The organism is Salinispora sp. CH2A1_6 (assembly GCF_056820975.1).
The window spans coordinates 114,267-169,078 of record NZ_JBXEDG010000007.1; the positions used below are offsets into that span (position 1 = coordinate 114,267).

The window sequence follows — 54,812 nt, forward strand, 5'->3', positions numbered from 1 at the left end:
ACCAGCGAGCCTCTTCGGCAAGGCCGCCAACTCCTAATCCGCGGGTTCGGGTTCGAGTCCCTGGCGGCGCACCAACGAGCAAGGCCCTGACCTGGTACTTATGTGCCGGTCGGGGCCTTTTCGCGTACGGCGGTGGTGCTGGTCGCTCAGTGGGTGCTCGGCAGCCGTTGGACCTCGCGATCGTCCTGGCCGTCGCCAACCTCCTGGTCTTGTGGTGGCCGGTGGCGTGGTGCTGGAGTCGGCGGTGTCGTGTTGCGCTGCTCCCCCCTACGCTGGCGGTATGAGGGGATCCAGCGGACCGGACTGGTAGGTGCTGATGGACCGGCGGGCGGCAGCTGCTGCCGAGGAGATTCCCGACGCTGTTCGGGCGGACGTGGTGACGCTGTGGCGCTACCACGACCTGCGTCACGAGTTGCGTTCGTGTGATGTGGGGATCGGACTGGGCAGTCATGACCTTGGGGTGGCGGTCGTCGCGACCCGTCTGTTCCACGAGGGCCTGTTCCCAAGGATCCTGTTTACCGGCGCGAATGCTCCGACGACGGTTGGGCGGTTCCCGCGCGGAGAGGCGGTGCACTACCGCGAGTACGCCGTCGAGCAGGGCGTACCGGCGGGAGCGATTCTGGTGGAGCCGCGTGCCACGAACACCGCCGAGAACCTAAAGTTCTCCCGTGCGCTGCTGGCCGAACGCCGGATCCCGGTGGAGTCGGTGCTGATCATGTCGCGGCCCTACCAGCAGCGTCGGGCTTATGCGACGTGCCGGCTGGTGTGGCCGGAGGTCGAGGTGGTGTGCGCGTCGAATCCACTCGACCTGGATGACTACGTGCGCAGTATCGGCGATGCGCGGCGGGTGGTGGACATGCTGGTCGGCGACACGCAGCGGATCGAGGTGTACGCCGAGCGTGGGTTCGCGATCCGGCAGGAGGTGCCGGATGCGGTGCGGGCGGCGTTCGAGCGTCTGGTGGCGGCCGGTTACACGAGCCGGCTGGTCTGAGCCGGGCTACCAGCGCGGCCCTGCTGACCGGACGCCCATCCGGTCGCTGAGTTCGACGGCGAGTCGAGGTGGCCGGGGGCGGGTGAGGATGTCCCAGACCAGGTCGCGGGAGAGCCGGTGGTAGCGCACCTGGTCGGGGCCGATGACCTCGGCGCCCAGAAGCGTGGCGAGCGCGTCGTCGATGCGGTTCCACCGGGCGAGGGCTCGGGCCCGCGCCTACCGCGTCAGTACCACCACGGCCGCCAGCATCGAGGAGGCCACCTCGTGAACGGCATCGGCCTTCGGGGCGGTCAGCCGGTCAACGCGGTGAGGGCCCGATCGACATCGTCCTCGGTGGAGTAGAGGTGGAACGAGACGCGGACCCGGCCGGCGCGTACCGCCGCCCGTAGGCCGGCGCGCTCCAACCGCGACAGTGCCTCCGGCACCTCGGCGGTGGTAATCGCGCTGTCGCCGGGCGGCAGCCCCAGGCCGGCGCGGAATCGATTGGCCAGCGCCACGTTGTGCGCGTGGATCGCCGGCACCCCCACCTGCAGCAGCAGTTCCAGGGCGGGAGCCGCACCGATGTAGCTGAACCAGGCCGGGGCGATGTCGAAGCGGCGGGCGCTGTCGGCGAGGCGTAGCGGCGGACCGTACAGAGATGTCAGCGGGTCGGCTCCGGCGTACCAGCCGGCGGCGTCGGGGCGCATCCGGTCCCGCAGCTCGGGAGCGTAGTACGCCAGGGCAGTCCCCTTCGGGGCCAGCAACCACTTGTACGCGGCGAGAACGACCACATCCGCGAGCGCGGCGTCGAACGGCAGCCAACCGCAGGCCTGGGTGGCGTCGACCGCCACCAGGGCGTCGTGGGCCCGGGCCGCGGCGACGATGTCCGCGTACCGGGCCACCGCGCCGTCGGCGGACTGCACCAGGCTGAACGCGACCAGGTCGGTGTCGGCGTCGATCGCATCCACGAGACCCGCCAGCGCAACGGTGCGCACCCGGACGCCCCGCTGCTCCTGGGCCAGCCAGGGAAAGAGATTGGAGGTGAACTCGACCTCGGGGACCAGCACGGTCGCCCCCGCCGGCAGCGCCGCGGCCACCGGCGCGAACAGCTGCGACGCCGCGCTGCCGATCGCCACATCCCGTTCGGGGACACCGACCAGACGCGCGAACGCGGCCCGGGTACGCGTCTGGGCCTCGTCCCAGCCCTCCCCTGTCACACCCATGTTCCCCGTGCGCCAGCCGGCGAGCGCCTCCTGCAACGCCGTCCACGCCGGGTCGGGCGGTAGCCCGTAGCTGGCGGTGTTCAGCCAGCCCCTATGGGGCTGCCACAGCTGCTGTGCCTGCTCGATCCGCATGGCACCGACGCTAGCGACCGGGCCCGCCGCCGCAGAGGACCAATTCGGCGCGGGCGGCCCCGGTGCCGGCACCGGGCGGAGGTCAGCCCACGTTGGCCGGGCCCAGGACGCTTTTCAGGTCGGCCATCAGGGCGGTCGTCGGTGCCACCCGGAACGGGCCGAGGCGCAGCCGGGTCACCTTGCTGCCGTTGAGGAGTTTGACGTGCACCTCCGCGTCACCCGGGTGCAGCACCAGGGTCTCCTTGAGCCGCTCCACCAACGGCGGCGTGCAGCGGGTGACCGGGATGGTGAGGGTGACCGGCTTGTTCGCCGAGTTGCTGCTGACATCCGGAATCGACATGTCCATGGCCATGATCCGCGGGGTGTCGTCCCGGCGGTCGACCCGCCCCTTGACCACCACGATCGCATCCTCGGCGATGTACTCCCCGATCACCTCGTAGGTGTTGGGAAAGAACAGCGTCTCCACCCCGCCGGCGAGGTCCTCCAGCGTCGCCGACGCCCACGCCCGGCCCTGCTTGGTGACCCGGCGCTGCACCCCGGAGAGGATGCCCGCGAGGGTCACCACCGTCCCGTCGGGGACGGTCCCCTCCTCGGAGAGGGCCGCGATGGTGGTGTCGGCAGCCGCACCGAGCACATGCTCCAGCCCGAACAGCGGATGGTCGGAGACGTAGAGGCCGAGCATCTCGCGCTCGAAGGCGAGCTTCTCCCGCTTGTCCCACTCCCCCTCGCCGATCACCGGCATCACCGTGGTGCTCTGCCCGGCGTCGGTGTCGGCGAACCCGGCGCCGAAGAGGTCGTACTGGCCGACGGCCTCCTTGCGCTTGACGTCGGCGTACGCGTCGATGGCATCGGCGTGCACCGTGAGCAGGCCTCGGCGGGAGTGGTTGAGCGAGTCGAACGCGCCTGCCTTGATCAGGGATTCAATGGTCTTCTTGTTGCAGACGACCGCTTCCACCTTGGCGAGGAAGTCGTAGAAGTCGGCATAGGTGCCCTTCTCCCCCCGGCAGCGCATGATCGCGGTGACCACGTTCGCGCCGACGTTGCGGATCGCGGCCAGGCCGAACCGGATGTCCCGGCCGACCGGGGTGAACGGCCCGGCTGAGGTGTTCACGTCCGGCGGGAGCACCTGGATGCCCATCCGGCGGCACTCCGACAGGTAGAGCGCCATCTTGTCCTTGTCGTCGCCCACCGAGGTGAGCAACGCCGCCATGTACTCGGCCGGATAGTTCGCCTTGAGGTAGCCGGTCCAGTACGACACCAGGCCGTACCCGGCGGTGTGGGCCTTGTTGAACGCGTAGTCGGCGAAGGGGACGAGGATGTCCCACAGAGTCTGGATGGCCTCGTCGGAGTAGCCGTTGCCGCGCATGCCGTCGCGGAACGGCACGAACTCCTTGTCGAGGACCTCCTTCTTCTTCTTACCCATCGCCCGGCGCAGCAGGTCGGCCTTGCCGAGGCTGTAGCCGGCGAGGACCTGGGCGGCGCGCTGCACCTGCTCCTGGTAGACGATCAGGCCGTAGGTGGGGCCGAGGATCTCCTCCAGTGGTTCGGCCAGCTCCGGGTGGATTGGCGTGATCTCCTGGAGGCCGTTCTTACGCAGCGCGTAGTTGGTGTGGGAGTTGGCGCCCATCGGGCCCGGCCGGTACAGCGCCAGAACGGCGGAGATGTCCTCGAAGTTGTCCGGCTTCATCGTCCGCAGCAGCGACCGCATCGGCCCGCCGTCGAGCTGGAACACGCCCAGGGTGTCGCCCCGAGACAGCAGCTCATAGGTCGGTTTGTCGTCCAGCGGCAGCTGGAGCAGGTCGACCGTGCGCCCGTGGTTGCTCTCGATGTTCTTCAGCGCATCGTCGATGATGGTCAGGTTGCGCAGGCCGAGGAAGTCCATCTTCAGCAGCCCGAGCGACTCGCAGGTCGGGTAGTCGAACTGGGTGATGATCGCCCCGTCGGCGTCCCGGCGCATCAACGGGATGTGGTCGACGATCGGCTCGGCGGACATGATGACCCCGGCGGCGTGCACCCCCGTCTGCCGGATCAGCCCCTCGATCCCGCGCGCCGTGTCGATGACCTTCTTGACGTCCGGGTCGGACTCGTAGAGACCCCGGATCTCGCCGGCCTCCGCGTACCGGGAGTGCTTCGGGTCGAAGATGCCGGTCAGCGGGATGTCCTTACCCATCACCGCCGGTGGCATCGCCTTGGTGATCCGGTCGCCGACCGCGTACGGGTAGCCGAGCACCCGCGCCGAGTCCTTGATCGCGGCCTTCGCCTTGATCGTGCCGAAGGTCGCGATCTGGGCGACCTTGTCCTCGCCCCACTTCTCCGTGACGTATTTGATCACCTCACCCCGCCGACGCTCGTCGAAGTCGATGTCGACATCCGGCATCGAGACCCGCTCGGGGTTGAGGAACCGCTCGAAGATCAGACCGTGCGGCAACGGGTCCAGGTCGGTGATGCCGAGCGCGTACGCGACGAGCGAGCCGGCGGCCGACCCGCGGCCCGGCCCCACGGCGATTCCCTCTTTCTTGGCCCACTGGATAAAGTCGGCCACCACGAGGAAGTAGGACGGGAAGCCCATCTGAATGATGACGCCCAGCTCATATTCGGCCTGCTTGACGTGGGTCTCCGGGACGCCGTTCGGGAAACGGCGGGCGAGCCCCTTGAACGTCTCCTTGCGGAACCAGGACTCGTCGGTCTCCCCCTCCGGCACCGGGAAGACCGGCATCAGATTCCGGAAGTCGAACATCCCGGCCGGGTCGACCATCTCCGCGACCAGCAGGGTGTTCCGGCAGCCCGCGAGCCACAGCTCGGAGGAGTCGACGGCGCGCATCTCGTCGGCGGACTTGATGTAGTAGCCGCTGCCGTCGAACCGGAACCGGTTCGGATCGGCGACGTTCGCGGCGGTCTGCACGCAGAGCAGCACGTCGTGCGCCTCGGACTGCGCCTGGTAGGTGTAGTGCGAGTCGTTGGTCACGACCGGCGGGATATCCAGCTTGTGGGAGATCTCCGTCAGCTCCTGGCGGACCCGGCGTTCGATGTCGATGCCGTGGTCCATCACCTCCAGGAAGAAGTTCTCCTTGCCGAAGATGTCCTGGTATTTCGCGGCGGCCTTCAGCGCCTCGTCGTACTGGTCCAGCCGGAGCCGGGTCTGCACCTCACCGGAGGGGCAGCCGGTGGTGGCGATCAACCCCTCGGCGTGCTCGGCGAGGAGCTCCGCGTCCATCCGTGGCCACTTGACGAAGAACCCTTCGGTGAACGAGCGGCTGGTCAGCTTGAACAGGTTGTGCAGACCGACCTTGTTCTTCGCCCAGATGGTCATGTGGGTGTAACCACCGCTGCCGGAGACGTCGTCGCTCTTCTGCTCCGGCCGCCCCCAGCGGACCCGCTTCTTGTGGAACCGCGACTCCGGCGCGACATACGCCTCGATCCCCAGGATCGGTGTGACGCCGGCCGCCATCGCCTGCTTGTAGAAGTCGTTCGCGCCGTGCATGTTGCCGTGGTCGGTCATCGCCACGGCGGGCATCCCCTGCCGGTTGACCTCGGCGAACAAGTCCTTCAGCCGGGCCGCACCGTCGAGCATCGAATACTCAGTGTGCACGTGCAGATGCGCGAACGAATCGCCCATGCGTGGCCCCCCGGGTCGCTTCATGGGTGGTGAGAAAGAACGGTCGGCCCACCCTATCCCTGGCCGCCGACACACCTCCAGCGAGCCGCGCGGGGCGCCCGGCCGGGCGTCGGGGCGCCGCAAGAGCACCCCGGCGGTGCCGCGCCGAGGCCAGGCCGACACCGCCGGATCCGCCGGCGCGGGATCACTGCGCGAACACCTCGGCCGGCAGCTCCACCGGGACCACTGTCGCGTCGATGTCGGCGCGCAGGGCGGCGATCCGCCGGACCAGCTCGGCCACCACCTCGGCGAAGGGCACCTGCGTCGTGACCCCGGTCACCCGGTCCCGTACCTCGGCCACGCCGTCGGCGACGCTGCGCCGGCCGATGGTGAGCCGCAGCGGCAGACCGATCACGTCCGCGTCGGCGAACTTGACGCCGGCCCGCTCGGCCCGGTCGTCGAAGAGCACCTCCACCCCGGCCGCCCAGAGCTCGTCGTAGACCCGCCGGGCCAGCTCACCGGCGGCGGACGCCAGGTCGCCGAGGAGGGTGAGGTGCACCTGGTACGGCGCGATGGTGACCGGGAGCCGCAGCCCCCGCTCGTCTCGGTGCTCCTCCGCGAGGCAGGCGAGCAGCCGCCCCACACCGATGCCGTAGCAGCCCATAGTCACCGGCTTACGCTGGCCGTCGGCGTCGAGGTACTCCGCACCGAGGGCGGTCGAGTAGCGGGTACCGAGCTGGAAGATCTGCCCTACCTCGACCCCACGGGCGGTCCGCAGTTCGCTGCCGCACTCCGCGCAGGCGTCACCGGCACGGGCGGCGGTGATGTCGCCGACGTGATCGGCGACGAAGTCCCGCCCCACGTTGACGTTACGCAGGTGCAGGCCCTCCCGGTTGGCGCCCGCGACCAGGTTCGTGGACGCGGCGACCAGCTCGTCAACGACGACGGTCGCGCCCGTCACCCCGACCGGCGAGCCGTAGCCGGCCACTGCGCCGATCTTGGCGATCTCCTCCTCGGTCATCGGGCGCAGCTCCGCCGCCTGCACCAGGTTGCCGATCTTGGTCTCGTTCGCCTCCATGTCACCCCGGACGACCGCCAGGATGAACTCGGTGCGGACCGTCTGGTCGCGCTCCTCCCGCGACGCGGCCAGGAAGATCGCCTTGGCGGTCTCGGCCGCCGGCACGCCCAGCGCCGCCGTCAGCGCCTCGATGGTGGTAGCCCCCGGGGTGGCGATCTCCGCCAACTCCGCCCGCGGCGCGGTGGACGGCGCCGGCTTGCCGAAGGTGGCGGCCTCGCGGTTGGCGGCGAAGCCGCAGGAGTCGCAGATCAGCAGGGTGTCCTCGCCGATCGGGGTGAGGTAGACGAACTCGTGGGCCAGGCTGCCGCCCATCATGCCCACGTCGGAGCTGACCGCCGCGACCGGCAGCCCGCACCGCCGAAAGATGGTGAAGTACGCCTGGTACTGGGTCCGGTACCGCGCCGCCAGCCCCGCCGCGTCCGCATCGAAGCTGTAGGCGTCCTTCATGACGAACTCCCGGACCCGGATCAGACCGGCCCGCGGACGCGGGTCGTCCCGGAACTTCGTCTGGAGCTGGAACACCAGCCGCGGCAGCTGACGGTAGGACTCGATCTCCGACCGGCCGAGGAACGTCACCACCTCCTCGTGGGTCATCGCCAGGACCAGGTCCCGGCCGCGGCGATCCCGAAAGCGAGCCAGCTCCGGGCCGATCGTGAAGTATCGACCGGACTGCTTCCACAGCTCCGCCGGATTCACCACCGGCATCGAGACCTCCTGTCCCCCCAACGCGCTCCAGCTCCGCGCGCAGCACGGCCTCGATCTTGCGGATGGTGCGCCAACCGAGCGGAAGATAGGCGAAGATGCCCTGCCCCACCTGCCGGAGCATGGCGGCTCGCTGGAGCAGTTGGTGTCCCTCGGACTCGGAACGTCCCGGCGCGGTGTGCAGGGTGGCGCCGAACATGGTCGACATTTTCATGGATATGTCCTCACAAATCAGAATGGCGCTGCTCAGGGTTACGAAATGACCCGGGCCGATGCGGTGAATGACCTCAGGGTGCGCGCGGGGGAAGGCGGAAAGGCGGCGGGCGCGAAGCGGCCTGGACGCCGGAAGGGGCCGAGCCCGACGGAAGCTGCCTAGACGCCGGAAGGGGCCGAGCCGCCGGAAGGGTTGCCGGCGCGGACACCCGCCGGCGACGGAACGTCGCTCAGCGGGGCGCCGGCGGAGTAGGTCGAGGCGCCGGCGGGCCGGAGGGCACAACGAGCACCGGGCTCGGCCTGCCCTGCGCGATGCCGCTCATCAGCGCCCACCCTCCACATCAACCACTGCGACTGTAGCGGAAAACTCCCCCGGCCGTCGGTACGCCTCCGGCGGGCCGCACCGAGAGACCACCCCGACACCGGGCCCGTGCCGGGAGCAGCGTCGGTCTGGCGAGATAACATCATCGACCGATGGACACCGCGGCGGGGACGCACTGGCGGCGGCCCGGGCCGACCCCGGAGCAGCAACGGCGGGACCTCATCGTGGGGCTGGCCGTGACCGCGCTGGCCATAGCCAGCCTCACCCTCACCCGCGGCACGGGTCTGTTCCTGCTCGGCCCGCCACCGTCGTTCCCGGAACAGCTGCTCTGGGCCGTCGCGGTGGGCCTACCGCTGATCTGGCGGCGACGATTCCCGGTAGCGACGATGCTGGTCATCTCAGTCGCGTTCGTCGCGGCACAAGCCCGCTCCGCACCGGAGACGCGGGTCACCACGGGAGTGCTGTTCACGGCCCTCTACACCCTCGGCGCCTGGGGACAGGACCGCCGCCTGGCCCGTCGGATTCGGGTCGGCGTGATCGCCGCCATGTTCGGTTGGATCGGTTTCTGGTACTCGGTCAATCTGAGCAGCGTGCTGGCGGACCCGTCCCCCGAGGTGTTCGCCAACGCCGTGGGACCGATCCCCCCGCTGATCGCCGCGGTGCTCACCGATGCACTCTTCAACATCCTGTTCTTCGGGTTCGCCTACTTCTTCGGTGAGATCGCCTGGCTGGCCGCCCGACGGGAGCACGAACTCCAGGCGCAGGCCGATGAGCTCCGCCGGTCGCAGGCCGAGGTCAGAGCGCACGCCGTGGTCGGGGAGCGGGTGCGGATCGCCCGGGAACTCCACGACGTCGTCGCCCACCACGTCTCAGTGATGGGGGTGCAGGCCGCCGCCTGCCGCCGGATCCTGGACCGGGATCCGGCCAAGGCCCGCACCGCACTGGCCGCGGTCGAGGAGTCGGCCCGCACGGCGGTGGACGAGCTACGCCGGATGCTCGGCGTCCTACGGGCCCGCGACCACGAGCCGGACACCGTCGAACCGCCTCCTGGGATCAGCCGGGTCGCCACCGTGGTCGAGCGAGCGCGCGAGACCGGGCTGGGAGCCACGCTGGGGGTCTACGGCGAGCCGGCGCCGATCCCGGAGTCGATCTCCCAGGCGGCGTACCGGATCGTGCAGGAAGCAGTGACGAACACGCTTAAACACGCCGTGGCGGCGACCACACTGGACGTACGGATCCGCTACCTGGCGCACGAGGTGGAGGTGGACGTGACCGACGACGGCCGCAGCAGCGGCACGACGAATGCGGACGGGGTGGGCCTGGTCGGTATGCGCGAGCGGGTCGCCACCCATGGGGGCACGCTGGAGATCGGCCCTCGCGCCGTCGGCGGCTGGCGGGTCCGGGCCCGCTTCCCGCTGTCGCTGACCGATCGGCAGGCGGCGTGACCGCCGCGCCGGCGACCAGCCGGGCCATCCGGATCCTGCTCGCCGACGACCACCACCTCGTGCGTACCGGATTCCGGGTCATCCTCGAGGTGGAGGACGACATCCACGTCGTCGGGGAGGCCGCGGACGGCGAGCGGGCGGTGAGCATGGCCGGGGCGCTCCGCCCGGACGTGGTCCTGATGGACGTGGAGATGCCCCGGGTCGACGGGCTGGAGGCGACCCGACGGATCGTCGGGGACGTGGGCCGACCGCACGCTCCGGCGGTGTTGATCCTCACCACCTTCGACCGGGACGACTATCTGTTCGCCGCGCTGCGCGCCGGAGCCAGTGGATTCCTGCTGAAGAACGGCACGCCGGAGGCGCTCGTGGCGGCGATCCGGGTGGTCGCCCGCGGCGATGGCCTCATCGCCCCCGAACTCACCCGGCGAGTGATCGCCGCCTTCGCCAGGCCGGGCGGCGAACCAACGACGGCAGCCGGGGTGCTGCCGGACCTCACGCCACGCGAGCACGAGGTTCTGGTTCTGGTCGCCTCCGGGGCGAGCAACGCCGAGATCGCGGCCACCCTCCGGCTCGGCGAGGCGACCGTGAAGACCCACGTCAGCCGGGTGCTGGCCAAACTCGGCCTGCGGGACCGGGTGCAGGCGGTGGTCTTCGCGTACGAGCACGGGGTGGTGCGGCCGGGGAGGTGACCCGCCTCCGTCGCGGGGTGGAGCGGGTCGTCCACCTGCGGGGGGACAGAGCGGGGCGTGAGGTGATCTAGCGTTGCCAGCGTGACGAACATGCTCCGACTCGACGGCGTTGACCGCAGCTTCGGTGGCCGACGCGTGCTCCAGAATGTGTCCTTCGACGCGGAGGCCGGTCGGATGACCGGCTTCGTCGGCGGCAACGGTGCCGGCAAGACCACCACGATGCGCATCATCCTCGGCGTACTCGCCGCCGACGCCGGCCAGGTCACCTGGCGGGGGGCGCCACTGACAAGGGCGGTCCGTCGGCGCTTCGGGTACATGCCGGAGGAACGCGGCCTGTACCCGAAGATGGCGGTCCGGGAACAGCTCATCTACCTGGCCCGGTTACACGGAATGACCGCGCCGGCGGCGGCGCGCAACACCGATGTGTTGTTGGAACGGGTCGGTCTCGCCGACCGCGGCAACGACCTGCTGGAGAAGCTGTCGCTGGGCAACCAGCAACGTGCCCAGATCGTCGCCGCACTGGTCCCCGACCCCGAGGTGCTGGTGCTCGACGAGCCCTTCTCCGGCCTCGACCCACTGGCGGTGGACACGGTCGTTGATGTGCTGACGGAACGGGCCGCCGCGGGGGTACCGGTGCTCTTCTCCAGCCACCAGTTGGACGTGGTGGAGCGGCTCTGCGACGACCTGGTGATCATCAGCGCGGGGACGATCCGCGCCGCCGGCAGCCGAACGGAGCTACGGGCCACGCACACCGCACCCCGCTACGAACTGGTGGTGGAGAACGACGCCGGCTGGCTACGCGACCACCCCGGCGTGACCCTGGTCGAGCTCGAGGGCGCCCGCGCCGTGTTCGAGTTGCCCCGGGGGGCGGACGAACAACCGGTACTCCACGCCGCGCTCGCCCGTGGGCCCGTCCGCGAGTTCCGACCCGTCGTCCCGTCGCTGGCCGAGATCTTCCGAGAGGTCGCCCTGTGAACACCCTCGCCGCCACCCAGTTGGTCGCGGCCCGTGAAGTCCGGGCCAAGCTGCGCGACCGCACCTTTCTCCTCAGTACGCTGATCTTCCTGCTCATCGCCGCCGCCGCGACGACACTGCCGTCGCTACTGTCCGGCGGCCCCGCCACGGTGGCCGCCACCCCGGAGGTCTCGGCCGAACTGCGCGCCGCCGGACTCGAGGTCCGCGAGGTACCCGACGACGCCGCCGCCGAACGGGCGGTTCGGGACGGCGACACCGACGCGGCGGTGGTCGCCGGGCCAACGGTCCTCGCCCGGGAGGAGGCCCCCTTCGACGTGGTGGCGGCGCTCAGCGTCGAACCGCCGGTTCGGTTGCTGAACCCCGCCCCGGCGGAACCGGGGGCCGCCGGCCTGGTGCCGTTCATCTTCGCGTTCGTCTTTCTCCTCACGTCCCAGACCTTCGGCGTACAGATCGCACAGAGCATCATCGAGGAGAAACAGACCCGGATCGTCGAGATCCTGGTGGCCGCCGTGTCGGTACGAGCCCTGCTCCTCGGCAAAATGATCGCCGGCACCGTGCTGGCCCTGGGTCAGATCGCGCTGGTGGCGCTCGTCGCGGTCGTGGGCCTGCGACTCTTCGACGACAGCGAGCTGCTGAACCTACTCGGGCCAGCGATCGGCTGGTTCCTGCCGTACTTCCTGCTCGGCTTCGTCCTGATCGCCGCGCTCTGGGCAGCGGCGGGAGCCCTGGTCAGCCGACTGGAAGACATCGGCACGGTGGCCATGCCGGTCCAGTTGGTGGTGATGATCCCGTTCTTCGGGGTGATCTTCCTCAGCGACAACGCATTCGCCATGCAGGTGCTGTCCTACGTGCCGTTCTCGGCGCCGACCGCGATGCCGCTCCGGCTGTTCACCGGGGACGCCGCTGGTGGGGAACCTCCGCTGTCCCTGGCCCTGCTCCTGGTCACCGCGCTCGCCGTCCTGGCCGCCGGTGCCCGGGTGTACGAGGGGTCGCTGCTGCGGACCAACGGCAACACCTCGCTCCGGACGGCCTGGCGGGAACGAGAGACAGTGGATTGAAGCTCACCCCGAAAGGCGCACCCCGTGGATCCGGCTCGGGCCGGGTCCACGGGGTGCGCGCGGCCAACGGCGGGTCAGCCGAGTCGCGCAAGCAGTTCGTCGGAGGCGTCGAAGTTCGCGAAGACGTTCTGCACGTCGTCGCAGTCCTCCAGCACATCAATCAGCTTGAGGACCTTCCGAGCGCCCTCCTCGTCCACCGGGACGCTCATGCTCGGGACGAGCGAGGACTCCGCCGACTCGTACTCGATGCCGGCGTCCTGCAACGCGGTACGCACCGCGACCAGGTCACCCGGCTCGGAGAGCACCTCGAACGCCTCACCCAGGTCGTTGACCTCCTCGGCACCCGCGTCCAGGACGGCCAGCATCACGTCGTCCTCGGTGGTGCCGGCCTTGGTCACGATCACCACGCCCTTGCGGTTGAACAGGTACGACACCGAGCCGGCATCGGCGAACGAGCCGCCGTTGCGGGTCAGGGCGGTTCGCACCTCGGTGGCGGCGCGGTTCCGGTTGTCGGTCAGACACTCGATCAGCAGCGCGACGCCGCTGGGCCCGTAGCCCTCGTACATGACCGTCTGGTAGTCGGCGCCACCGGACTCGAGGCCGGAGCCCCGCTTGACCGCGCGGTCGATGTTGTCGTTGGGAACCGAGCTCTTCTTGGCCTTCTGGATCGCGTCGTAGAGCGTCGGGTTACCGGCCGGATCACCACCGCCGGTACGTGCCGCGACCTCGACGTTCTTGATCAGCTTGGCGAACATCTTGCCGCGCTTGGCGTCGATGACCGCCTTCTTGTGCTTGGTCGTCGCCCACTTTGAGTGGCCGGACATCCGCTACCTCCGTTGCTACCCGCCGTCTGCATCGACCGCACCGCACTCGCCCGCTCCCGCCGACGTACGCGGAGGGTGCCGGCCGGCTCTGGTGGAAGCCGCGGCGGAGAGCTGGCCCTGCCGAATCCCGGCAATCCTACCGGTGGCCCGCAGGCTTGCGTCAGCGCCGCACGGCACCGCCGGGTCGCGCCGTGGGTGGCCCGACCCGGCGGCGCTCGCCCGCCCCGACCCGGTGGCCGCTCAGATCGCGGCGCGGACCAGGTCCGCGAAGTACGCGTGCAGGCGCCGGTCGCCGGTCAGCTCGGGATGGAACGCGGTCGCCAGCAGGTTTTCCTGACGGACCGCGACAATCCGACCCGCCGCCGGGCCCTCGGTCACCGTACCGAGCACCTCGACGCCCCGGCCGACGTGCTCAACCCAGGGTGCCCGGATGAACAGCGCGTGGAGCGGGCCGCCGTCAATGCCGGCCAGGTTCACCGGCGCCTCGAACGAGGCGACCTGCCGCCCGAACGCGTTGCGTCGAACGGTCATCTCGATGCCGGCGAAGCCACGCTGGTCGGCCCGGCCGTCGAGGACCTCACTCGCCAACATGATCATGCCGGCGCAGGAACCGTAGACGGGCATGCCGTCGGCGATCCGCTTGTCGATCGGCTCCCGCAGCTCGAAGAGGTCGGTCAGCTTACTGATCGTGGTGGACTCGCCCCCCGGGATGACCAGCCCGTCAACCGTCTCCAGCTCCGTGGGGCGGCGGACCGGGCGGGCGTGCGCACCCGCCGCCGCCAGGGCTGCCGTGTGCTCCCGGACATCGCCCTGCAGAGCGAGCACCCCGATCACGGGTGCCGTCATGATCGCTCCTTCCGGAGAGTGGCGAGCAGCCCCGGCAGCCAGACCGCCGGCGTTGACCGGGGCCGCACTCCCCTCACCAGCCGCGCTCGGCCAGGCGGTCCGACTGCGAAAGGGTGCCGGCGTTGATGCCAACCATGGCCTCGCCGAGCCCACGGGAGACCTTGGCCAGCGTCTCCGGGTCGTCGTGGAAGGTGGTGGCCTTGACGATGGCGGCGGCCCGCTGGGCCGGGTTGTCGGACTTGAAGATGCCGGATCCGACGAAGACCCCCTCGGCGCCGAGCTGCATCATCATGGCGGCGTCGGCCGGGGTGGCGATACCACCGGCGGTGAAGAGCACCACCGGCAGCTTGCCCGTCTCGGCGATCTCCTTGACCAGTTCGTACGGGGCCTGGAGCTCCTTGGCGGCCACGTAGAGCTCATCGGTGGGCAGGGACTGGAGCCGGCGGATCTCGGTGCGGATCCCCCGCATGTGGGTGGTGGCGTTGGAGACGTCGCCGGTGCCGGCCTCGCCCTTCGACCGGATCATGGCCGCGCCTTCGGTGATCCGCCGCAGCGCCTCGCCCAGATTGGTCGCGCCGCAGACGAACGGCACCGTGAAGGCCCACTTGTCGATGTGGTGCGCGTAGTCGGCCGGGGTCAGCACCTCCGACTCGTCCACGTAGTCGACACCGAGCGACTGGAGGATCTGCGCCTCCACGAAGTGACCGATCCGGGCCTTGGCCATGACCGGGATCGACACCACCTCCATGATGCTGTCGATCATGTCCGGATCGCTCATCCGGGAGACCCCGCCCTGGGCCCGGATGTCCGAGGGGACCCGCTCCAGGGCCATCACCGCGACCGCACCGGCATCCTCGGCGATCTTGGCCTGCTCCGCGGTGACCACATCCATGATCACACCGCCCTTGAGCATCTCGGCCATTCCCCGCTTCACGTGCGAGGTGCCGGTGACCGGGGTGTTGGTGGAAGTATTCGAAGTCTGGGTATCGGGCACGGTTCATCGCTCCTAGGGACGTGCACGCGAGTGGCTGGTGCGAATGCTACGAGGAGCCACCCCGGCAGCCCGACAGCCAATCAGACCCCTGGTGGCCTGCCCTGTGTCCGCCATCACGTACCCGGTGGGTCCTCGACTATGTCCTCGGGGGCGGCCAGCGTTGGTTCGTCGATGTCGAAGTACCGCGGCCACGGGCGCCGCCGCCCCATCCGCAACAACCGCACCAGCGGCCGGCTCCGGGCCGCGCGGGCGTCCCGGACCAGGTCCGTGTGCACCTGACGGGCCAGGGCCAGCCGTCGACTGGCGGCGACGACGGCCTCGGCGTCCGGATCGCCGGGATCGAGCTGCAACGCCCGCAGCTGCCGGGTGAGATCGTTCTCAGCGGCCTCCCGCTCGTCCGGCCGCACATCGAGGGCGACGCGGGCCGCCGCGTACAGCTCGACGCCGTAACGACGTTCGGCGAGCACCGCGGCGGTCGCCGCGCGACGCAGCAGGTGGGCGTCGAGCGCCCGGGCCGCGAGCTCCGCCCGGTCCTGCAACCGCTCGACCCGGCCGGCGGTCCAGACGAGGTACGTCGCCAGCAGCGCGCCGACCAGCACCGCACCCACCAACCACCACATGCCCGGCATCGTAGTGCTGCTCCGTTCCCTCCGCCGGCCTCCCCGCTACCGCCGTCCCACCGGTCAGCCCAGCCCCACCCACTCCTGGTCGATCACCCGGCCGTCAGCGGCCTCAATCGCGGCTGCGTATACCTCGAGAATCCGGCGGGCAACCGTGGGCCAGTCAAACGTCGCCACGACCTGATCCGCGTACGCGGTCAGTTCGGTCCGCGCGTCCGCGTCGTCCAGGAGATCGGCCAGCGCCGCGCGCAGCGCCGCCGGGTCGCCGGTACGGAACAGCCGGCCGGCCCGGCCCCGGTCCAGCACCCGGCGAAACGCATCGAGATCGCTCGCCACGACCGCGGTCCCCGCCGCCAGCGCCTCGGTAAGGATCATGCCGAACGACTCCCCACCCGTGTTCGGCGCCACGTAGAGGTGGACACTGCGCAACATGCGCGCCTTGTCCGCCTCAGAGACCAGCCCGAGAAAGGTGACCCGGTCCCGCAGCTCGGCCGGGAACTGGTCGTACAGGTCGTCCGGATCACCGGGGCCGGCGACCAGCAGGCGCAGCCCCGGGCGCTCCCCGGCCAACGACACGAACGCGTCCCGCAACACCGGGAAGCCCTTGCGGGCCTCGGTGAAGCGGCCGAGGAAACCGATCGTGCCGCCGTGGTCGGGAGTGCACGACCCAGGCCAGCCCGGCAGCGGCTGGGCATCAGCGAACTTCGCGACGGCCACCCCGTTCGGGATCTCCACCGCTCCGCCGTCCATGTGCTCAACCTGCACCTTGCGGGCCAGGGCACTGACCGCGATCCGGGCGGTGATGCGCTCCAGCACGATCTGGAGCACCCCCTGGGCGGCGGCGAGCACCCGGGAACGCGTCATCGCCGTGTGGAAGGTCGCCACCACCGGCCCCCGCGCGCAGAGCACGGCGAGCATCGACAGGCTCAGCGTCAGCGGCTCGTGCACGTGCAGCACGTCGAAGTCGCCCCGGTTGATCCAGCGGCGGACCCGCGCGGTGGAGACCGGGCCGAAGGCGATCCGGGCCACCGAGCCGTTGTACGGCAGCGGCACCGCCCGACCAGCCGGCACCACGTACGGCGGTAGCTCCGACTCCTCGTCCGCGGGGGCCAGGACGCTCACCTCGTGCCCGAGCCCGATCAGCGCCTCGGCGAGGTCCATCACGTGGTTCTGCACGCCACCGGGCACGTCCAGGGAGTACGGGCACACGATGCCGATCCGCACGGTGGCGCCCCTCCCCTCAGACCTGTCCGGTGGGCGGCGAGGGCCGCGCCGCGCCGTTCGGTGTGGCGCGCTGGTCCAGCCACATCCGTTGCAACATGTGCCAGTCTTGCGGATGTCGGGCCACGCCCGCCGCCAGACCGTCGGCGACCCGCTGGGCCAGTATCCGCACCCGTACGTCGAGCGGGCCCTGCTCGGGGTCGGGCAGCTCCAGTGGCCCCTCGATCCTGGCACAGGCGACCTCCGGCTCGTACCACAAGGAGGCGACGTAGAGCGGCGCACCGGTGCGGAGCGCCAGCAGGGCCGGGCCGGGCGGCATCCGGGTCGGGGACCCGAAGAAGTCAACCGGCACGCCCCGGGCCGAGAGGTCCCGGTCGGCGAGCAGCGGCACCACATAACCGGCGTTCACCCGGTCGACCAGCACGTCGAAGGCGGGCCGTTCGCCCCCACGGGTGGGCAGGATCTCCATCCCCAGCGCCTGCCGGAACGCGAGGAAACGCTGGTAGATCCCCTCGGACTTGAGCCGCTCGGCGACAGTGGCGATCGGCCAGCCCATCGCCGCGACCCAGGCGCCCGCCATGTCCCAGTTGCCGGAGTGCGGCAACGCCACGACCGCGCCCCGGCCGGCGGCCACATCCGCGGCGAGCAGCTCCTGGCCGTCGAGCCGGAATCCGGCGAGCACCTCGGCCCGGCTCAGCGTGGGCAGCCGGAACGCCTCCATCCAGTACCGGGCGTAGGAGCGCAGCCCGGCTCGAACCAGCCCGTCCAGCTCGGCCTCGGAAACCTCCGGACCCACCACCCGGCGCAGGTTGGCGCGGAGTCGCGCCGCGCCCCCACCGCCCCGGCGGTGGGCGCGGTCGGCGCCCGCTCGGAAGACGGTGGCCGCCACCGGCCGGGGCAGTGCCCGGACCGCACGCCACCCCGCGAGGTAGGCCAGCTCGGTGAGGTTCACCGCCGCAGCCCCTCGACCGCCCTCACCTCTGTCCGCCCGAGGCGGTGGGAAGCTGCTGGGCCTGCCGGTACACGTGGGCCATCCGCTGCCCCACCGTGAAGATCGAGACCGCGGCGAGCAGCCAGAGCGCGACCGGTAGGGCGACCTTCAGGCCCAGCCCGGCCAGCAGGCCCCCGACGCCGACGATCAACAGCCGCTCCGTGCGTTCGGCGATGCCCACGTTGCAGGTCAGGCCAAGCCCTTCGGCCCGCGCCTTCACGTACGAGACGAGTCCACCGGCGGCCAGACAGAGCAGCGCGGCGACGACTCCCGAGTCGTTGCCCTCGGTCGAGAGGTAGTAGGCCACCGCACCGAAGACCGCGCTGTCGGCGACCCGGTCCATGCTCGAGTCAAGGAACGCCCCGAACCGGGTGGAGCCGCCGCTCATCCGGGCCATCGTCCCGTCCAGCAGATCGGTGAGGGCGAAGACGGTGACGATCAACGCGCCGGCGACGAGATGCCCGCGGGCTCCGAAGCCGAGTGCGCCGACGAGCACCCCGAGGGTGCCCGTCACGGTAACGGTATTGGGGGTCACGCCCGCACGGAGCAGGCGGCGCGCGACCGGTTCGACGACGCGGGTCATGCCCGCACGGGCCGTCACTTGGAAGATCTTCGCCATGGCGGTCCCACGATAACGGTCCGGTGCCCCCAGCGGTACGGACGGTCGGGCGACCCGCCCGAGGGAACTTGTGCCGTACGGGCATCGGGGTGTCTGATCGACCCAGAAAGGTGAGGCAGCTCACCGCCCCGCCTATCCCGTTCCCGCTTGGCAGCAGCACCCCGGAGGATATCGCCGCGCACCCGCCCCAGGCCGCTTTTCTCTCGCGCGCGGCGGTCGCCACCACCACACCCGGCTGAGGGAGGTGCGCCAATGGCGCAGAAGAGTCAGGACAGGGGGGTCACCGGCGCGGTATCGGCGGTGACCCACCCCGGAGACATCCGCAACGTGGTGCTCGTCGGGCACTCCGGCGCCGGCAAGACGACCCTGGTCGAGGCGTTGCTCGCGGCCACCGGCACGATCGGCCGCGCCGGGAACGTCACCGACGGCACCACCACCTGCGACCACGATCCGGCTGCGGTCCGCCAACAACGGTCGGTGGCCCTGGCCTGCGCGCCGCTCGTGCACGACGGGATCAAGGTCAACCTGCTGGACACCCCCGGCTACGCCGACTTCGTCGGCGAGCTGCGCGCCGGGCTGCGGGCCGCCGACGCCGCGCTCTTCGTCGTCTCCGCCGTGGACGGGATGGATGCCACCACCGCCGCGCTGTGGGAGGAGTGCGCGGCCGTGAACATGCCCCGGGCGGTGGCCGTCTCCCGGCTGGACCACCCGCGCGCGGACTTCGACGAGGCGGTCGCCCTCTGCCAGCGGGTGTTCGGCGACAACGTGCTCCCGCTCTACCTGCCGATGCTCGGCGACGATGGCGTCTCCACCGCCGGCCTGCTCGGGCTGATCACCCGCCGGGTCCTGGACTACACCGCCGGGCTACCCGCCGAGGTGCGGGATCCGGACCCGGAACACCTGCCGGCCATCGTCGAGTCCCGCAACGAACTGATCGAGGGAATCATCGCCGAGAGCGAGGACGAGACCCTCATGGACCGGTACCTCGAAGGTGCCGAGATCGGCACCGACATCCTCGTCGAGGATCTGGAGAAGGCGGTCGCGCGCGGTCACTTCTATCCCGTGGTGCCGGTCTGCGCCCAGACCGGGGTCGGGCTCGACGCCCTCCTGGAGGTGCTCACCGCGGGCTTCCCCGCACCACCGGAGCACGACCTCCCGGCGGTGACCGGGGTGGATGGCACGCCCCGCCCCCCGCTGACCTGCGACCCGGCCGGGCCACTGGTCGCCGAGGTGGTCAAGACCACCATCGACCGGCATGTGGGGCGGGTATCCCTGGTCCGGGTCTTCTCTGGCACGCTCCGCCCCGAACAGGTCGTGCACGTCTCCGGGCACGGTCTGGCCGACCGCGGCCACCCCGACCACGACGCCGACGAACGGGTCGGCCACCTCTACTCACCGCTCGGCGCGGCGCTGCGCGAGGTGCGCGCCTGTGTCGCCGGCGACCTCTGCGCGCTCACCAAGTCGGGCAGCGCGGAGACCGGCGACACCATCTCGGCCAAGGACGACCCGCTGCTGGTCGCGCCCTGGGAGATGCCGGAGCCGCTGCTGCCGGTGGCGATCGTGGCACGTACCCGGGCCGACGAGGACGCGCTCGCCCGCAACCTCGCCCGGCTGGTGGCCGGTGACCCCACCCTGCGGCTCCACCGCGACAGCGAGACCCATCAGCTGGTGCTCTGGTGCATGGGGGAGGCGCACGCCGACGTGGTGTTGGAGCGGTTGCGCAGCGGTGGCGTGGAGCTGGACACGACACCGGTGCGGGTCGCGCTGCGGGAGACGTTCACCGTGCCGGCCAAGGGGCACGGCCGGCACGTCAAGCAGTCCGGCGGGCACGGCCAGTACGCGGTCTGCGACATCGAGGTGGAACCGCTCCCCCGGGGCGCCGGCTTCGAGTTCGTCAGCCGGGTGGTGGGCGGAGCCGTACCGCACAACTACATCCCGTCGGTGGAGAAGGGGGTCCGTGCCCAGCTGGAGCGCGGACTGGTCGCCGGCGCCCCCCTGGTGGACCTGCGGGTGACGCTCGTGGACGGCAAGGCGCACAGCGTCGACTCCTCCGACGCGGCGTTCCAGACCGCCGGTGCGCTGGCGCTCAGGGACGCGGCCGACAAGGGCCAGCCGATGTTGCTGGAACCGGTTGACGAGGTGGTCATCCGGGTGCCCGACGCGTCGGTCGGCGCGGTCTTGGGCGACCTCTCCGGCCGCCACGGCCGGGTGCTCGGCACCGAACCCGACACCACCGCCGAGGGGCGCACGCTGATCCGCGCCGAGGTGGCCGCGACCGAACTCCTCCGCTACGCCGTGGAGCTGCGCTCGATGACCGCCGGTACAGGCACCTTCCGCCGCGAGTTCGCCCGCTACGAAACCATGCCCAGCCACCAGGCCGACCGGGTCCGCGCGGAGCGCGGCTGACCGCGTACCGCGACGGCGGTCACCGCCTTCGACCCGCCGATGAGGGTGGCCGGCGCCGCGGGATCGCGGGGGTCAGGAGGGCCAGGCGCTGGCCAGCAGCGCCCGGGTGTCGCCGAGCAGCTGCGGCAGGACCTTGGTCCGGCCGATCACCGGCATGAAGTTGGCGTCACCGCCCCACCGGGGCACCACGTGCTGGTGCAGGTGCGCGGCGATACCGGCACCGGCGACCCCACCCTGGTTCATCCCGAGGTTGAAGCCGTGGGCACTGCTGACCTTACGAACGACACGCATCGCGGTCTGGGTGACGGCGGCCAGCTCCGCCGTCTCCCGGTCGTCGAGGTCGGTGTAGTCGGCAACGTGCCGGTAGGGGCAGACCAGCAGGTGCCCCGGGTTGTACGGGTACAGGTTGAGCACCACGAACACGTGCTCGCCCCGCGCCACAACCAGGTTCTCCGGCTCCGACCGCCGGGGGGCGAGACAGAAGGGGCAGCCGGTGGGCCGCTCGTATCCGCCCTCGGGCCGGTCCCCGCCGGAGATGTAGGTCATCCGATGGGGCGTCCAGAGCCGGTCCAGGCCGTCGGCCATAGCGTCGCTGTTGGTGTGTTCCTCCGCCCCAGTCACAGCAGCGATCCTACGGCCCCGCACCGGGTACGCCGAAGCTCGGCGTACCCGACCAGCCCGACGGGCGGGCCGGGTACCCACGTCGCGGGCCGGCCTTCCGGGCGGCCGTGCCGCCGGCCCGGACGCCCGTCACCCCTCGGCAGCGGACGGCCCCTCGTTGGCGCGGGAGTTGACCACATCGAGGACGTGGTTGACCGCCTCGGCCGCCGGCACCCCGTTGCGCTGGGAGCCGTCCCGGTAGCGGAACGACACGGTGCCGGCCGCCACGTCGTCGTCGCCGGCGATCACCATGAACGGAATCTTCTGCTGCTGGGCGGTGCGGATCTTCTTCTGCATCCGGTCGTCACCGGAGTCGACCTGGGCCCGCACGCCGGCCGCACGCAGTGCGGCGACGAAGCCGTCGAGGTACTCGGTGTGCTCGCCGCGGATCGGGATGCCGACCACCTGCACCGGCGCCAGCCAGGCCGGGAACGCTCCGGCGTAGTGCTCGGTGAGGACACCGATGAAGCGCTCGATCGAGCCGAACTTCGCGCAGTGAATCATGATCGGCTGCTGCCGGCTGCCGTCGGCTGCCTGGTACTCCAGCCCGAAGCCGGCCGGCTGGTTGAAGTCGTACTGGATCGTCGACATCTGCCAGGTGCGGCCGATGGCGTCCTTGGCCTGGACCGAGATCTTCGGGCCGTAGAAGGCCGCGCCCCCCGGGTCCGGCACCAGCTCGAGCCCGGTGTCCCGGGCGCACTGCTCCAGCACCGCCGTCGCCGTCGCCCAGTCCTCGGCGGAGCCGACGAACTTGTCCGGCTTGGCGTCATCCCGGGTGGACAGCTCCAGGAAGAAGTCGGTGATGCCGAAGTCCTGCAGGAGGCCGAGCACGAAGGCCAGCAGGTGCTTGATCTCCGCGGGCGCCTGCTCCTTGGTGCAGTAGGAGTGCGAGTCATCCTGGGTGAAGCCCCGCACCCGGGTCAACCCGTGGATGACGCCGGACTTCTCGTACCGGTAGACCGAGCCGAACTCGAACAGCCGCATCGGCAGCTCCCGGTAGGAGCGCCCGCGCGACCGGTAGATCAGGTTGTGCATCGGGCAGTTCATCGCCTTGAGGTAGTAGTCCGCCCCTTCGAACTGCATGGGCGGGAACATCCCGTCGGCGTAGTACGGCAGGTGGCCCGAGGTGTGGAAGAGGCCTTCCTTCGAAATGTGCGGAGTGCCGACGTAGTCGAAGCCTTCCTCGACGTGCCGGGCCCGGACGTAGTCCTCCATCGTCCGCTTGAGCACACCGCCCTTGGGATGGAACACCGGCAGGCCGGAGCCGACCTCGTCAGGGAAGCTGAACAGGTCGAGGTCGGCGCCGAGCTTGCGGTGGTCCCGCCGGGCGGCCTCCTCCAGCAACCGCAGGTACGCCTTCAGCTCGTCCCGGGTCGGCCACGCGGTGCCATACACCCGCTGGAGCTGTGGGTTCTTCTCCGAGCCACGCCAGTAGGCGGCGGCCGACCGCATCAGCTTGAACGCCCCGATCAGTCGGGTGTTCGGCAGGTGCGGGCCGCGGCACAGGTCCGACCAGCAGACCTTGTCCGAGTCGGCGGCGAGGTTGTCGTAGCTGGTCAGTTCCCCGCCGCCAACCTCCATCACCTGGGAGGAGTCCAGCCCATCGCCCTTGAGCTCGATCAGCTCCAACTTGAACGGCTCGGCCGCGAGCTCGCCGCGGGCCTCGTCCCGGTCCCGGAAGCGGCGGCGGCGGAACCGCTGACCGGACTTGATGATCTCCTGCATCCGCTTTTCCAGCTTCGTCAGGTCCGCGGGCTGGAACGGCTGGTCAACCGCGAAATCGTAGTAGAAGCCATTCTCGATCGGCGGCCCGATGCCCAGCTTCGCCTCGGGAAAGAGGTCCTGCACGGCCTGGGCGAGCACGTGGGCCGTGGAGTGCCGCAGCACGGCCAGCCCGTCCGGGGTGTCGATGCCCACCGCCTCGACCACGGTCTCCTGCTCCGGAACCCAGTCCAGGTCGCGAAGCTGGCCCTGCGGGTCCCGCACCACCACGACCGCGCTGCGACCGGTCATCGGCAGTCCGACCGCCGCGACCGCGTCGGCCGCCGTCGTCCCGGCGGCCACGACGACGGGGTCGGCCACGACGGGGATACGGGGTGCGGACACGGTGACTCCTCAGGGCAGACGGTACGACTCGTTGCCGATGCTATCGGTCGACCCGCTGCGTACCCGCCGCGGCCGGACCGTCGGCGCTCAGGGCAACCAGCCCGGCAGCGGTTCGCGGGCGGCCAGCCAGTCGGCCGGTACTCCGGCTGGGGTACCGACCCCGGTGTGCGCGGCGACGATCGCGCCGACGATCGCTGCGGTGGTGTCCACGTCCCCGCCCGCCTCGACGCAGACCCGCACGGCCGCCGGGTAGTCGTCGAGGTGACTGGCGGCGACCCAGCAGGTGAAGGCGACGGTGTCCGCAGCGGTGACCCGCGACCCGTTGCCGAGCTCGGCGACGGCCACCTCCGGACGGCGGCCGAGGAGCCCGGCGGCCCGTCGGATCCCCCGGTACACCTCGCTCGTCGGGTCCAGCGCGGTGGCCACTCCAGCGAGCAGTCTCGCTGGTTCCGGGCGGTGGCCGTCCAGCCGCCCCCTAGCGGCGAGCGACGCCGCCACGGCCACCGCGACAGCGCCGGCGATGCCCTCCGGGTGCGCGTGGGTCACCTCGGCCGAGGCGCGAGCCTGGGCCGCCGCGCGGCTGCTCGAGTCAGCGAAGTACGCCCCGAGCGGCCCAACCCGCATCGCCGCGCCACTGCCGCAGGAGCCCTGCCCGGCGAAGGCGGAGGCCGCGGCCACCGGCCACGGGGTGCCGGTGCGGATCAGCCGCAGGATGCTGACCGCCCCCGGACCGTAGCCCCGGTACGGTTCGCACCGCTCGGCGAAGGCCAGGGCGAGCGCGTCCCGGTCGATCCGCCCGGTCTCGGCGAGCGCGGCGACGATCGAGCAGGCCATCTCGGTGTCGTCGGTCCAGGCCCACGGGGACGGCGGGAGCCGGCCGGTGGCCAGGTCGGCCGACTTACCACCGGGGACGACGTACTGGGAGCCGAGCGCGTCACCGACTGAGAGCCCGGCCAAGGCGTCCCGGGCGAGCGCGAGTCTCGTGTCGGCGAAGAGGGTGAAGGGCATCGTTGTACCAGCTTGCCGCTTTCACCGCGGTGCCGCAACGCGACCACCTTGCCGCGCCGAGTACCGTCTTGGGGTGGCCACCGTGCTCTTGGTCGAAGATGATCACGTCGTCCGTGGCGCGATGCTGCGCTCCCTCACCGGCCGGGGGCACGCCGTACACGCCGTTGGCACCGCGCTCGAGGCCCTGCGCCGAGTGGCGGCGGCAACACCCGACCTCGTCGTACTCGACCTGGGTCTGCCCGACCTCGACGGGTCCGACGCCCTGCGGATGCTGCGCGGTATCACCGATATCCCGATCATCATCGCCACCGCGCGCGACGACGAACAGTCGGTCGTCCGGCTGCTGCGCGCCGGTGCCGACGACTACATGGTCAAGCCGTTCACCGGCGCGCACCTGGATGCCCGGATCACGACCGTGCTGCGGCGGGCCGGCCGGTCCAGCCGGACGGTCCAGCCCGCGGTGCACGAGGTTGGTGGGCTTCGGATCGATGTCGGTGAACGCAGTGCCGAGCTGGACGGGGAGCCGTTGGCGCTGACCCGTAAGGAGTTCGACCTGCTGGCGTACCTGGCGGCACGACCGGGCCGGGTAGTGTCGCGCCGGGAACTCTTGGAGGAGGTATGGCGGCAACCGTCGGTCGGCGAGGACCAGACCATCGACGTTCACCTCTACTGGCTACGACGGAAGATGGGCGAGACCGCGGCGAAGCCGCGCTACCTGCGCACCGTGCGGGGGGTGGGCCTCCGCCTGGTCGCGCCCGACTGAGGTGGTTACTGGCCCTGGTCGTGGCGGTCATGGGTACGCTCACGGCCCTCACCGTCCCGGTGCTCTCCGCCACCGGTCTCGGTGACGGGAGTCCGTGGTGGCTCGCGGCCGGCGTGGGGGCGACGCTGGTCGCCATCGCGGTGTTGGTGGTTGACCGCGTGGCGGCCCGCACGGTGCACGCGGCCCGGGACCTGGCGCAGGGCGCGCTGGCTCTCGGCGCGGGGGATCTCAACGTCCGGGTGGAGCCGAGCGGTCCCGGAGAGCTGGTTGCGGCCGGGTACGCGTTCAACCGGATGGCTGAGCACCTGGTTGCCACTCGCGCGGACGAGCGGGAACTGGTGGCCGACCTGTCCCACCGACTACGCACGCCGCTGACCGCGCTTCGGCTGGACGCCGAGGCGTTGGACCCGGACGACACCAGCATCGGAATCTTCAGCGAGGCAGAGCTGGATCGTCGGCGCGGAATCCGGCGGATCCGGCAGGCGATCGCCACGCTGGAGGACGAGGTCGACCAGTTAATCAAGACGACCCGAAAGGCGGCTACCCAGGAGACCGCGCCGGGCAGCTGCGATGTCAGCGAGGTGGTCCGGGAACGGATGCGGTTCTGGTCCGCGCTGGCCGGCGACCAGAACCGGCCGTTCCGGGTCACCGGGGCGCAGCTGCGCATCCCGGTGCCGGTGCCGCGTGCGGAGTTGGCCGCCGCGCTGGACGCGGTGATCGGCAACGTGTTCCGTTACACATCCCAGGGAACGGCGTTCGAGGTAGCGGTCTCGCGGCGGGACGGATACGTCGCCATTCGCATCGACGACGCCGGGCCGGGCGTCGCAGACCCGGACCGGGCGCTGCGCCGGGGTGCCAGCGACCGTGGCTCGACCGGCCTCGGCCTGGACATCGTGAAGCGGGTGGCGGTGCAGGCCAACGGTTCGGTCAGCATCGACCGCGCCCGAATGGGCGGGGCGAGCGTGGTGATGCTGCTGGCCGACCCGGAGGCGACACCGCGGCAGGTCAGCCGATTCGGCCTGGTGGGCCGGAGGACCCGGGAGGCCCGCGACGGGGGCCGACGCTGGAAGCGATCCCGCCCTGGCTGATCGCTGGGTTACCCCAGGCTGTGCCCAGGCGTAAGTTCTCCTTAGATCCCGCTTAACACCGGCACCGCGCCAACGCGAGCCTGCCATGATCGGGGCGCGAACCCACCACTTCACCGGCCCGCCGTTCAGGCAGCCTCGACCGGTGAAGCCGTGCGCGCGGCGGGAACCCGTTCCCCCCTCCTCCCGCCGCGCGCACCCCCCGTTCAGGACGCGTTCGCCAGGTAGGCGTCGATCTCCCCAGCGATCCGCTGTTTGCTCGCCGGGTCGAGGAAGGACGCGGTCACCGCATTGCGGGCCAGCGCGGCGACGCCCTGCGGACCGAGGCCGAGCAGCCGGGCGGCCACCGCGTACTCGTCGTTGAGGGTGGTGCCGAACATCGGCGGATCATCGGAGTTGATCGTGACCAACAGCCCGGCCTCGACCAGCCGGGGCAACGGGTGCTCCTCGATGCGGGCCACCGCCCGGGTGCGGACGTTGGAGGTCGGACACACCTCCAGGGCAAGCTGCCGCTCGGCCAGGAACTCGAGGAGTTCTGGGTCCTCGACCGCCGAGATGCCGTGCCCGAGTCGTTCGGCGCCCAGGTCGCGCAGCGCGTCCCAGACGGTCTGCGCCCCGGTGGTCTCCCCCGCATGCGGCACCGACCGAAGGCCGGCCGCACGGGCCTGATCGAAGTACGGCTTGAACTGGGGTCGGGGCACGCCGACCTCCGGGCCACCCAACCCGAAACTGATCAGACCATCGGGGCGCTCGTCCAGAGCGATCCGCAGGGTCTCCTCGGCCGCCGGCAGGCCGGCTTCACCCGGGATGTCAAAGCACCAGCGCAGCTCGATACCGAAGTCGGCGGCCGCCCGGTTGCGGGCGTCCTCGATCGCCTCGCAGAACGCCGGCGCGGGAATGCCCCGGTGCACGTGCGAGTACAGGGTCACCGTCAGCTCCGCATAGCGGACCTGCTGGCGGGCCATCTCCCGGGCCACCTCGTGGGTGAGGAGCCAGACATCCTCCTGATCCCGGATCAGGTCCACCACGCTCAGGTAGACCTCGATGAAATGCGCGAAGTCGCGGAAGGCGAAGTAGTCGGCGAGGGCCGCCGGGTCGGCCGGGACCGGGCTGCGTCCCTCGTGCCGGGCGGCCAACTCGGCGACGATCCGGGGCGAGGCGGAGCCAACGTGGTGCACGTGCAACTCAGCCTTGGGCAGACCGGCGATGAAGGTGGACAGGTCGGTCACAGACTCTCCTCTGCGCGGGCGGCGGTACGGGCAACGAAGAAGACGCGGCGGAACGGAAAGCACACCTGGCCCTGCTGCACCGGGTACGCCTCGGCGAGCCGTACGCTCAGCTCCCTCCGGAAGTCGGCCCAGCCGGTGGGGTCGAGCGCGGCGCGCACCGGACGCAGCGCGGTCCCCTCCATCCAGCTCAGCACCGGGTGGTCCGCGTCGGCCGGAGCCGCAAGCAGGTGCACATAGCTAGTCTCCCAGGCGTCCACCGCGCAACCCTCGGCGGCCAGCAGCCGGGCGTAGCCGACCGAGTCGTCCACCGGCGCGTCGCGGAGCAGCGGGCCGAGCACCGTACGCCAGGCCGAGCGGTTGGCCACCGTCCGCAGTGCCCGATGCGACGGCGCATCGAAGTTGCCTGGCACCTGCACCGCGATGACGGCGCCGGCCGGCAGTTCGCGAGCCCAGCGGGTGAGCAGGTCCCGGTGCTCGGGTACCCACTGAAGCAGCGAGTTGCTGATGACCACGTCCTGGTCCCGGCCCGGACGCCAGTGTCGGATGTCGGCGACGACGAACTCCACCGGACTGTCCAGCATGGCGGCGCGGTCGATCATCTCCGGTGCGGCGTCGATGCCGGTGACCCGGCTGTCGGGCCAGCGTTCGGCGAGGATGGTGGTCAGCGTGCCGGGCCCGCAGCCGAGGTCAACCACCGCCCGCGGCCGGGCGGTCGGCACCCGGGCGAGCAGGTCATGGAACGGCCGGGCCCGTTCGTCGCGGTAGCGAAGGTATGTTGTCGGATCCCACATGACCCCTCCAAACCGTACGTACGTCTTGTGAGACTATGCCCCACCACGAATCCGGACCAGCCCGAATCACTAGGCTCACCTCATGGAGCAACGCACCTTTCCCCGGCTGAACCGCGCCTCCGGCGTGGTCGGCCTCGGCACCCGACAGCGCGGAGTCGGCTGGGGCACCGTCTACCACGACCTGGTCCGGCCGCAGGTGCACGAACGGTGGTGAACGGAACAGACGCCCCCGGCGGGCGAGAACGTGAATTCGTGCTGCGGGGCTGGCTGGCGCTGGCACTCGGGCTGCTGGCCGTGGTGCTCGGTGCCCTCTGGACGCTACAGGGGCTGGGATACATCGAGGGCAGCGTGATGACCGACGTGCGGCTCTGGGCCGTCGCCGGTCCGGCGCTCGCGCTCGCCGGGTTGGTCTCGCTCTGGCTCGGCCTGCGCACCCGCCGCCGCTGAGCCCCACCGACCCGAAAACGACGAGGCCCCGCATCCCGGGAAGGGATGCGGGGCTCGTATCGATCCGGGCGAGCCGGATCAGCCACTGACCGGCGCTCCGCCGGTCGACGTAGCTCAGAGGGGGCGGACCTGCTCGGCCTGCGGACCCTTCTGACCCTGGGCGATCTCGAACTCCACCCGCTGGTTCTCCTCCAGCGTGCGGTAGCCGCTGGACTGGATGGCCGAGAAGTGGACGAACACGTCAGCACCCCCGCCGTCGACGGTGATGAAGCCGAAGCCCTTGTCAGCGTTGAACCACTTCACGGTTCCCTGCGCCATGTGTATCTCCTTCTAAAACTGGCGGCCGTGCACGCCGTGCGGCCGGTTGGCCGTTTTCGAGCAGCGGCGCCTGAGGCGGCCCCCCTGAAGGAGACTTCTCTCAACCCACGCCATCTCTTCAACAGCGTGGAACAGCAAACCACGTACGCAAAAACTCTGCACAGCCTACCGGACGAAATTCTCTGACATGTGACCTGTCGGCTGCCAAAGATCAGCCCGGCAGGTCCCCCCAAACCGACGGAAAGGCCCCCATCCCGCCCGAATTCGGCGAGGGGACTCGGCGCGAACGACCCAGGTCACTTCGGCCAGTTGCCGGTCATCCGGCGCATCCCCACCGCACCGCCCCGGTCCACCGCCGCCCGGACGACCGCGAAGATCGCCCCCTGCAACGCCGCCGCGGCCAGTATCTCGCCCCAACCGCGGTCCTCGTCGGTGGCGTTCGGCGCCGCGCCAGCACCCGCGACCTTCCACACCTGCTCGAAGATGGCGCCCGCAGCGGCACCGGCGGCGAAACCCAACAGAATGCCGACCGGCTTGTAGGCGGCCTTTTCCAACCCTCTGCTCACCGACGCCTCCCTCGGACGATCATCAGTACGACGACGACAGCCACCGCGCCGGCAGCCAACGCGGTGAACGGCACCGGGCTGCCCTGGACCCGTTCACCGCGCGGTCGAGCCCGCCCGCGCACCCGGGCCGCCGCTGCGGTCGCCTGCTCCCGCATCCGCTCCTTCGCCTGCTCGGTCGAGGAACGCAGCCGCTTCTTCACATCCGCCTTGGCGGCCAGCGCCTCCATGGTCTCGCTGAGTTCGACCCGGGTCCGCCGGATCTCCTCGCGGAGCGCCTCGGTGTCCCCGCTGGCCCGCCCGTTACCCGTCATGTCTGTCTCCCGTCCTGCGCCGCGGCTTTCCCATCCTTCACCGCCGCGGTGACGGTGTCGACATCCGCCCGGACGCTGCGCACCACGCTCGCCGGCACCGGCGGAACCGCCCGGCTGACCTGCTTCTTCCCGGCCAGGGCGAGGAGCCCGGCGGCGACGAAGAGCACCACCGCGACGATCAGGGCAGCCGCCCAGGCGGGCAGGACCAGGGCGAGCAGCAGGATCACGGTCGCCGCGAGCGCACCGAGCCCGTACAGCGCCAACACCCCGGCGCCGCCGAAGAGGCCGACCCCGACCCCGGCGTGCTTCCCCTTCTGGGCCAGCTCCGCGCGGGCCAGCGCCAGCTCGTCGCGGACCAGCCGGGAAGCCTGCTCGGTGGCCCGCTGCACCAGTTCGGCGGTGGACGGCTCACTCCCCGCCTGGGTCGGGCGGGCGTTCGCCACGTCAGCCATGCTGTCCTCCTCTCCTCGTCACCGCGCTTCATGCCCCCTGGCAGCCGTCCGTCGATCCGTCGCCCGATTTCGCCAACGCGCGGCGCAGGTCACGGGGTCGCGCAGCAGGTCCCCCCACAACGCCGTTCCAAACGTTGCCGCACTCGGCCCAACGTCCCCCACCCCACCACGTCACGCTAACTCCCCCGGCCAAGCCCGCGCAGCCGGCGATCGCGGTGGAGTCCCACCGCGGGCCCGTCGGTCCGGACCGACCGACCGACAGAACGGAGGCGGCAGCGGCGGGGCGAAGCCGGTCAACGGTGGGACGAAGCTGGCAAAAACGGTGGGGCGAAGCGGGTCAACGGTGGGAGTCGGCCGGCTCGTCCGGGCCGACGAAGGCCTCGCTGCGGGCGGTGCCGTCCTCGCTGCCGCCGAAGATCCGCGCATCGTCGGACCCGGCACCGTCGGCGAGCTGGCCCGCCTGGGACGGTCGGCGGGGCGAGGCCCACTGCCACGGCTGGCCGCCCCCGGCATCACCGACCTCGGCCCGCATGCGCGGCATCGCGGTCGGCCGCTGCTTCCACACCCAGGCAACCAGGTGCTCACGGACCAGGCAGCGCAGGTCCCAAAGGTGGCCGGCGTTCGCGGCGCTGACCAACGCGCGCACTTTGATCATGCCACCGGTCGCGTCGATCACCTGCAACACACAGACTCTGCCGTCCCACAGTTCGCTGCTCTCCGCCAGGCGACGCAGCTCCTCCCGCATCGCCTGCACCGAGATCGACCAGTCGACATCGAACTCGGCGGTGCCGAGCACCGCGGCCTCGCTCCGGGTCCAGTTCTGGAACGGCTTGCTGGTGAAGTACGACGTGGGCAGGATCAACCGCCGGTCGTCCCAGATTCGCAACACCACATAGCTGAGGGTCAACTCCTCGATCCGACCCCACTCCCCATCCACGACCACCACGTCGCCGAGGCGTACGGCGTCACTGAAGGCGAGTTGGAGGCCGGCGAAGACGTTGCCCAGCAGACTCTGCGCGGCCAATGCCGCCACCACACCCACCACACCAGCGCTGGTCAGCACTCCAGCGCCGATCCCGCGGACGGCAGGGAAGGTCATCAGCATCACGCCGAGCGCCAGGAAGACGACCACCGCGATGGTCAATCGGCGCAGGAGCACCACCTGGGTGCGAATCCGGCGGTGTCGGTTGTCCGCCACCTCGACCTGAAACCGGGCGAGCGCGGTGTCCTCGACCACCACCAGCAACGCGGCGACCAGCCAGGCGCCAGCGGCGATCACCCCGAGCACCAGGATGTGCAGCAGGGCCTTACGCCAGCTGGTGCCGGTCGCGTAGCCGGTGGTGAACCGCACGGCGAACTGCACGGCGAGGATGGTCGTCGCCACCTGGAACGCGCGGTGCGCGTGCCGGGCCAGCCCGGTCAACAGCAGTGAACGCTGGCCGAGCCGCCGGGCTATCCGGTGCGTGACGCCGACCACAAACAGGGCGCTCGCCGCGGCGGCAAGCACGGCGATGATCGTCCCGAGGTAGCTCTGCACGGTCTCTCCTCCTCACCAACCGGGCGTCAGGACGCCCGGCGAAGGCCAATGGTGCCGGCGATCGGCCAGGCCGACCAGTTCAGACCTTCTGGTCACGACAGCGGAGGAGGCAGAAGGCACCGAAAGGGGAGTGCCGGAGCGACGACGCTGATAGCACCTGCCTGGAGCTACCGTACGTCACGCCTGCGGCGGTAGCCCCGGAGGCCGTCCCGGAGCGGGTAGAAAATCCACCCCGGGACGAAGGGGCTCCGGTCGCTCAGCCCTCCGAGCCCTGCGCCACCCGGATAGCGACCTGGTCGGCGGTGACGTTGTCCAGCGTGACCGAGAACCCGCCGACCTCGGCGGCCGGCTGCCCGGAGGTGAGGGTGAGCTGCTCGCCGGCGACCTCGACGGTCACCTGGTCGTCCTGGGCGCCGATCAACTTGGCCTGGACGCCGAGAATACTGGCCTCGGCGTTGGTCTCACGGTCGAAGGTGACCGTGCAGCCGTCCAGCCCACAGTCGGTGGAGACCCCCTCCGCGGAGCCGCAGCCGGCCAGCACGGCGGCACCGAGCGCCAGGCCGACGAGGAGGCCGGCGGTTCGACGGGGGGTTTTCGGGGGGAGGGGAACGCGTCGGTTCGTCACGGCCCAAGGGTACGAGACGGCCGCCGTATCGACTCTCCGCCGACTTCGGCAACGCGGGTTAGGGTCCGCTCATGCCGTTCGACATCGCCCGCATTCGGGCCGCGTATCCCGCCCTGGCCGAGGGGCACGTCCACTTCGACGGTGCCGGCGGCACCCAGACCGCCGCGCCGGTGATCGCCACGGTGACCGAGACGATGGGTACGGCGCTGGGCAACCGCAGCGGCGGCAACCTTCCCGGCCGACGCTCGCTGGAGCTGGTGGCCGCCGCCCGTACGGCCCTGGCCGACCTGCTCGGCACGGATCCGGAGGGGGTGGTGCTGGGCCCGAGCGCGACCGCGCTCACCTACACCCTGGCCCGCGCCCTCGGGGCAACCTGGCGGCCAGGAGACGAGGTGGTGGTGTCCCGACTCGACCACGACGCCAACGTCCGGCCGTGGATCCAGGCAGCCGAGGCGGCGGGCGCCACCGTACGGTGGGCGGAGTTCGATCGGCACAGCGGCGAGCTGCCGACTGGTCAGTACCCCGACCTGGTCAACGAACGGACTCGGTTGGTAGCGGTCACCGCCGCCAGCAATGCGATCGGCACGATGCCCGACGTCGCGGCGATCGCCAGGGCAGCCCACGCCGTCGGAGCGCTGGTCTGCGTGGACGGTGTGCACTCGGTGCCGCACGGTCCGACCGACCGCACCGCGTTGGGCGCTGACTTCCTGGTCACCAGCGCCTACAAGTGGTCTGGACCGCACCTGGCCGCGGTGGCGGCGGATCCGGTGTGCTGGGAGCAGCTGCGCCCCGCGAAGCTACGCCCCTCCGCCGACTCCGTACCCGATCGATTCGAGTACGGCACGCCCAGTTTTCCGCTGCTGGCCGGGGCGGCCGTCGCCGTGGACCACCTCGCCGGGCTGGACCCGACGGCCACCGGGAGCCGACGGGAGCGACTGCGGAGCAGCCTGAGCGCGGCGCGCGCGTACGAGGAGGAGCTGTTGGACCGGCTACTCGGCGGTCTCGCTGACCTGCCCGCGGTCACCGTGCTCGGCTCGCCGGCCCGGCGCTGCCCCACGGTGTCGTTCCGGCTGGCCGGCCGGTCGCCGGCCGATACCCAGGCCGCGCTCGGTGCGGCGGGGTTCTGCCTCTCCGCCGGTGACTACTACGCCTACGAGTACTTCCAGACGTTGGGGCTGCGGGACAGCGGCGGGGCGGTACGCGTCAGCCTGTACCACTACAACACCCGCGCCGAAGTGGACCGTCTGCTCGACGAGGTGGCGAGGCTCTCCCCCGACCGCTGAACCGCCGCGGCCCGCGATCAGCCGATCCCGGTCCGGCGGCCATCGCGGCTCGCGGTCAGCCGATCCCGGTCAGGAGCTCCGCCGCGGCCCGGCCGCCGGCGCGGGTCGCGCCGTGGGTGGCGACGTGCACCGCTCCGGTGACCAGTTCGGGTACGCCCAACTCGACGACGACGGCGTCCGGGCGGCCGGCCAGCGCGCGCGTCACGGCCGCCCGCATCCACGGATGCCGGTGTAGGTCACGGACGACGAGGACGAGGTGGCGGCCACCGGCGTGGCTGGTGAGGTCCAGGGGCACCTCGGCCTCCGACATATCGGGCGGTGGTGGTGCCCGGCAGCAGAGCCGCCAGGGGCGCGGCGACGCCCCACGGTGTCTCCGCGCCGATCGCGAGGTTGCGGGGCGGCGCAAACTCGACCACGTGGGCGGGGCCGGCCAGCGGCAGCGCGCCCAGCCCGGCACCAGCCGTCGTTACCCTGACGGCCCGGCGGGCGGCGGCGAACCCCACCGCCGAGCCGCTGCCGGCCGCTGGACGGGTGGGCTGGCCGGCCTGGCGGGCGGCGGTGGCGGCAGCGAGTTGGTCAACCCGCTTGGCCGCCTCGACGAGGCGTTCCTCGGGAAGGTCTCCCGCTGCGACGGCGGCCACGATCGCGTCCCGCAGCCGCCGGGCCGCGCCCTCGTCGGCGTGCTCACCCCCGACGCAGATGGCGTCGGCCCCCGCGGCCAGGGCACGTACCGCCGCGCCGGTGAAGCCGTACCGGTCGGCGACCGCGCGCATCTCCACCGCGTCGGTCACCACGACCCCGGCGAAGCCCAACTCGTCCCGGAGCAGGCCGGTGAGGATCCGGCGGCTCAGGGTGGCCGGTAGGTCTGGGTCCAGCGCGGGCACGAACAGGTGACCGGTCATGACCGCCTGCACGCCAGCGGAGAGCGCGGCGCGAAACGGGGTCAGCTCCACCGCGTCCAACCGGCTCCGATCGCCGGCGATCCGGGGCAGGCCGTGGTGGGAGTCGACCTGGGTGTCACCGTGCCCGGGGAAGTGTTTGGCGCAGGCCGCGACGCCGCCGGCCTGTAGGCCCCGCACCCAGGCGGCGGTGTGCCGGGCAGTCAGATTCGGGTCCGCCCCGAAGGATCGGACTCCGATCACCGGGTTGTCCGGATTGGAGTTGACGTCGGCGGCGGGCGCGTAGTTCAGGGTGATCCCGAGCGCCGCCAGCTCCGTGCCGAGGTCGTTGGCCACCTCCTCGGTCAGGAGCGGATCGTCGATCACGCCGAGGGCCAGGTTGCCGGGGCGGGAACTGCCGAGACCCGACTCGATCCGGGTCACGTCACCGGCTTCCTCGTCGATGGCGACGATGACGTCCGGCCGCTCCGCGCGCAGCGTCGCGGTCAGCGCGGCGACCTGATCCGAGTCGACCACGTTGCGGGCGAAGAGCACCACCCCGCCGAGCCCCTCCCCCAGCCAGCGGCGAACCCAGGACGGGGCGGTGGTACCGACGAAGCCCGGCTGAAGGACGGTGGCGGCCAGGGATACAAGGTGTGTCTCACGTGTACTCACACCGCCACCTCGGGCCACTCGGCAATCCAGTCGGTCATGTCCCTCCCCCGTCTCTGCGCCCGGTGGCGACGCTTTGCCATGGTCACATCACCCCAATAAATAGTCAATAAACCTAACAGTTGCTGGGTGGCGACCGGACCCGGGAGAGTTCGGGGATGGACTCCGAACTCCTGGCCGAGGCGACGGGCCCGGCCGACATCCCCGGCGTACGCCTCCTCGGCGTGGTGGTGGGCGGCCTACTGTTGGTCGCCGCGATCCGAGCGATGTTCCGCCGCTGAGGCCGCCCCGATTGGCCACTGCTTCCTCAGACCACCGGCGCCGGCCGGGCGACTGCCCCGGCCAGGGACGACGGTTCAGGCCTCGGCCAACAGTTCGAGGACCCCCCGCTCGGCATCCTCGCGGGGCATCCACCGACCGACCGGCGCCAGCACACCGTCGTGGTAGAGGTCCACAACCCGGGGGTCAACGTAGGACGTGCGGGCCACCGTCGGCGTGTTCCCGAGTAACCCCGCCACCTCACGCATGACCGCGGCCACCGCGCGGCGACGAGCGGTGGCGGACCGCTCTCCGCCAGCAGCGGCCAGTCCGGTGGCCGCCAAAACGGTGGCGTGCCAGGTCCGGAAATCCTTCGCGGTCATCTCACCACCGCTGGCCACTCGCAGATACCCGTTGACATCGTCTCGGCGCACGTCCCGCCAGTTCCGGCCATCCCAGTAGCCGAAGAGCCGAGCCGCGGCGCGGCGGCGACGCCGCAGATTGGCCAGCACCCGACACAGCACCGGATCCTCAATCCACCGCACCTGTTCGACGCCGCCCTTCGCCGGAAACTCGAGGACCATGCAGCCCCGGCGGGAGTGGGCGTGCTCCGGGCGCAGGGTGGACACTCCGAACGTCGGATCGTCGCCGGCCGCATACCGCTCGCTGCCCACCCGGAAGGCACCCAGGTCCAACAGTCGAGCCACAGTGGCCAGCACCCGGTCTCGGTTCAGTCCCCGACCGTCGAGGTCCTCCGCGATGCGTTCGCGCAACCGGGGCAACCGCCGGGCCACCTCGAGTACGTGGTCAAACTTCGCCTCGTCCCGCTTACGCCGCCACTCCGGGTGATACAGGTACTGTCGGCGCCCAGCAGCGTCAATGCCGGTGGCCTGGATATGCCCGTTCGGATACGGCGAGATCCACACGTCCTGCCAGGCCGGCGGGATGACGAGGTCACGCAGGCGGGCCAGCCGAGCCGGATCACGGACCGGTTCGCCGGCCGGATCGCAGAACCCCCAGCCCCGGCCGCGCCGGTGGCGCCGGTAGCCGGGCCGGCCCGGATCGCTACGCCGCAGTCGCACCGGTCGTCCGCACCGTCCGCTCCACCTCGGCCACGGCGACCAGCACCTGGTCGACGTTGATCGCCGCCAGCGTCGGATGGGGCCCCGCCCGGTCCCGGTCCGGACAGTCCCCGCCGCCGTCCGTCCCGAGGCTCCGATGCCACGTCCGTTCGGGTGGTGGCCCCCACCGGGCCGGCGAGTGGGGACCGAAGAGGACCACCGAGGGAGTGCCGTAGGCGGTGGCGAGGTGGGCGATGCCGGTGTCACCGCTGATCAGCAGGCGGGCGTGGGCGACCAGGCCGGCAAGATGACGCAGGTCGGTACGGCCGGCTCGTACGGTGTGCGCGGGCAGCCCGGCGAGCTGCGCGACCCGGCGGGCGAGGGGTTGCTCGGTGGCGTCACCGGTGATGACGATCTCATGACCGGTACCGGCAAGCTGGCGGCCGAGGGCCGCGAACCGCTCCACCGGCCAGCGTTTGCCCGGAATCTTCGAGCCAGGATGCAGCAGAGTCACCCCGGTCGGGTTCCGGCCGGGTGCTGGCCGGCGCAGCCCCAGATCGTTCGGGTCGGTCGGAACACCGTGCCAGGCCAGCAGGCGGCACCACCGATGGACCTCGTGCTCGTCAGCCCGCCAGGAGGGGCCGTCGTGGTGCCCGGCGGCCCGGTTCACGAAGGCGAACAGCCGACGGGGGCGGGTGCCGACCAGCAGGCGGTGTGACTCTGGCCCGCGGCCATGCAGGTTAACCGCCAGATCAGGGGCGGGGCCGCGCCACCGCAGGTGAGACAGATCGGCGGTGTCGACCAGCTCGTCGATACCGCCGATCAGCTCAACCAGCGGGGCCAACCAGCGCGGGGCGAGCAGGACCAGGCGCTCGTCGGGGTAACGACCACGCAGGGCACGCAGAGCCGGCACGGCGGTGGCGAGGTCGCCGAGGCCCAGCGCACGAAGAATCAGGATCACGGGTAGGAGGACTCCTGTTCGGCGCAGACCACCAGCTCCCGGACGGCACAGCCGGCGGGTTGGGTCAGGGCGACCATGACGGCGGCGGCGGTGTCCGCCGGGTCGTTGAGGATCGCGTCCGGCCCGGGTCGGTACTGCGGGTCCCGGTCGTCGAAGAAGGCGGTGCGCATGCCACCGGGGATGAGCAGGGTCACGCCAACTCGGCCGGCGAGCTCGGCGGCGAGGGAACGGGTGAACCCGACCACCCCGAACTTCGCCGCGCAGTACGCCGTCGCGTCGCCGACCGCCTTGACCCCCAGCGTCGAGGCGACGGTGACGATCCGGCCCCGAGCCGTCTCGAGGAACGGTAGCGCCGCCCGGATGACGGCGGCGGTGGCGAGCAGGTCCACCGTGACGATCCGGTCCCAGACCTCCCCCGGCAGATCGGCCAGCCGACCCGGTACATCCATTCCGGCCGCCGTGACCACGGCGTCCAGGCCGCCGCTGTCCTCGGCGAGTTCTCGGGTGGCGGCCTCGGCCGCCCGGGTGTCCGCCAGATCGCACGCAGCCCACGGCACCCCATCCGCCGGGGGCTGCCGGTCCAACACCAGCGGTCGCCCACCCGCCTCGGCCACCGCCGAGACCACCGCCGCGCCCAGCCCACTCGACCCACCGGTCACCAGGACCGTGTACCCGGCGTTCATCGGATCCCCGCCGACCGATGAGGCCGGCTCCCCACCCCGGGTGATGGTTCTGCCCGCAGCACCGCGGTCGCCGCCGACGTGGTGGCGTTGGCACCACCCCGCTGGTGCGCAGCCGCGATCATGTCGGTGGTCGAGCGCCCGTCCAGGTACGGGACCACCACGGTGTGCCCGCCCCACCGCCGCACCAGGTCCGCCTCCGGCAGCACCGGTTCGCCACCACCGGTGGCATAGTCGCCCCCCTTGACCCAGATGTCCGGCCGGAGCCAGGTCAGGGCCGCCTGCGGAGTCGGATCGTCAAAGACCATGACCGCATCGACGCAGCTCAACGCGGCGAGGAGGCGGCTCCGGTCGCCCTGCGGCATCACCGGCCGGCCCGGACCCTTCAACGCCGCCACGCTGGCGTCGGAGTTGAGGCAGACCACCAGGCAGTCGCCGAGTTGACGGGCGGCCTGCAAGGTCGCCACGTGCCCCGCGTGCAGCAGGTCGAAGCAGCCGCCGGTCGCGACGACGGTACCGCCGGCGGCGCGGACCTCGGAGACGACGGTGGCGGCGGCCGCCACGCCAACCCGCTCGGCCGGGACACCCGGCAGCACTGAGGGCAATGGCCCAACCGGTGGCGGCAGCATGCTCGCCACTCCCCCACCCGCCACGTACGCACACGCCTCGGCGACCGCCTCCTGCACCGCCTCGGAGACCAACGCACCCCGGGCCAGAGCGATGGCGGCGGTGGCCGCGAACCGATCCCCCGCACCGCAGGTGTCTCCGTCCGTTGTGGAGACCGCGGGTACGATCAGCGGCGTCGGCCCGGCGTGACAGAGCAGCGCTCCCTCCCCGCCCATCGTCACCGCGACGGCCCGCGCCCGCCATCGCTGACGCAACTCCAGCGCGCCCCGCGACGCGGTCACCAGCCGGGTCTCGCCCGGTGGCACCTTCGCCAGCTCGCGCACCTCGGACTCGTTGGGCGTGGCCAGGTGCACCCCGGGTACCGCGGCCGGCCCCCGAGGATGCGGATCCCAGACCACCGGGGCCCGGGTGCCGGTCAAGGCCGCCCGCAGTACCGGTTGCCCGGCGACTCCGCGGCCATAGTCACTGACCAGCACGGTGGCGGCCCCGGCGATGACACGCAGCACCGCCTCCGCCGGCGGGCCGGGCTCACCGACGGCACCGCTGCGGTCATGGCGCAGCAAGACCCGGCCCTGCGACCGCAACCGGACCTTCTCCGAAGTCCCGCCAGCCAGCCCGAGGGCATACACCTGGACGCCGGCCGCGGCGAGAAGCGAGCTGAGCCGGGCGGCACCGGCATCGTCGGCCAGGGCGGTCACCAGGACGACCTCGGTGTCCGGCGCCGCCGCCGCGAACATCGCGGCCAGACCGGCACCGCCCGGCCGGTCGGTGGACGAGGTCTCGTCGAGCACCGGCACCGGCGAGTCCGGACAGAGCCGGTTCACCGCCCCCTCCACGTCCCGGTCGAGCAGGGTGTCGCCGACCACCACCAGGGGTCCCCTCACACTTACCTCCTCATCCCCTCGACCTGCGGCCCGTCCTCCGGGGCCACCTCCACCCCGGTCCGCACCGGCCCGGTGGCCGGTAGGTCGGCCGGCACCTCGGCTTCCAGGCCGGTCAACGGCATCCCCGCCACCGGCAGCCTCTCCGGCGTATCCGCGGTGGCGGCCAGGAGCACCGGCAGCGCCTGCTCGGTGTACTCGCAGAGCAGGTGACTGGTGACCAGGTGCAGCTCCTGGACGATCTGCCCGTCCGGTGCGGGGACGGCGAGGGTCTCGTGGCAGAGGTCGGCCAGCGGATTGGGGGCGGGGCCGGTCAGCGCCCAGCAGCGCAGGCCGACCTGGTGGGCGGCCTGCGCGGCCGCGAGGAGGTTCCGGCTCCGGCCACTGGTGGACAGCAGCAGGAGGATGTCCCCGGGGCGGCCGTGGGCATACACCTGACGGGCGAAGACCTGGTCGTAGCCGTAGTCGTTGCCGATGGCGGTAAGGGCGCTGGTCTCGGCGTGCAGGGCGATGGCGGAGAAGGGCTGACGGTCGGCGCGAAGCTTGCCGACGAGTTCGGCGGTGAGATGTTGCGCCTCGGCGGCGCTACCGCCGTTGCCGGCCGCCAGCAGCCGAGAACCACCAGCGAGGGTACGGGCGAGCTCGGCTCCCCAGGCGGGGAGTCGCTGGGCGGCCCGGCGATACGACGGCAGCGCGGCGGTAAGCGCCGCCAGGTGCTCCTCCAGCAGCGACCGGGCCGGCGTCATCCGGCCACCACCCGGGTCGCCCGGCCGACGGCCGCCACGTCGCCGTACACCTCCACCAGCCGCTCCGCCGTGGCCGCCCACGCGTAGCGCTCCCGAGCCCGGTCCAGCGCCGCCGCCGCGTACCCGAACCGACGAATCCGGTCGTCGAGCAGTCGCTGGATGGCGGTACCGAGCGCCCGGGGATCCCGGGCGGGCACCAGGTCACCGGTCACCCCATCCACGACCGTGTCCCGAAGCCCCCCGACCGCGGTCCCCACCACAGGCACGCCGCACGCCATCGCCTCGAGCGGGGTCAACCCGAACGGCTCGTACCACGGCGCGGCGACCAGCACGTCCGCGGACCGGTACCAGTGGCCCATCTCCTCCCGGGGCACCGCGCCGGCCAGCCTCACCCGGTCAGCCACCCCGCAGGTGTGCGCCAGGGCGCGGAGCCGCCCCGCGTACGGGTCGGTTTCGAGGAGTCCGGCCGGCGGGCCGCCGACCACCACGCACTCCGCCTCCGGCACGTATCCCATCGCCCGGACCACGGTCTGGAAGCCCTTCCGCTCGACCAGCCGCCCCACGGTGAGAATGCGGGGGCGGCCGTCGTCGCGTGCGGCGGCCGGGCCAAGCGGGGCGAAGGTACGGAGGTTGACTCCGGAGGGGACGACCGTCAACCGCGACCGGGGCACCCCCATCCGCACCAACTCGCCGACCTCGTCCTGGCACTGGGCGATCACCCGGTCCACCGCGCGACCGAGTTGCCGCTCGTAACCGATGCGGCGGGCCGGGCTGGTGTCCTGTACGCCCTGGTACCGCCGCTTCACCACACCGAGCGCGTGGTACGTCTGCACCACCGGCACACCGGTTTTGCGGCCAGCGGCGAGCGCGGCGAGGCCGCTCATCCAGAAGTGCGCGTGGGCCACCTCCGGGGTCCACCGATCACCACGCCACCGTTCCGTCAGCCAGTGACTGAACTCCCGCATGTGTGGCAGCAGGCCGTCCTTGGCCAGCGGCTCGGCCGGGCCGGCCGGGACGTGCACCACCTCGTACCCGTCCGGGCAGCGCACCGTTGCCGGCAGGTCAACGGCGTCCCGGCGGGTGTAGACCCGGACCTCGTGGCCGGCCGCGGCGAGCGCCGCGGAGAGCTCGGCGACGTGCGTGTTCTGGCCGCCGGCGTCCTCCCCGCCGAGGACCGCGAGCGGGCTGGCGTGTTCCGAGATCATCGCGATCCGCATACTTCCTCCTCCAGCAGCCGGTCCCAGTCGGTGAGGAAACGGTCCAGGCCATACCGGTCGCGGGCGGCGCGGCGGGCGACAGCGCCCGCCCGGCGGGCGCTCGCTGGGTCCGCCAGCAACTGACCGGTGGTGATGAGCAGGTCGTCAACCCGGGTGGCGAGGGCGCCGGCCCCGGGCGGCACCGCCATCACGGCCTCGGTGGCGGCGAGCGCGACGACCGGCATTCCGATCGTCATCGCCTCGATCAGACTCAGCCCGAGCGATGTCCAGCGGCACAGGTGCAGATAGGCCCGCCGCCGAGCCAACTCGGCGTGCATCCGCGCCTGGGGCAGGTCGTCGTGACTGGTCAACCGGTCGGCGGGCAGTCCGAGCTGGTCGGCGAGCCCGGTCACCCTCAGGCCGAACACGTCCAGCGGAGCGAGCTCGGCGAAGCGGGGCAGCAGGTCGGTACCGGTGACCCGCCAGCGACGAATTGGTTCATTGATCACCACTGCGAGCCGCTCCAACTCGCCGCTGTAGCCGACCGTCGGCGGCACGACACCGTGGTCCACCACGGTGGTCCGGGTGCCACCGGTGTCCCAGTAGAGCTGGTTGAAGGCGGTCACGTGAACGATCAACAGGTCGTCACGGTCGGCCATCGGGTGTCGGCTGTTCGGCACCGCACCGTCCTTCGGGGTGTTGTGCTCGACGTAGATCGCCGGAATGTCGCGGCCCGGCCGACGGCCCAGCCACTCGATGGCCAGGGCCTCTTCCTCGGGGCGTTGCAAAAGGACCAGATCCACCTCGGCGGTGGCCAACTCCGACGGGCTGATCTCGACCGCGTTCTCCGGCCACGGATAGGTACGGGCCCGACCCCGGCCGTCCGGGCCGCGGTCGGGGGTGACCGGCACCAGGTAACGGTGCTTGCCGTGGACGAACGACGTGGTCCAGGAGCCGTGCACATGCCAGAGCAGGATGTTCATCGGCCGCTCCGGGCCAGGGCAACGACCCCCGCCGACCTCGACGGTCGGGACGGCGCTACGCCGAGCAGGGTCAGCGCGGTAAGCACCTCCTCGGGCTGGATCCGGCTCAGGCACGGGTGGCCGGGCACCGGGCAGGTGGCGGCGCGGGTGCCACGGCAGGGGGCGTCCGGATCGCCGAGCCGAACGGTCGGCACCCGCCACGGTCCCCACTGACCAAAGGGGACTGTCGGGGCGAAGAGGCTGACCACCGGGACGCCGTACGCGGCGGCGAGGTGGGCCGGACCGGTGTTGCCGACGATCACCGCGGCGGCACCGGCGACGGCCGCGGCCAAGTCGACCAACTCGGTCCCGCCACCGAGGTCAACGGCGAGTCCGCCGGCCACCTGGGCGGTCAGCGCCACCTCGTCGGGGCCACCGGTGACCACGACGCGGTGGCCCGCGTTGACCAGCGTCCGGACAATCTCCACCGCCAGGTCCGGTGGCAACCCCCGGGACTGTGCCGCCGAGCCGGGGTGGAGCAGAACGTAGCCCGGTGCGCCGGCCCGCACGGGCGGCGGTGGCACGGGCCGCAGTCGCAGGGCCGGTTCGTCGTCGGGAGGTAGAGAGTAACCAGCGGCGGCGGCGAGCGAGAGTGCGCGTTCGGGCTCGGGGACGCCGACCGGAACGCGGTGGCGGATATCGAGCAGGCTTCCGGGGTAATCGTCGCTGATCGCGCTGATGCGCCCGACGCCGACGGTACGCAGCAGCAGCGCCAGCGGGAGGGGAGACTGGTGGTAGCTGGTGAAGATGACCGCCTCGTCGGCGTTCACGGCGGCGAGGGTGGCGGTGAGCGCGGCGATGTCCGGCCCGGTGACCGGGGCGGGCGCGGGATCGATCCAGGGCAGTTGGTGTACGACGACGGTGTCCACGCCGGGTAGGAGGTCGGCGGCGGCGCGACCCCGCGGTCCGCACAACAGGACGACTCGGCGGGCGTGGGCGGCGACAGCCCGAATCGCCGGGCCGGTAACCACCACGTCGCCAGCCGAGTCAGAGCGAACGACAAGGACGGTTCCCGTGCCGCCGCTGGAGCGCAACGGCCCAGCAGTGACCAGAATCGGCGCCGACCCGACAGTGGCCAGGGTCGGCTCGGACCCGACAGCGGCCAGGGACTGCGGGGCCGGCGACGCAGCGGTGGGCCGGTGGGTGGCCGGGGCAATCGCGGTCTGCCGACGAAGAATCTCGGCCACCGCGGTCGGTAGATCCGCGGCGACCCACGGGGCAGCGCTGGTCTCGGCTGGTCTGGTCAGCGGCGTGGGCACCAACACGGCTTGGGCGCCGGCAGCCAGGGCGGCGGTGACATCGCGGCCGATGTCACCGATCAGCACGCACTCTTGCGGTGTGGTGCCGAGCCGGCGGGCGGCGGAGTGGATCAGTTTGGGCCTGGGTTTACGGCAACCACACCGGTCCGCTTCGTCGTGCGGACAGACCAGCCAGGCATCGAACGGGCCGAGCAACTGCTCAACGCGGGCGTGCACGGCCCGCATCTGCGTCCTGGTGAACAGCCCTTTGGCCAGCCCGGACTGGTTCGTCACCACCGCCAGCCGTAAACCCGCCGCGCGGAGCGCATCCAGCGCCGCCCGCGCCCCCGGCATCGGCCGTACCCGCTCCGGATCCCCGTTGTACGGGACGTCCTCAATGAGGGTGCCATCCCGGTCCAGCAGCACCGCAGCGAAGAGGCGAGGAGCCCCACCTGGGCCGGAGCGGGCTGCTGCCCGGGCCGACCTGCGCTGATCCGGCTCCACCTGTGGCACGGCCGGCGGGTTCCCGGCGCCCCGGGGAGTAAACCTCAGCGCCGGCGCCGCCGACGCGGGCGCGATGGACCTGACTCGCTCCGCCCCGCCGTGGACTTACCCGCCGCCCCCGAGAAGCTAACCCGGCCGCCGGTCGTCCCCGTGCGCCGTTTGGCGTGCCCCCGGGGATCGGGCAGAATGTGTCCGACTGCCCCACCGAGGGGCCTTTCGGTGACCAAGCGTGTCCTCCGGGCTGCGCTGGGCGTTGACCGACGACGTGGGTCGGCCGAGGCCAGGGAGCAGTCACATGACGTACCGGAGCACTGGCTACCCTCGCAGGCAGCCAAGTCCGCGAAACAAGGATTTCCGACATGAGTGAACCCGTGCAGTTGCCGTCGCCCTGGCGGGACGTGCGCCTGACCGTCGTGGTGCCGACCTTCAACGAGGTGGGCAACCTTCCGGCGCTGGTGGAACAGCTACTCGCGCTGCCCTTGCCCGGGTTGAAGGTCCTCGTGGCCGACGACAACTCGCCCGACGGCACCGGCGAGGTCGCGGACAAGCTGGCCCTGGAGCACCCGGGCCGGATCGAGGTCGTCCACCGGGCCGGCAAGGAAGGCCTGGGCCGGGCGTACGTTGACGGCATCGGGCGGGCCCTCGACGACGGTGCCGAGTTCGTGGCGCAGATGGACGCCGACCTTTCCCACCCACCAGACGCACTGCCGGGCATGCTGGGCGCGCTGCTGTCCACCCAGGCCGGTGTCGTGATCGGGTCTCGCTACGTGCCGGGTGGCGAGCTGGACGAGAACTGGCCGCTCTACCGGCGGGCGCTGAGCGGCTGGGCGAACCTGTACGTACACACCCTGCTGCGGGTCCGGATCCGGGACCTCACCGCCGGTTTCAAGATCTGGCGGGCAGACGCGCTGCGCGACATCGGCCTGGAGCGGGTGCAGTCCAATGGGTACAGCTTCCAGGTGGAGATGCACTACCTGGCCACGAAGCTGGGGCACACGATCCTTGAGGTGCCGATCCGGTTCGAGGAGCGGCGAGACGGTGCCTCGAAGATGACCACCGCCACCAAGATTGAAAGTGCCCTGATGCCGTTCCGTCTACGCAGCAAGCATCGCCACGTCGACCGTTGAGCCGGGCCGGCGTTGCGGCCCACCTCCCGCGAGCGCCGATACAGGCACGGTGGTCGAGACAGGCACGGCGCCGGCGGGGTTCAGGCGCACCACACCACGAACCCGGTCAGCGGTAGACCGCGCGCTGCGCGGCGCCGACCGTCGCCGCGTACACACCACCGGTGAGCGCCGCGTCACGGGCCAACGCCGCCCGCGCCGCGTTCGCACCGGGCGCGCCGTGGACCCCAGCGCCGGGATGCGCCGACGAACTGGCCAGAAAGAGCCGGTCGACGGGGGTGTCGGCGCGGCCGAGTCCCGGGACCGGACGGAAGAAGAGCTGCTGGTGGGCGGCGGCCGTGCCACCACCGAGTGCCCCGCCGACCAGGCTCGGGTCCCCCGCCTCCAGGTCCGCCGGTCCCGCCACGTGCCGGCCCACCACCAGCGCACGGAATCCCGGGGCGGCCTCCTCCAGCACCTGCTCCATCCGCTGCACCTGCGCGGCGATCTCCTCGACCCGCCACCGCCGTCGGAACGGCAGGTGGGTATACGACCACAACGACTCGGTACCGGGTGGCGAATGGCTGGGGTCGGCCACCGTCATCTGCCCGACCAACAGGAACGGGTCCAGGGGGAGTTCCCCGCGGGCCAGCGCCGCCGCATAGCTGGTCATTCCATCGAGGTCGGCCCCGAGGTGTACGGTGCCGGCGGTGGCGACCGCCCGGTTCCGCCACGGCACCGGGGCGGAGAGCGCCCAGTCAACCTTCAGCGTTGCGCCGTCCCAGCGGAACTGGGCCAGGTCCGCCACCAGCCGCGGCGGCAGGACGTCGGCCCCGACCAGATCCAGATAGAGCGCGGGGGCCGGCACGTCGGCGAGCACCGCACGGCGGGCCCGCCAGAGCCCGCCGTCCTCGGTCCGGACGCCCATCGCCCGACCCCGCGCGGTCAGCACCCGATCCACCCGCGCGTCGCAGCGAATCTGGCCGCCCCGGTCGGCGAGCCGGGCCACCAGAGCATCGGTGATCCGTTGGGCACCGCCGTCCGGCACCGGCCAACCGACCTGCTGACCAAGCATGGCCAGCAGCCACCCGTACGCCCCGGAGCCGGCCTCCTCCGGGGCGAGGTCGGTGTGCAGCGCACAGCCGGCGAGCAGCGCCGTCCCGCCCGCTCCGGTGAAGAGTTCGTCGCCGAGCCGGCGTACCGGCGTCACCAACCGGCGGGCCAGACGCAGCGCGCCGGCGACCCGCAGCCGGCGTAGCAGCGCGACGCTGCTACGCACCGGCGGGAACGGGGTGGTGATGGCGTCCAACACCGGGCCGCCCACCTGACGCCAGTCGTCGTAGGCCGTCAACCACCGTTCCCCGTCACCAACCGCGAAGCTCTCCAGGGAGGCGGCGGTAGTCTCCGGGTCACGGTGGAGCACCGCTGCCCGTCCGTCCGGCATCAGGTGCGCCAACACGTCCGGGGCATGTCGCCACCGCAGCCCGTACCGGTCCAGGCCCAGCCCGCGCAGCACCGGCGACGCGTAGCCCAGGGGGTAGAAGGAGCTGTAGAGGTCGCTCAGGTAGCCGGGAGCGGTCACCTGGGCCGACCGGACCGCGCCGCCGGGGGCCCCGGTCGCCTCCAGCACGAGCACGTCCCAGCCGGCGTCGGCGAGCAGATTGGCGGCCACCAGGCCGTTGTGGCCCGCTCCGACGACGATGGCGTCCGGGGACGTCACATCGATTCGACTCACTCGAGCATGCTAGCCGGCGGTCGCCAGGACAAATAGCGTTTGCCCGGGGCTGCCCGGGGCATCTACCGCCGCATGTACACGGTTGCTCAGCTCATCGGCGGGGTGTGGGGGGCGGGCGGCGAGGGGGGCGACCTGGTCGTCCACGACCCGGCCGACGGCACTGCGGTCAGCTCGGTGCCGGTGGCGACGGCGGAAGAGGTCCGCAAGGCGGTGGCGGCGGCGCGGGGCGCCGCCACCGAGTGGGCCAGGACGCCCCCGGCGGAGCGGGCCGCCGCCCTCCATCGGGCCGCGGACGCGGTGGCGGCGGCCGCCACCGAGCTGGCGCAGGCCACCACCGTGGAGATGGGCAAGCCGCTCGCGGATGCGCGGGGCGGGGTGGACGCGGGCGTGAGCACCCTGCGCCAGTACGCCGAGCTGGCGCCGATCCGCGGTGGCCGGACCCTGCACGGCGCCGCTGAGGCGATCGACTTCATGCTGCCGCAGCCCCGCGGTGTGGTCGCCGCGATGACCCCCTGGAACGATCCGGTCGCGGTCTCCTGTGGCCTGCTCGGCGCGGCGTTGGTAACCGGCAACGTGGTGCTCTACAAGCCCAGCGAACGGACTCCGGCGACCGGATGGCTGCTGGCGAAGGCGGTGGACGCGGCGTTGCCGCCCGGCGTGCTCTCGCTGCTGACCGGCGGGCCCGAGGTGGGGGCGGCGCTGGCCGCCCAGCCGGTGGACGTGCTCGCCCACGTCGGCTCGACCGCCACCGGCCGGGCGATCGCCGCCGCGGCAGCCCGGACCGGAGCGAAGGTGCTCCTCGAAAACGGTGGCAGCGACCCGCTCGTCGTTGACGCGGACGTGGACCCGCGGTGGGCAGCCGAGCAGGCGGCGATCGGTGCGTTCGCCAACGCCGGCCAGATCTGCGTCGCCGTGGAGCGGATCTACGTACACCGGAATGTGGCCGAGGACTTCGTCGACGCCCTGGTCGAGCGGGCGCAGGCCCTGCGGACCGGCCCGGGCGTCGATCCGGCGACCGAGCTGGGCCCGTTGGTTGACCGGCGGCACCGAGACCACGTGCACGGACAGGTCACGGCCGCGGTGGCGCAGGGGGCGAAGCTTCGGATCGGCGGTACCCTGCCGGATGGTCCGGGCGCCTTCTACCCGGCGACGGTGGTCACGGACTGCCGGCAGGACATGCCCCTGATCCGCGAGGAGACCTTCGCTCCGGTCGCCCCGGTCGTGGTGGTCGACTCGTTCTCGGAGGCCCTCCGGTGCGCGGCCGACTCGCCGTATGGGCTCGCCGCGACGGTGCTGACGGCGTCGATGAGTCACGCGCAACGCGCCTGCCGGGATCTCCCCGTCGGTACCGTGAAGATCAACGCCGTCTTCGGCGGGGCGCCGGGTGGGGCCGCTCATCCGCGTCGGGGCAGCGGGCAGGGCTTCGGGTACGGGCCGGAGCTGCTCGACGAGTTCACCGCCACAAAGGTGGTCCACCTGCAGGCGCCGGGCGGCGGACACTGGTGACCTGGGCCGCCCGGCGCCCAACGGTGCTCTACCGGCTCCGGCTCCCTGGACAATGAGGTTCGGGCCGAGCTGCCGGGCCGGGGTTACCGGCTCCGGCCCCGCTGCCGGGCCTGGGCGGTCAGCCGGTTGTTGGCCTTTTCGATCGCCCGCACCAGTTCCGGCTTGGTCATGGTTGACCGGCCGGAGATGTCGAGTTCGCGGGCAACCTGCAGCAGGTGGTCCTTGCTGGCGTTCGCGTCGACGCCCCCCGCCGTCGCCGCGCGGCGCTGGGGACCACCACCGGCGGCCTGCCGATCGCTCGGACCCTTGCGGCCCTTCGGCTCCCAGTGGTCGCCGACCTTCTCGAACTCGTTCTTGACCGCCGCGAACGCGGTCCGGCTGGCCCGCTCCCCCTCGCCGTACGTCTGTAGGGCCGAGTCGTGGGTCTTCTCCCAGGTACGCTGCGCCTTGTCTGGGGAACGTCGCAGCGTGCTGGGCATATCCTCCCGTCCGGGCATCTCGATCCTCCTCCGCGTCGGTGTCTCCAGTGATCTTTCCCCACGGCCGATCCGACAAACCGGATCTCTCCGGGGTTTACCCCCGGAGCCCGTCGGGTAGCGCAGAAGACATGGAACGCGGCAGCAGCAAGCACGGTCCGAGGCTCGACGACGAGATGGAGAGCGAGGTCAGCGGCCTCGTACAGGGTCCGGGAGCGGCCGGATCGCGGGTCGACGAGTTCCGTCAGCCGGAACCGGCGGGCGAGGACCAACCCGAGCCCACCACGGCGCCGGCCGGCGCGCTGCGCAGCGGCAGCCCACAGGGCATGAGCTCCGAGGATGTCGAGGCCCGCAGCCGGCTCGGGCGGTTCATCACGATGACCGCCCTGCCGGGCGACCGCGAGACCCTGGTCGCCAACGCACGGGACAACGACGCTCCGGCCGATTTGGTCGCCGCGCTGGAACGCCTGCCCACGGGAACCCGCTACCAGACGATCTCGGAGATCTGGGCCGCGCTCGGCCATCGCAACGAGACGACCCGCTGGTAACCCGGGCCGTCACCCGGCCCGAGCCGCCAGACAGTGGCGGGGAGGAGGAGCTGATGAGTGGTGTCGTGGAATACGTGGATGTCGCCGTCCCGGTCCGCACCGCCTATGACCAGTGGACCCAGTTCGAGGAGTTCCCACACTTCATGGAGGGGGTGCAGGAGGTGCGGCACCTCTCCCCGACGATGACCCACTGGACCGTGGAGATCTCCGGGGTGCGGCGCGAGTTCGACGCCGAGATCACCGAGCAACTCCCGGACGAGCGGGTCGCGTGGCGCTCGATCGGCGGCGCCCAGCACGCGGGGGTGGTCACCTTCCACCGGCTGGACGAAAACACCAGCCGGGTCACGCTCCAGCTCGATTTCGCGCCGCACGGCGCGGTGGAGCACGCGGGGGACACACTCGGCGTCGTGGACCACCGGGCCAAGGGTGACCTGGAACGGTTCAAGCAGTTCATCGAAGGACGCAACCAGGCGACCGGCGCCTGGCGCGGCAAGGTCGACCGCCCGCAGCCCTGATCCACGGCGCTCCTCGCCGACGGCCTCCGGCACCAGCGGGGGCCGTCGGCGGGTTTCGCGCGGATGGAGTCGGGGTACCGCCGGAGGTATGACCGACGACAAGGCGTGGCGTGACGAGGAGCGGACTCCCCTGGTGGAGCTGGACCGGGCCATCGCTCGTGCGGCGATGGACGGCCAGGCCGACGACGTAACCGCAAACGACGCCGGGGAGGAGGCCGCGTTCGGGCACGGGCCCCAGGCGGTGGACCGCGGCGGCCAGGCTGCCGAGACCGGCCGGGAACCGACTGACCCGGACCGGGCCTACCGCCCGTCCACGACCGGGCGGACCGGACCGGACACCATGTGATCTCGGACACCAACCCTGAACCACCGGGGTCGGCTCTCCTGACCGGCCAGGTGCCGGTGTATCCCCCCGCCGACGGGACGCACCGGCACCGGCACGAGCGCTGCGCACGTCTGGCCAGGCCCCGGGTCGCTGTGGCGGAGCCGGGATACCAATCCGCACCGGCCAACTGACCGAGAAAGCAAGCCGGGGAGCAGACGAGGTCGACTGCCGGTTTCACGGGCTAGTCTCGTTCCCCATGCGCGCACCGTTGGAACGGGTCAACCCCCGCCTGCTCGTTGACGCCGCCCGCTCGACGCTGGCGTCGCTGTCCAGCACCGTGGGCACCGACGGCCTGGCTGCAGCGGCGGCGCGGCCCGGTCTCCTCGCCCTGGTTGACCAGCACGCCGCGGCGGTCCGGGAGAGCCTCGACGGGGATCGTCGGCCGCTCACTGTCGCTGCCCTGGCCGGCTACACGGAGGGAATCCACGCCGCGGCCCGGGAGCACGACTGGGCTCCGCCGGCCGGGCCGATCGACTGGGCGGGGCCGCCGGACTGGCTCCTCACCCGCCTACTCGCGGTCGCCGCTCTGGCCCGATCCCTGGACGGTCCCCGACCGGCCCCGCTCCCGCCGCTCTGACCCGTTTCGGGGGTGGCCACCCGGCGGCGACCACCCCCGTGCTCCGGCCGCCGCTCAACGGTCGAACTGTTGGGTCTCGTCGCCCGTACCGCCCGACTTGCGACCACCGCTCCCCGCGGTCGCCGCCTCGTGGGTCTGCGCATGCGTCCGTTCCGGTTCGCGTCCGGTCCGGTCGGCCATCTGCCGTTCGACGTCGCTGCGGCCGGCGCCCTGGGCCTGCCGGTGCTGCTGGACGGCCCGCCCTTCCTCGGCCATCCGGTTCAGCCAGCCCTCCCAGCGGCTCTGCATCGGCTTGACCAGACCACCACCGACACCCACGATCAGGATCCCGGCCACCGTGGCGAGCACGGCAATCAGCACGGGCGTGGTCACCGTGGTGGCGATGCCGACCTGGTTCAGCGCCGCGATCACACCAAGGGCCAGGATGAAGACGGCCGCCGCGTCGGCCAGGACCCGGCCGTACGTCAGACCGCCGAGCGCGCCACTGACGAGGTCGCGGACCGCGCTCGCAATGGCCGCGGCCACCACCACGATGACGATCGCCACGAACGCCCGCGGAATCCACGCCACCACACCACTGATCAGGTCACTGATCGCGTTGGGTCCCCACACCCCGAACGCGAACTGCAGCGTGAACAGCAGTACGGCGTAGTACGCGAGCCGCGCGAGGATGTCACTGGCGTCGTACTTGGTACGCGCCAGTGCCCGTTTGATGCCGCCGCGCTCCACGGCGCGGTCGAAGTTCACCCGCTCCAACGCCGCGTCCACCGCCTTGAGGACGGCTCGGGCGATGAGCCATCCGATCACGAGGATCACGATGAACGCGACGGCTCTCGGTATGAACAACAGCACTGCCCGCCACATATCGGTCACGGCGGCCCCGATGTCGACCTGCCGCACCGCGAGGGTTTCCGGCATGATGCCCTCCTTCGCATGGACTACCTCGCGCGCATACCCAGTCACCGCACCGGCACTCCGCAGCGCTCCTCAGCGTTTTCCGCCCCTCGTCGGGTCGCCCTGACCGGCCCACGAAGACCGTTCCGGTCGCCACTGCCGCCACACCACCCCCTTGGGCGCGGGGTACGGCGCTACTGGTCCGCCCAGCGGGCGAGAAGGGCGTGGGCCAGGTCGTGGCCGGAGCGCCAGGCGGTCTGGGCGCGGGGCGGGCCGAAGGCGTCACCAGCCAGCCCGATCCCGTCGGCATCCAGGTGGTAGGTGGCCGCCGCCGCCACGGTCGGCTTCGCGTACGTCCACCGGTGCACATACCGCTCATCGGCCGACACCGGCAGCGCGAGTAGGTCCCGAACGGCCACCTCGATGGCGGAGGATGCAGCGGCGGGATGGTCCAGGTGCGCGGCGGCGAACTCCGGGGTGGTGTGCGCGACGAGAACCGGTGCTGCGTCGCCCCGGCGGTCGCCATCGTCACAGACCAGGGTGAGCACCGGATGGTCGTTGACGAAGGCGCCGCGTAGTCCGCTCCAACAACGCTCCGGGAAGCGCAACATCGCGGCGAGTGACGGCGACCAGGACTGGGCTCGCGTGGCCCGGGTCGCGGCGGTCAGGGCCGGGTCCAGCAGCGGCACCGCCTGCGGGCCGGGCATGGCCAGCACCACCGCCGTGCAGGGCTGCCCGTCCACGGTCGGACCGGGTCCGACGCTGCGTACCGGACGGCCGTAGCTCACCGGCAGCTCCTGGGCGAGCTGCTCCACCAGCGAACGCAGCCCGCGGGGAGCGGCCCAGCGCATGGGCCCCACCACCTCCCGCCGGTCTTCGCCGCGGTAGGCGAGGAAGGTGTCGGTCCACTCGCGGGCCAGGCCCGCCGCCCGCCACTGCCGCAGCACCGCGGCGAAGCCCGGGTCGCTGACCGTCAGGTACGCGGCACCCAGGTCCACCGGGCGCCCCGCGAAACTCCGGCTGGCCATCCGCCCGCCGGCCACCTGCCCACGTTCTCGAAGCTGCACCGGTACGCCCGCCCGGGCCAGTTCATGGGCGCACGCCACTCCGGCCAGCCCCGCGCCGATCACCACCACGCTCGCCGCTTCCCCGTGCACCGGTTGAGCCTACTGGTCGCCGGTGCGCCGCCACCCTGGTTCCGCCCTCGCCGGGCACGAGCACGGGTTACCCGCTGGGCCAACGGGGAACGTGGATGGTGACGAAGGAGGAGACTCATGAACACACCTTCGAGTCCGACCTCAGCCTGGCGTCCCGGTTCAGCGGACGGCGACACCATCCCCTCCGGTCCGGCGGGTCATCCGTCACCGCCCAGCGGCGACGGCGACGGCCCGGGAATGGGGCCGCCGACGGTGACAATCGGCGCATACCCGGACTACCGCACCGCCCAGCGGGTCGTTGACTACCTGGCGGACAACCGGTTCCCGGTGGAGCACACCGCCATCGTCGGCACCGACCTCACCCTGGTCGAGACGGTCCTCGGCCGGCTGAGCACCGGGCGGGCGGGGCTGCTCGGCGCCGGTACCGGCGCGTGGTTCGGTCTCTTCATCGGCTTGTTGTTCGGCATCTTCACCGCGGGAAACTGGCTCGCGGTGGTCCTCGCCGGCCTGGTGATCGGTGCGATCTGGGGTGCGGTGTTCGGGGCTGTGGCACATGCGATGACCGGTGGTCGCCGCGACTTCACCTCGGCCAGTTCACTGCGCGCCAACCAGTACGCGGTCATCGTCGATCAGCAGTATGCCGAGCAGGCCCGTCAGCTGCTGGGCCGGCTCCACCTGCAGGCACCGCAGCGACAACCGGACTAGCCCGCACCGCCCGGGCAGCCGGCTGCTGGCCGCCACCGACCGGGTGGCGGGGCGGTGCCGACGCCGGACGTCTACCGAGTGCCCCCCGCTCCCCCTCGGCCGCCGGTGGGCGGTCTTCGGTTCCGCGGTTCCTCGTCTCACCGGGCATTGACTGGCCTCCTCGATGCTCGGGGCTAGTCCCGTCCGGCTGCCGGCCAGTCGGGATGTAGGTCCGAATCAGGCGGACGCGCCCGTTGCCGCGAGGGATGTTGCGCTCCCCCGTTGGACGCACCGAGGAATGGGTTACCCACCGGGGCAGGAGGTAACCGTGCCGAGCCACCTGCTCGCCCCGGCAGGCGGGAGGCCGGGGCGCGGGGCCGAGCGGGCGGTGGCCGGGCTGCAGA

At 71.7% G+C, this 54,812-nt stretch carries 51 protein-coding genes and 3 pseudogenes; 19 read left to right on the forward strand and 35 right to left on the reverse strand.

Annotated elements, in window-relative coordinates:
* Positions 1 to 310 precede the first annotated feature (310 nt).
* Positions 311 to 991, forward strand: coding sequence for a YdcF family protein (locus AC1UKG_RS12445; protein WP_018743957.1), 681 nt, complete (start codon positions 311 to 313; stop codon positions 989 to 991).
* A 6-nt stretch (positions 992 to 997) separates the two neighbouring features.
* On the opposite strand, the pseudogene AC1UKG_RS12450 reads toward AC1UKG_RS12445, so the two are convergent.
* The 4 genes and pseudogenes from AC1UKG_RS12450 to AC1UKG_RS12465 form a co-directional block, all read right to left on the reverse strand.
* Positions 998 to 1,201: pseudogene (locus tag AC1UKG_RS12450) on the reverse strand (XRE family transcriptional regulator); the annotation flags it as partial.
* Between the two features lie 80 nt (positions 1,202 to 1,281).
* Entirely contained in the window at positions 1,282 to 2,325 is a 1,044-nt protein-coding gene (locus AC1UKG_RS12455) for an aminotransferase class V-fold PLP-dependent enzyme (RefSeq protein ID WP_018743955.1), read from the reverse strand.
* An 82-nt stretch (positions 2,326 to 2,407) separates the two neighbouring features.
* Positions 2,408 to 5,941, reverse strand: coding sequence for a DNA polymerase III subunit alpha (gene dnaE / locus AC1UKG_RS12460; protein ID WP_018743954.1), 3,534 nt, complete (start codon positions 5,939 to 5,941; stop codon positions 2,408 to 2,410).
* Between the two features lie 184 nt (positions 5,942 to 6,125).
* Positions 6,126 to 7,908: pseudogene (locus AC1UKG_RS12465) on the reverse strand (proline--tRNA ligase).
* Between the two features lie 479 nt (positions 7,909 to 8,387).
* Here AC1UKG_RS12465 and AC1UKG_RS12470 point away from each other — a divergent pair.
* The 4 genes from AC1UKG_RS12470 to AC1UKG_RS12485 all read left to right on the forward strand — a co-directional run bounded on the left by AC1UKG_RS12470 (position 8,388) and on the right by AC1UKG_RS12485 (position 12,402).
* Complete coding sequence (locus AC1UKG_RS12470; protein ID WP_482642928.1) at positions 8,388 to 9,680, forward strand: sensor histidine kinase; 1,293 nt, start codon at positions 8,388 to 8,390, stop codon at positions 9,678 to 9,680.
* Positions 9,677 to 10,369, forward strand: a complete 693-nt coding sequence (locus AC1UKG_RS12475; RefSeq protein ID WP_018743951.1) for a response regulator transcription factor — start codon at positions 9,677 to 9,679, stop codon at positions 10,367 to 10,369. Before AC1UKG_RS12470 ends, AC1UKG_RS12475 begins: the two co-directional genes overlap by 4 nt.
* Positions 10,370 to 10,459: 90 nt before the next feature.
* On the forward strand, positions 10,460 to 11,344 hold the full coding sequence (locus tag AC1UKG_RS12480) for an ATP-binding cassette domain-containing protein (protein ID WP_018743950.1): 885 nt from the start codon (positions 10,460 to 10,462) through the stop codon (positions 11,342 to 11,344).
* Complete coding sequence (locus AC1UKG_RS12485; protein WP_018743949.1) at positions 11,341 to 12,402, forward strand: ABC transporter permease; 1,062 nt, start codon at positions 11,341 to 11,343, stop codon at positions 12,400 to 12,402. The genes AC1UKG_RS12480 and AC1UKG_RS12485 overlap by 4 nt, the downstream gene beginning before the upstream one ends.
* A 74-nt stretch (positions 12,403 to 12,476) precedes the next feature.
* Here the strand turns inward: AC1UKG_RS12485 and AC1UKG_RS12490 are convergent, their stop codons facing one another.
* From AC1UKG_RS12490 to pgsA, 7 genes are all read right to left on the reverse strand, one after another.
* Positions 12,477 to 13,226, reverse strand: coding sequence for a YebC/PmpR family DNA-binding transcriptional regulator (locus AC1UKG_RS12490; protein WP_018743948.1), 750 nt, complete (start codon positions 13,224 to 13,226; stop codon positions 12,477 to 12,479).
* A gap of 240 nt (positions 13,227 to 13,466) precedes the next feature.
* On the reverse strand, positions 13,467 to 14,072 hold the full coding sequence (pdxT, locus tag AC1UKG_RS12495; RefSeq protein ID WP_018814082.1) for a pyridoxal 5'-phosphate synthase glutaminase subunit PdxT: 606 nt from the start codon (positions 14,070 to 14,072) through the stop codon (positions 13,467 to 13,469).
* A gap of 73 nt (positions 14,073 to 14,145) precedes the next feature.
* Entirely contained in the window at positions 14,146 to 15,066 is a 921-nt protein-coding gene (gene pdxS / locus AC1UKG_RS12500) for a pyridoxal 5'-phosphate synthase lyase subunit PdxS (protein ID WP_026271361.1), read from the reverse strand.
* A gap of 113 nt (positions 15,067 to 15,179) precedes the next feature.
* Positions 15,180 to 15,686, reverse strand: a complete 507-nt coding sequence (locus AC1UKG_RS12505) for a hypothetical protein (RefSeq protein ID WP_018743945.1) — start codon at positions 15,684 to 15,686, stop codon at positions 15,180 to 15,182.
* A gap of 63 nt (positions 15,687 to 15,749) precedes the next feature.
* Entirely contained in the window at positions 15,750 to 16,910 is a 1,161-nt protein-coding gene (locus tag AC1UKG_RS12510; protein ID WP_018743944.1) for a glycosyltransferase family 4 protein, read from the reverse strand.
* A 16-nt stretch (positions 16,911 to 16,926) separates the two neighbouring features.
* A complete protein-coding gene (locus AC1UKG_RS12515; RefSeq protein ID WP_018743943.1) occupies positions 16,927 to 17,859 on the reverse strand; it encodes a phosphatidylinositol mannoside acyltransferase in 933 nt (310 codons plus the stop codon).
* 22 nt (positions 17,860 to 17,881) lie between these two features.
* Entirely contained in the window at positions 17,882 to 18,517 is a 636-nt protein-coding gene (pgsA, locus tag AC1UKG_RS12520) for a phosphatidylinositol phosphate synthase (RefSeq protein WP_018735597.1), read from the reverse strand.
* Positions 18,518 to 18,769: 252 nt separating this feature from the next.
* Between pgsA and AC1UKG_RS12525 the strand changes: the two genes are divergently transcribed.
* Entirely contained in the window at positions 18,770 to 20,923 is a 2,154-nt protein-coding gene (locus AC1UKG_RS12525; RefSeq protein WP_018814084.1) for an elongation factor G-like protein EF-G2, read from the forward strand.
* A 72-nt stretch (positions 20,924 to 20,995) separates the two neighbouring features.
* Here AC1UKG_RS12525 and AC1UKG_RS12530 read toward each other — a convergent pair whose 3' ends face one another.
* The 3 genes from AC1UKG_RS12530 to AC1UKG_RS12540 all read right to left on the reverse strand — a co-directional run bounded on the left by AC1UKG_RS12530 (position 20,996) and on the right by AC1UKG_RS12540 (position 24,697).
* A complete protein-coding gene (locus AC1UKG_RS12530) occupies positions 20,996 to 21,508 on the reverse strand; it encodes an HIT family protein (protein ID WP_018743940.1) in 513 nt (170 codons plus the stop codon).
* Positions 21,509 to 21,673: 165 nt separating this feature from the next.
* The gene (gene thrS / locus AC1UKG_RS12535) at positions 21,674 to 23,689 is read right to left on the reverse strand and encodes a threonine--tRNA ligase (protein ID WP_018743939.1); all 2,016 of its coding nucleotides are present in this window, start codon (positions 23,687 to 23,689) and stop codon (positions 21,674 to 21,676) included.
* 87 nt (positions 23,690 to 23,776) lie between these two features.
* Entirely contained in the window at positions 23,777 to 24,697 is a 921-nt protein-coding gene (locus tag AC1UKG_RS12540) for an ADP-ribosylglycohydrolase family protein (RefSeq protein WP_018743938.1), read from the reverse strand.
* A gap of 73 nt (positions 24,698 to 24,770) precedes the next feature.
* On the opposite strand from AC1UKG_RS12540, the gene AC1UKG_RS12545 reads away from it, so the two are divergent.
* Both AC1UKG_RS12545 and AC1UKG_RS12550 read left to right on the forward strand, forming a co-directional pair.
* On the forward strand, positions 24,771 to 25,460 hold the full coding sequence (locus AC1UKG_RS12545; protein WP_018743937.1) for a response regulator transcription factor: 690 nt from the start codon (positions 24,771 to 24,773) through the stop codon (positions 25,458 to 25,460).
* Positions 25,461 to 25,489: 29 nt separating this feature from the next.
* The gene (locus AC1UKG_RS12550) at positions 25,490 to 26,548 is read left to right on the forward strand and encodes a sensor histidine kinase (protein WP_026271363.1); all 1,059 of its coding nucleotides are present in this window, start codon (positions 25,490 to 25,492) and stop codon (positions 26,546 to 26,548) included.
* A 203-nt stretch (positions 26,549 to 26,751) separates the two neighbouring features.
* Here the strand turns inward: AC1UKG_RS12550 and AC1UKG_RS12555 are convergent, their stop codons facing one another.
* A complete protein-coding gene (locus AC1UKG_RS12555; protein WP_482642929.1) occupies positions 26,752 to 27,774 on the reverse strand; it encodes an adenosine deaminase in 1,023 nt (340 codons plus the stop codon).
* Positions 27,771 to 28,565, reverse strand: coding sequence for a trans-aconitate 2-methyltransferase (locus AC1UKG_RS12560; RefSeq protein WP_018814086.1), 795 nt, complete (start codon positions 28,563 to 28,565; stop codon positions 27,771 to 27,773). Before AC1UKG_RS12560 ends, AC1UKG_RS12555 begins: the two co-directional genes overlap by 4 nt.
* Positions 28,566 to 28,647: 82 nt before the next feature.
* On the opposite strand from AC1UKG_RS12560, the gene AC1UKG_RS12565 reads away from it, so the two are divergent.
* Positions 28,648 to 28,779 (forward strand): hypothetical protein, encoded by a 132-nt coding sequence (locus AC1UKG_RS12565; protein WP_018814087.1) that lies wholly within the window; start codon positions 28,648 to 28,650, stop codon positions 28,777 to 28,779.
* On the forward strand, positions 28,773 to 29,012 hold the full coding sequence (locus tag AC1UKG_RS12570) for a hypothetical protein (RefSeq protein WP_018814088.1): 240 nt from the start codon (positions 28,773 to 28,775) through the stop codon (positions 29,010 to 29,012). Before AC1UKG_RS12565 ends, AC1UKG_RS12570 begins: the two co-directional genes overlap by 7 nt.
* 114 nt (positions 29,013 to 29,126) lie before the next feature.
* On the opposite strand, the gene AC1UKG_RS12575 is transcribed toward AC1UKG_RS12570, so the two are convergent.
* The 6 genes from AC1UKG_RS12575 to AC1UKG_RS12600 form a co-directional block, all read right to left on the reverse strand.
* Positions 29,127 to 29,330 carry a cold-shock protein gene (locus tag AC1UKG_RS12575; protein ID WP_013732668.1) on the reverse strand — a complete coding sequence of 68 codons (204 nt, stop codon included), beginning with the start codon at positions 29,328 to 29,330 and terminating at the stop codon, positions 29,127 to 29,129.
* Positions 29,331 to 29,626: 296 nt separating this feature from the next.
* A complete protein-coding gene (locus AC1UKG_RS12580; protein ID WP_026271364.1) occupies positions 29,627 to 29,896 on the reverse strand; it encodes a DUF4235 domain-containing protein in 270 nt (89 codons plus the stop codon).
* Positions 29,893 to 30,207 carry a DUF3618 domain-containing protein gene (locus AC1UKG_RS12585; RefSeq protein WP_018743931.1) on the reverse strand — a complete coding sequence of 105 codons (315 nt, stop codon included), beginning with the start codon at positions 30,205 to 30,207 and terminating at the stop codon, positions 29,893 to 29,895. Before AC1UKG_RS12585 ends, AC1UKG_RS12580 begins: the two co-directional genes overlap by 4 nt.
* Positions 30,204 to 30,659, reverse strand: coding sequence for a phage holin family protein (locus AC1UKG_RS12590; RefSeq protein ID WP_018743930.1), 456 nt, complete (start codon positions 30,657 to 30,659; stop codon positions 30,204 to 30,206). The genes AC1UKG_RS12585 and AC1UKG_RS12590 overlap by 4 nt, the downstream gene beginning before the upstream one ends.
* Before the next feature lie 337 nt (positions 30,660 to 30,996).
* A complete protein-coding gene (locus tag AC1UKG_RS12595; protein WP_018743929.1) occupies positions 30,997 to 32,196 on the reverse strand; it encodes a mechanosensitive ion channel family protein in 1,200 nt (399 codons plus the stop codon).
* A 256-nt stretch (positions 32,197 to 32,452) separates the two neighbouring features.
* Complete coding sequence (locus AC1UKG_RS12600) at positions 32,453 to 32,821, reverse strand: hypothetical protein (RefSeq protein WP_018743928.1); 369 nt, start codon at positions 32,819 to 32,821, stop codon at positions 32,453 to 32,455.
* A gap of 71 nt (positions 32,822 to 32,892) precedes the next feature.
* Between AC1UKG_RS12600 and AC1UKG_RS12605 the strand changes: the two genes are divergently transcribed.
* Complete coding sequence (locus AC1UKG_RS12605; RefSeq protein ID WP_018743927.1) at positions 32,893 to 34,104, forward strand: cysteine desulfurase-like protein; 1,212 nt, start codon at positions 32,893 to 32,895, stop codon at positions 34,102 to 34,104.
* Between the two features lie 55 nt (positions 34,105 to 34,159).
* Here AC1UKG_RS12605 and AC1UKG_RS12610 read toward each other — a convergent pair.
* A pseudogene (locus AC1UKG_RS12610) lies at positions 34,160 to 35,657 on the reverse strand (glycoside hydrolase family 3 protein).
* Between the two features lie 155 nt (positions 35,658 to 35,812).
* On the opposite strand from AC1UKG_RS12610, the gene AC1UKG_RS12615 reads away from it, so the two are divergent.
* The gene (locus AC1UKG_RS12615; protein ID WP_018743924.1) at positions 35,813 to 35,935 is read left to right on the forward strand and encodes a hypothetical protein; all 123 of its coding nucleotides are present in this window, start codon (positions 35,813 to 35,815) and stop codon (positions 35,933 to 35,935) included.
* Positions 35,936 to 36,010: 75 nt separating this feature from the next.
* Here AC1UKG_RS12615 and AC1UKG_RS12620 read toward each other — a convergent pair whose 3' ends face one another.
* From AC1UKG_RS12620 to AC1UKG_RS12655, 8 genes are read right to left on the reverse strand one after another with little or no spacing between them, the layout of a single operon-like run.
* The gene (locus tag AC1UKG_RS12620) at positions 36,011 to 36,994 is read right to left on the reverse strand and encodes a DNA topoisomerase IB (protein ID WP_018814091.1); all 984 of its coding nucleotides are present in this window, start codon (positions 36,992 to 36,994) and stop codon (positions 36,011 to 36,013) included.
* On the reverse strand, positions 36,978 to 37,934 hold the full coding sequence (locus AC1UKG_RS12625; protein WP_482642930.1) for a glycosyltransferase family 9 protein: 957 nt from the start codon (positions 37,932 to 37,934) through the stop codon (positions 36,978 to 36,980). The genes AC1UKG_RS12620 and AC1UKG_RS12625 overlap by 17 nt, the downstream gene beginning before the upstream one ends.
* Complete coding sequence (locus AC1UKG_RS12630; protein WP_018743921.1) at positions 37,931 to 38,617, reverse strand: SDR family oxidoreductase; 687 nt, start codon at positions 38,615 to 38,617, stop codon at positions 37,931 to 37,933. Before AC1UKG_RS12630 ends, AC1UKG_RS12625 begins: the two co-directional genes overlap by 4 nt.
* Positions 38,614 to 40,125 carry a PfkB family carbohydrate kinase gene (locus AC1UKG_RS12635; RefSeq protein WP_482642931.1) on the reverse strand — a complete coding sequence of 504 codons (1,512 nt, stop codon included), beginning with the start codon at positions 40,123 to 40,125 and terminating at the stop codon, positions 38,614 to 38,616. The genes AC1UKG_RS12630 and AC1UKG_RS12635 overlap by 4 nt, the downstream gene beginning before the upstream one ends.
* A gap of 2 nt (positions 40,126 to 40,127) precedes the next feature.
* The gene (locus AC1UKG_RS12640; RefSeq protein WP_018814093.1) at positions 40,128 to 40,868 is read right to left on the reverse strand and encodes an SIS domain-containing protein; all 741 of its coding nucleotides are present in this window, start codon (positions 40,866 to 40,868) and stop codon (positions 40,128 to 40,130) included.
* A complete protein-coding gene (locus AC1UKG_RS12645) occupies positions 40,865 to 42,085 on the reverse strand; it encodes a glycosyltransferase (RefSeq protein ID WP_029124022.1) in 1,221 nt (406 codons plus the stop codon). Before AC1UKG_RS12645 ends, AC1UKG_RS12640 begins: the two co-directional genes overlap by 4 nt.
* Complete coding sequence (locus AC1UKG_RS12650) at positions 42,070 to 43,047, reverse strand: glycosyltransferase family protein (RefSeq protein WP_482642932.1); 978 nt, start codon at positions 43,045 to 43,047, stop codon at positions 42,070 to 42,072. Before AC1UKG_RS12650 ends, AC1UKG_RS12645 begins: the two co-directional genes overlap by 16 nt.
* Positions 43,044 to 44,837: an HAD-IIIA family hydrolase gene (locus AC1UKG_RS12655; protein ID WP_482642933.1), complete on the reverse strand. Its 1,794-nt coding sequence runs from the start codon at positions 44,835 to 44,837 to the stop codon at positions 43,044 to 43,046. The genes AC1UKG_RS12650 and AC1UKG_RS12655 overlap by 4 nt, the downstream gene beginning before the upstream one ends.
* A 350-nt stretch (positions 44,838 to 45,187) precedes the next feature.
* Between AC1UKG_RS12655 and AC1UKG_RS12660 the strand changes: the two genes are divergently transcribed.
* Positions 45,188 to 45,955 (forward strand): polyprenol monophosphomannose synthase, encoded by a 768-nt coding sequence (locus AC1UKG_RS12660; RefSeq protein WP_018814096.1) that lies wholly within the window; start codon positions 45,188 to 45,190, stop codon positions 45,953 to 45,955.
* A gap of 106 nt (positions 45,956 to 46,061) precedes the next feature.
* Here AC1UKG_RS12660 and AC1UKG_RS12665 read toward each other — a convergent pair whose 3' ends face one another.
* A complete protein-coding gene (locus AC1UKG_RS12665; RefSeq protein WP_018814097.1) occupies positions 46,062 to 47,651 on the reverse strand; it encodes a phytoene desaturase family protein in 1,590 nt (529 codons plus the stop codon).
* An 87-nt stretch (positions 47,652 to 47,738) separates the two neighbouring features.
* On the opposite strand from AC1UKG_RS12665, the gene AC1UKG_RS12670 reads away from it, so the two are divergent.
* Positions 47,739 to 49,172 (forward strand): aldehyde dehydrogenase family protein, encoded by a 1,434-nt coding sequence (locus AC1UKG_RS12670; RefSeq protein ID WP_018814098.1) that lies wholly within the window; start codon positions 47,739 to 47,741, stop codon positions 49,170 to 49,172.
* Between the two features lie 83 nt (positions 49,173 to 49,255).
* Here the strand turns inward: AC1UKG_RS12670 and AC1UKG_RS12675 are convergent, their stop codons facing one another.
* On the reverse strand, positions 49,256 to 49,669 hold the full coding sequence (locus AC1UKG_RS12675; RefSeq protein ID WP_026271368.1) for a ChaB family protein: 414 nt from the start codon (positions 49,667 to 49,669) through the stop codon (positions 49,256 to 49,258).
* Positions 49,670 to 49,779: 110 nt separating this feature from the next.
* Between AC1UKG_RS12675 and AC1UKG_RS12680 the strand changes: the two genes are divergently transcribed.
* From AC1UKG_RS12680 to AC1UKG_RS12695, 4 genes are all read left to right on the forward strand, one after another.
* Positions 49,780 to 50,196 (forward strand): DUF2795 domain-containing protein, encoded by a 417-nt coding sequence (locus tag AC1UKG_RS12680; RefSeq protein ID WP_018743911.1) that lies wholly within the window; start codon positions 49,780 to 49,782, stop codon positions 50,194 to 50,196.
* A 53-nt stretch (positions 50,197 to 50,249) separates the two neighbouring features.
* Complete coding sequence (locus tag AC1UKG_RS12685; protein WP_018814099.1) at positions 50,250 to 50,711, forward strand: SRPBCC family protein; 462 nt, start codon at positions 50,250 to 50,252, stop codon at positions 50,709 to 50,711.
* 88 nt (positions 50,712 to 50,799) lie between these two features.
* Positions 50,800 to 51,057 carry a hypothetical protein gene (locus tag AC1UKG_RS12690; RefSeq protein WP_482642934.1) on the forward strand — a complete coding sequence of 86 codons (258 nt, stop codon included), beginning with the start codon at positions 50,800 to 50,802 and terminating at the stop codon, positions 51,055 to 51,057.
* Positions 51,058 to 51,292: 235 nt separating this feature from the next.
* Positions 51,293 to 51,673: a DUF6401 family natural product biosynthesis protein gene (locus AC1UKG_RS12695; RefSeq protein ID WP_018743909.1), complete on the forward strand. Its 381-nt coding sequence runs from the start codon at positions 51,293 to 51,295 to the stop codon at positions 51,671 to 51,673.
* A 54-nt stretch (positions 51,674 to 51,727) separates the two neighbouring features.
* Here AC1UKG_RS12695 and AC1UKG_RS12700 read toward each other — a convergent pair whose 3' ends face one another.
* Together AC1UKG_RS12700 and AC1UKG_RS12705 are read right to left on the reverse strand one after the other, a co-directional pair.
* The gene (locus AC1UKG_RS12700) at positions 51,728 to 52,591 is read right to left on the reverse strand and encodes a membrane protein (protein ID WP_482642935.1); all 864 of its coding nucleotides are present in this window, start codon (positions 52,589 to 52,591) and stop codon (positions 51,728 to 51,730) included.
* A gap of 170 nt (positions 52,592 to 52,761) precedes the next feature.
* A complete protein-coding gene (locus tag AC1UKG_RS12705; RefSeq protein ID WP_482642988.1) occupies positions 52,762 to 53,703 on the reverse strand; it encodes an NAD(P)/FAD-dependent oxidoreductase in 942 nt (313 codons plus the stop codon).
* A gap of 258 nt (positions 53,704 to 53,961) precedes the next feature.
* On the opposite strand from AC1UKG_RS12705, the gene AC1UKG_RS12710 reads away from it, so the two are divergent.
* Positions 53,962 to 54,429 (forward strand): general stress protein, encoded by a 468-nt coding sequence (locus AC1UKG_RS12710; protein ID WP_018743906.1) that lies wholly within the window; start codon positions 53,962 to 53,964, stop codon positions 54,427 to 54,429.
* The last annotated feature ends 383 nt before the right edge of the window (positions 54,430 to 54,812 follow it).

Excerpts from the sequence above, each read along its gene's own strand:
- AC1UKG_RS12710 (WP_018743906.1), top strand. The coding sequence starts at position 53,962 with ATGGGGCCGCCGACGGTGACAATCGGCGCATACCCGGACTACCGCACC.
- AC1UKG_RS12575 (WP_013732668.1), bottom strand. The coding sequence starts at position 29,330 with ATGGCGCAGGGAACCGTGAAGTGGTTCAACGCTGACAAGGGCTTCGGC.
- AC1UKG_RS12550 (WP_026271363.1), top strand. The coding sequence starts at position 25,490 with ATGGGTACGCTCACGGCCCTCACCGTCCCGGTGCTCTCCGCCACCGGT.
- AC1UKG_RS12650 (WP_482642932.1), bottom strand. The coding sequence starts at position 43,047 with ATGAACATCCTGCTCTGGCATGTGCACGGCTCCTGGACCACGTCGTTC.
- AC1UKG_RS12590 (WP_018743930.1), bottom strand. The coding sequence starts at position 30,659 with ATGGCTGACGTGGCGAACGCCCGCCCGACCCAGGCGGGGAGTGAGCCG.
- pgsA (WP_018735597.1), bottom strand. The coding sequence starts at position 18,517 with ATGGCGAAGATCTTCCAAGTGACGGCCCGTGCGGGCATGACCCGCGTC.
- AC1UKG_RS12470 (WP_482642928.1), top strand. The coding sequence starts at position 8,388 with ATGGACACCGCGGCGGGGACGCACTGGCGGCGGCCCGGGCCGACCCCG.
- AC1UKG_RS12505 (WP_018743945.1), bottom strand. The coding sequence starts at position 15,686 with ATGTGGTGGTTGGTGGGTGCGGTGCTGGTCGGCGCGCTGCTGGCGACG.
- AC1UKG_RS12455 (WP_018743955.1), bottom strand. The coding sequence starts at position 2,325 with ATGCGGATCGAGCAGGCACAGCAGCTGTGGCAGCCCCATAGGGGCTGG.
- AC1UKG_RS12525 (WP_018814084.1), top strand. The coding sequence starts at position 18,770 with ATGGCGCAGAAGAGTCAGGACAGGGGGGTCACCGGCGCGGTATCGGCG.
- AC1UKG_RS12680 (WP_018743911.1), top strand. The coding sequence starts at position 49,780 with ATGGAACGCGGCAGCAGCAAGCACGGTCCGAGGCTCGACGACGAGATG.
- AC1UKG_RS12490 (WP_018743948.1), bottom strand. The coding sequence starts at position 13,226 with ATGTCCGGCCACTCAAAGTGGGCGACGACCAAGCACAAGAAGGCGGTC.
- AC1UKG_RS12630 (WP_018743921.1), bottom strand. The coding sequence starts at position 38,617 with ATGAACGCCGGGTACACGGTCCTGGTGACCGGTGGGTCGAGTGGGCTG.
- AC1UKG_RS12540 (WP_018743938.1), bottom strand. The coding sequence starts at position 24,697 with ATGCCCTTCACCCTCTTCGCCGACACGAGACTCGCGCTCGCCCGGGAC.
- AC1UKG_RS12645 (WP_029124022.1), bottom strand. The coding sequence starts at position 42,085 with ATGCGGATCGCGATGATCTCGGAACACGCCAGCCCGCTCGCGGTCCTC.
- pdxT (WP_018814082.1), bottom strand. The coding sequence starts at position 14,072 with ATGACGGCACCCGTGATCGGGGTGCTCGCTCTGCAGGGCGATGTCCGG.
- AC1UKG_RS12560 (WP_018814086.1), bottom strand. The coding sequence starts at position 28,565 with ATGTGGGATCCGACAACATACCTTCGCTACCGCGACGAACGGGCCCGG.
- AC1UKG_RS12675 (WP_026271368.1), bottom strand. The coding sequence starts at position 49,669 with ATGCCCGGACGGGAGGATATGCCCAGCACGCTGCGACGTTCCCCAGAC.
- AC1UKG_RS12605 (WP_018743927.1), top strand. The coding sequence starts at position 32,893 with ATGCCGTTCGACATCGCCCGCATTCGGGCCGCGTATCCCGCCCTGGCC.
- AC1UKG_RS12670 (WP_018814098.1), top strand. The coding sequence starts at position 47,739 with ATGTACACGGTTGCTCAGCTCATCGGCGGGGTGTGGGGGGCGGGCGGC.
- AC1UKG_RS12660 (WP_018814096.1), top strand. The coding sequence starts at position 45,188 with ATGAGTGAACCCGTGCAGTTGCCGTCGCCCTGGCGGGACGTGCGCCTG.
- AC1UKG_RS12530 (WP_018743940.1), bottom strand. The coding sequence starts at position 21,508 with ATGGCCGACGGCCTGGACCGGCTCTGGACGCCCCATCGGATGACCTAC.
- AC1UKG_RS12640 (WP_018814093.1), bottom strand. The coding sequence starts at position 40,868 with ATGACGCCGGCCCGGTCGCTGCTGGAGGAGCACCTGGCGGCGCTTACC.
- AC1UKG_RS12565 (WP_018814087.1), top strand. The coding sequence starts at position 28,648 with ATGGAGCAACGCACCTTTCCCCGGCTGAACCGCGCCTCCGGCGTGGTC.
- AC1UKG_RS12480 (WP_018743950.1), top strand. The coding sequence starts at position 10,460 with ATGCTCCGACTCGACGGCGTTGACCGCAGCTTCGGTGGCCGACGCGTG.
- AC1UKG_RS12690 (WP_482642934.1), top strand. The coding sequence starts at position 50,800 with ATGACCGACGACAAGGCGTGGCGTGACGAGGAGCGGACTCCCCTGGTG.
- AC1UKG_RS12695 (WP_018743909.1), top strand. The coding sequence starts at position 51,293 with ATGCGCGCACCGTTGGAACGGGTCAACCCCCGCCTGCTCGTTGACGCC.
- AC1UKG_RS12685 (WP_018814099.1), top strand. The coding sequence starts at position 50,250 with ATGAGTGGTGTCGTGGAATACGTGGATGTCGCCGTCCCGGTCCGCACC.
- AC1UKG_RS12585 (WP_018743931.1), bottom strand. The coding sequence starts at position 30,207 with ATGACGGGTAACGGGCGGGCCAGCGGGGACACCGAGGCGCTCCGCGAG.
- AC1UKG_RS12700 (WP_482642935.1), bottom strand. The coding sequence starts at position 52,591 with ATGCCGGAAACCCTCGCGGTGCGGCAGGTCGACATCGGGGCCGCCGTG.
- AC1UKG_RS12615 (WP_018743924.1), top strand. The coding sequence starts at position 35,813 with ATGGACTCCGAACTCCTGGCCGAGGCGACGGGCCCGGCCGACATCCCC.
- dnaE (WP_018743954.1), bottom strand. The coding sequence starts at position 5,941 with ATGGGCGATTCGTTCGCGCATCTGCACGTGCACACTGAGTATTCGATG.